The following is a 49,831-nucleotide window of genomic DNA, read 5'->3' as shown; positions in this document are numbered from 1 at the left end:
GACCAACATCCCGCCCGGGGTCACGCATCGGGAGAAGCGGCGTCTGGCCTTGGACATGCTCGACACCCTCGCCGACTGGGGGATGACGCCGCCGGCGGTGGTGGCCGATGCCGCTTACGGCACCAACGGACACCTGCGGGCGGCACTCAACGACCGCCAACTCGCCTACGTGCTCGCCATCCGGGCCGATGTGACGGCCCACCCGTTCGACGCGAAGCCTGAGGCCCCGGCCCGCAACGGGCCCATCGGTTGCCGGCCCCAGCCCCGCTACCGCCACCGGGCCCCCTCAGTGGCGGCCCTTGCCGCGGGACTCGAGCGAGAGGCCTACACCACCCTCACCTGGCGGCAAGGCTCGCGAGGAGAGTTACGCTCCCGCTTCGCTGCCGCACGTGTGCGTCCGGCAGGCAAAGCCGTCCAGCGCCCGATCAAAGCCGCAGCCTCGGCCGAACAAGGCTGGTGGGACGGGGTCCTGCCCGACTGCTGGCTGCTGGTCGAATGGCCCGAAGACGCCGAGGCTCCCACCGACTACTGGCTGTCCAACCTGCCGGCCAACACCCCGATGGCCGACCTGGTCCGGCTGGCCAAGGTCCGCTGGCGCATCGAGCACGACTACCGCGAACTCAAACACGGCCTGGGCCTGGACCACTTCGAAGGCCGTTCCTGGCCCGGCTGGCACCACCACGTCACCCTCGTCACCGCCGCCCACGCCTTCCTCACCGAACAACGCCTGTCCCCAAAAGCCCCCGGGCCAGCCTCACCCTCTATCAGGTCCTCGACACCCTCCAGAACACCCTGAGGTGCTGGACCGGCATCTGCACCACCTGCCAACAACCCCTGCCCAGCAGGACCCCAAGATCGAGACAGACCTAACGGAGTCCTACTAGGGACCGACCGGCTCCACTGCGGCCGCCTGACGACGGCTGGCCATTCAGGCAGACCTGCCCCAATCACACCCCAACCACCCACCCAGCACCACAAGTTGACAACACCCTTGGAAGCGCTGCACAACAACGCCCGGCGGACGGCACCGCCCTGGCGGAACTGCTGACCGCCCACCACGGGCCCGATCCGCTCCCGGACACCAACGCCGTCCGGGACCGGATCACCCAGGGCTGGCGCACCCTGACACTCTGACCACTGGATCACCGCCTGACCGGACGCCACCATGCCTGCGCCCCCATCGCCGCCAACACCATGCGAGGCGCCACCCGCTCAAGGACTGCCGACGCCCCCTCACTCAGAAAGAGCCGTACCCGTCCAAGGCCGGCCCTCCGGCGCCGTGCAGCCGTGCTACTCAAAACCAGGCCGAGAAACCGCCACGGACGCAGCGCGAGAGCATGGGGTGTCCGCGGCATCGCGGGATACCGCACGGGACGTCGACCGCACCAAGCGCCGACCGCGCCGCGGAGCACCATCGACCGGCGCTCGTTCTCCGGTTCCAGCACGACCCTCCCGGCTTCGGCACCAGGCGCTCCCACGGCGTGGCACTCGTCCACGATGACCAGCCCGTACCCGTCGAGGAGGGCGTCGGGGGCATCCCGGTGGGAAAGGGTCTGACGCATGATCAGATCGATGGTGTGGGTGCGGCGGTCCTTACCGCCGCCGAGCGAGCCGACCTGCCGGTCGCGAAGGTCAAGGAAGGCGGCCAGATCGCGCGGGACACCGTGCAGGGGCGGCGCAATCAGGCTGCCGAACCGGAAGCTGCCCTTGGCCTTGGTGGGCAGGAAGTCCTGGGCGGGGAAGAGCCGGTCGTAACTGGACAGTGCCGTCTGCCCGCAGGCATCGATCGCACGCCGCACCAGGGCCATGCCCAGCGCACGGGCGGTGGACGCGGCGACGGGCGCGGTGAAGAACGTCCACACGTGCCACCGGCCCCGGAGCGGCAGATCTCCAGCAGGGCGGGCACGCCCGCCTCATGGCAGACGGCGACGTAAGCGGCGGCATCGCCACGCCAGTCGCCGCTGTCCTTGCCGTCGAAGTCGCAGGCGATGAGGCGGCAGGTGTCGTCGGCCGGCAGCGGGTATAAACCGATGTGCACTGCGGCCCTGCCGGGACGGATCGAGATGGCCATAGACGGTCTCGTCGGTCAGCGGCCAGAACACCCGGTCCGCCTCGTCCTTGTTCCCGTCGAGCGGATTCTCCTCAGCCGGACTCCACCCCGGTCCGGCCGGCCTTGGAACTGACCCACCGGCGGGGGCTCAGTACCGGCCGGCGAGCTCCTTGACCCGGTCGAGCGGCGTGCCGACGAGCTCGGCCTCAAAGCTCTTCCACTCGGTCGGGATCCCCAGCGAACTCAGCCCCGCCAACGCGACACGCAGCTCCGGCAGCGTATTCATGGGCGGCTGCAACGGCTCGCCGGAATGCACAGGTTGCGCTGTCAGGCGTTCCGCTCCTCGGTCACTCCGCCTTACGCCAGCCACGGTACCGCTGCCGCCCGTGCCACAACTGGTCATCCCCCGCACACACCCGCCCCCACTCTTCGTCAAACAGACCTGCGCGCCGGTCGGCCCACCACTCAACGCGCCCCTCCGCACTGGGGGCACCTGGGGGCGCTCCGGCTACTGGGGAGTCACATCTTTCGATTCCGCATCTGCCATCCAAGACCGCGAAACTCCCATGTAGATGCTGGATCAAAAGGCTGTTAGAGTCCGCATGCGCTGCTCGGGACAGGGTGGCGAGAAGGTCGATCCCAGGCCTTGGTCTGCCCCTGAGCGGCGTACATCCGCGAGGCAGGCAGCCGTTGTGATGCCGTGTCAATTCCGCACCCACGCGCCCCCTTCCGGATACCACTCCGTGCCGCGCCATGCCGCCTTCAACACCTGTCGCTTATCACCCGTCAGATGGGGAGATCCACATGAACAGAGGACTTGTGCGCCGCTTCGCCGCAGGCAGGACGCTGCTCCTGGGTGCCGTACTGGCCCTGGCAGTGCCGGGAACCGCCTACGCCAACACCGTGAGCGTCACGGTGAAGACCCCCGGGGCCACCAGCGGACCCAGCACCATCGACTCCGAGATATCGACCCACGCGGACTGCGCCAGTGGCCTCATCTCCGGCGGCGGGATCAACCAGGCCATCGGTACCGGCACGGGGGTGAACGGCAACCACGTGATGGGCACCGCGCCCAGCCCCGACGGCACCACCGAGTACACCGGTACCACCGGGGTCGTCGGCACCGACGTGACGCACTGGCTGGGCATCGGCGGAAGCGCGGGCCAGACCAACGCCTCCTTCTCCACCACCCCGTACGCGATGTGCTTCGCCAGCAACCTGATCAACCACACCCAGGTCGTCATGAACAAGATCAACGCGCCCACCACCGCGGCGACGGTGGGCGTCGTCACGGCGACCTGTCCGGCCAACACGCGCCTGATCGGCGGCGGCGCCCGGACCACCCCGGCCAGTGTGGGCAACTTCAAGGTGATCGGCAGCTTCCCCACCTTCAACGACTCCGCACACGACTTCGGCAAGAAGGCCGCGGCCGACGGGGACTCCAACCCCGACTCCTGGACCGCCGTCGGGTGGGACAACGGCACGGGCAACATGAGCAACGAGACCTACGCCTACGCGATGTGCAGCGGAACCGGCATCAATGTCAGCGGCGCCACGGTGAAGGTCCGCTACAGCGAGGTGAGCGGCCCGACCACCGGGAGCACCGGCCAGACGGCGACCGTCGGCTGCGGCACGGGTGACGGGAATCTGGTCTCCGGCGGCGCCGCGATCAGCGGCGGCAGCGTGACGACCACCGACTTCACCGGCCCGGGTTCGGGCGGCGACCACCTCAACGGCAGCTTCCCCAGCACCTCCGGCGGCACCCCGGTCGGCGACGGGACCACCTCGGCGGCGTACTGGACGGCCGCCACCCACACCGGCGGCCAGGCCTCGGCCGGTACCTCCTCCGACGTCTGGGCGCTGTGCGCCAACGACGGCGTCTGAGACAGCGGTTCGGGACAACCAGCCGTGCGCACGCACACAGGAGAGAGAATCTGATGAGAGCGAAACTCAGGCAGGGCTCCGTCACGGGCAAGGCGTTGATCATGGCCGCCCTGCTGGCCGTGGCGGTGCCGGGAACCGCGTACGCCAAGACCGTTGGCGTCACCGTCACCACCCCTGGGGCCACCATCGGCCCCGCGACCCCCTTCACCGGGGTCTCCTCGCATGCGGACTGCGCCGGCGGCCTCATCTCCGGCGGCGGGGCCGACCAGGCCATCGGGAACGACCAGAGCTCCAACGGCAACCATGTGATGGGCATGGCGCCCAGTGCCGACGGCACCACCGAGTACACCGACACCCCCGGGATCGTCGGCACCGACGCCACGCACTGGCTGGCGTTCGGCGGAAGCGGGAGCCACAGCAGCCCCTCCTTCTCCACCACCCCTTACGCGATGTGCCTCCACAGCAACCTGATCAGGCACACCCAGGTGGTCATGAACAAGATCACCGGACCCACCAGCGGGCTGTCGGACCGCCTCGTGACGGCGACCTGCCCGGATGACACGGTGCTGATCGGTGGCGGCGCCCGGACCACCCCGGCCAGCGTCGGCAGCCTCAAGCCGATCGCCAGCTTCCCCACCTTCAACGACGCCGAGCACCACTTCGGCAAGATAGCCGCGGACGACGGCGAGACCGACCCCGACTCCTGGACGGCGGTCGGAGGGATCGGCGGCGGACGCGACCAGAACAACATGACCTACGCCTACGCAATCTGCAGTGGGGCCGACATCAACGTCAAGCACGTCTCCACGACGGTCCACTTCAGCGAGGTGAGCGGCCCGAACACGGCCGCCACGGGACAGAAGGTGACGGCGGGCTGCTCCCGTGAGGACGGGGACGGCGAACTGGTCAGCGGGGGCGCCGCCATCAGCGGAGGCAACGTGAACACGACCGACTTCACCAAGGCGGGTTCGGGCGGCCCCCACCTCAACGGCAGCTACCCCAGCAACGCCACCGGCACCCCGGCCAGCGACAGCAGCTCCAGCCCGGCGTACTGGACCGCCGCCGCCCACAGCGGAGGATCACCCGCCCCCAACAGCTACACCGACGTCTGGGCACTGTGCCTGGACGTCCAGCACGGGCACGACCGGTAGTTCCCCAGAGTGGACCCGCCTGACGGGGGAAGGCCCGAACGTCACCTCCGGGGCCGACCTCCGTCCGCGGTGTCTCGAATGGGTCGCGGCCGTGCAGCTCGGGCGAGTCGGTGGGGAATCCCAACCCCAACTGGCCACTCCTCCGCCCGCCCAGCCCCACCACCAGGGCCGAAGCCGCCCACACCCGCTACCAACGACTGCCGCCACCCACCGCAGAACACACCAGTCATCACCCCGACGACATAGGACTTCGGTTTACGTCCGGCAAGTAGCCCGCCGGCACGTCCTAGAAGTCAGGGGTTAACCCCACCCCGAGGACGCCGGGTCGCTCCAGTGCACAGGGGCGTGTGCACAGGCGAGTGTGTATGCATGGCAGACACACCCGGTGGGACCGAGATCGCGGAGTTGGCCGCGCTCAAGGCGTTGGCGCAGCCGCGGCGGCAGCAGATTCTTCAGCAGCTGACCCTGCACGGCCCGGCGACCTCGGCGATCCTCGCCCGTGCCCTCGGTCTGAACACCGGGGCCACCAGCTATCACCTGCGCGAACTGGCTCGATACGGGTTCGTGGAGGACACCGAGGGGGAGAGTCCGCGCCGGGAACGCTGGTGGCGGGCCGTGCCCGGGGACCGGAGGTTCCCGCCGCGCAGTCGCCAGACCCCCGAGATGCGGCTCGTCATGGACGAACTGAACCACTACGCCTACGCCGCCGACGTCGAGCTCTTCGAGCAGGCCCAACGGGCGGGCACCACGGACGACTTCGCCTATTCGCGCAGCGACATCCGGCTCACCGAGGCCGAACTCGCCGAGTTCTTCGAGGAGTACATCGCCCTCCTCAACCCATACAAGCGCCCCGAGGGCCGGACCCCGGCCGGTGCCCGCACCGTGCACACCCGGCTGATGGCCTTCCCCACCCCTGCCCCCGCTGCTGCGGCTCCTGAGGGCGCGTCATGATGTTGCGCTACGCACTGCAGACCATCCGAGACCGCAAGGGCGGGTTCCTCGGTACCTTCGTCGCGCTGATGTGTGCCGCAGCCCTGATCACAGCCTGCGGAACACTCCTGGAGACCGGGCTGCGCGGGAGGATCGCCACCGAGCGCTACGCCGCCGCGCCCCTGATCGTCTCCGCGGACCAGAACGTCCACGAGACCACGGTCACGGAGAAGAAGGGCAAGACCAAGATCAAGCACAAGGCCAAGCCGGTCGCCGAGCGCGCCTGGCTGCCGGAGCAGACTCTGCGGACGGTCCGCGAGGTGCCCGGGGTCAAGGCCGAGATACCCGAACTCACCTTTGAGACACAGGCGTTGATCCCCGCAGGCGCGGGCGGCGGTGCGCCTCGGGCGTCCTACGGCCACAGTTGGGAGTCCGCCCCGCTCACCCCGTTCTCCCTCACCCAGGGACAGGCGCCCAAGAACTCCGGCGACCTCGTCATCGATCAGGCCCTCGCCGCCCGCGCGCACCTCGCCCCCGGAGACCGGCTCACCGTCCAGTCCACCCAGGCCCCGCGCACGTACACCATCACCGGCATCGCCACCCCGACCGGCGGCCGGCTCCCCCGGCAGACGGCGCTCTTCTTCTCCCCAGCCGAGGCCACCCGTCTCGCAGACCGGCCGGGACAGCTCTCCGCCATCGGTATCGTCCCCGAAAAGGGGCGTAGAGGAAGGGAAGTTGGCCGATTCCCTCCGCAAGGCGCTCGCCGGGACCGCGGCCGGGACCGCGCAAGTCTCCGGTGGGGAGGAGCGAGGGCCGGTCGAGTTCCTGGACGCCGCCGGGGCCCGTGCCAAGCTGGTCTCCATGGGCGGCGCCATCGACGGCACCTCGCTGCTCGTCGCGATCCTGGTAGTGGTCGGCACCTTCGCCCTCTCCATCCAGCAGCGCCACCGCGAACTCGCCCTGCTCCGCGCCATCGCCGCCACCCCCAGACAGGTCCGCAAACTGATCGGCCGCGAGGCACTCCTGGTCGGTGTGGTCGCGGGCGCGCTCGGCTCGCTCGCCGGGCTGCCGCTCGGCGCCTGGCTGCACGGACGCTTCGTCGAGATGGGTGCCATCCCGGCCACCCTGGAGCGCTCGGTCAGCGTCTTCCCGATGTTCGCCGCCCTCGCCGCGACCGTCTTCGGAGCCTGGGGCGCCGCCCGTATCTCCGCCCGCCGCATCTCGCGGATCCGGCCCGCCGATGCGATGGCCGAATCATCCGTCGAGCGGAGCCGTCCCTGGGGCCGCGTCCTCGCCGGTCTCGCCCTGCTCGCCGCCGGCGCGGTCCTCATCGCCGTCCTCAGCGGGCTGCACACCGAACCCGCCTCAACCCCCCTCACGCTCCTGGCCGTTGTGGTCCTCGCCACCTCCGTTTCCCTGCTCGGCCCCGTCATTGTCAAGGCGGCCGCAGTGCTGCTCGCCGGACCGCTCCGGCTCGGCGGCTCCGGTGGCAAGCTCGCCACCGCAAACCTCCGCGGCAACGCGGCGCGGATGGCCGCGGCCGTCACCCCGCTCACCCTGCTCATCGGCATGACCTGCACGATCCTGTTCGTCCAGCCCACCCTCGGCGACGCGGCCCGGGCCCAGGCCCGCGACGGCATCCACGCCGACTGGGTCCTTGTCGCGCATGGCCCCGGCGTCCCCGGGGAGGCCGCGCGCCGGATGCGTACGGCCGAAGGGGTCCTGGCCGCCACCGAGGTCGTCCGCACCACGGTCCGCGTCGGCCTCGACAAGTACACCGCGCAAGGGGTCACGCCCGCCGGGCTCGACCGCACCTGGGACCCGGACGTCACCAGAGGGAGCATCCAGCGCTTCACCGCGGACAACACCGCCGCACGCAACGCCGTCGCCGTGAGCGAACTGGCCGCCGACCAGCTGGGCCTCCATCCCGGCAGCACGCTCCAACTCACCCTCGGTGACGGGACGCCCGCCACGTTCACCGTCGCGGCCGTGTACGCACGCGGGCTCGGGTTCGGCGATCTGACCCTCCCGCACGACCTCCTCGCACACCACATGGACAACCCCCTCGCCTCCACCGTCCTCGTCGCGACCGACAAGGAAGCCAAATCGGCCAGCCCGCCCGGCAAGTCCATTACGCACAGTGAACTCGTCGGGCTCGTCAAGGAGTTCCCCGGGGTTTCCGTCGTCACCTCTTCGAGTGCCGACAAGGTCCGGGCTCACACACAGCGGTCCAGCTCCGAAGCCGACTACCTGGCCATGGGCCTTGTCCTGGCCTTCACCGCCATCGCGGTCGTCAACACGCTCGCCATGTCGGTCTCCGAGCGGTTCCGTGAGTTCGCGATGCTGCGGCTCGCTGGCGCCACCCGCCGTCAGGTCCTGCGCATGCTGCGGATCGAGGCCCTGTCCGTGCTGCTGATCGCGGCGGTGCTCGGCTCCGGCATCTCCCTCGCCGTCCTCACCGCCTTCAGCGTCGGCATGACCGGCAGCGCCACCCCGACCGTGCTCCCCCTGGCGTACACGGCAGTCGTGGGCGCCGCCGGGCTGCTCGCCCTGGTCGCCACCGCGCTGCCCGGCCGGATGGCGCTGAAGGTCAACGCGGTGGAGGTCGCCACCGCCAAGCAATAGCGCTGGCAGCCCGCAGGGGCTGCCAGTCACTCGGCCCAGGCCTTGACCGGCAGCCCTTCGCCACGCCGGGCCCGGAAACCACCGATCAGGTCGCACAACGGGCCGCGGCGCACCGGGGGCAGGTCGTTTGGGTGACGGCGTTGTGGATGACGTCGCGCTTCACGTCGCACCCGGCCCGCTTCGGCGTCCGGGGCCGACCGGTCCGCACGCAGTTCGGCGTGAACGCGGGCAACCGGACCCACCAGTTGCACCAGTTGCAGCCCACGGGCCGCCCCCATCGAGCAGTGCGAGGCCCGCAGTGCGAGGGGCGTCCAGGCCGTGTGTAAGCGCACTCCACGCACAGTCCGCGCCACCCTGAACATCCCCGTCGTCCATGGTGCGGCCACCTCTCCCGGCGGCCCGCGCGGTTGGTGTCCGCCGTGCGGCGGGCAGCGGGGTGGGGGCGAGCGTGGCGGTTCGGGGCGCTGATCCGGACGGCGGTGAGCGGGTGGGGCCTTCGCCACACCAGCGGCCGACGCAGGCATAAGCAGGGCGGCGGTGCAGCCGGGCCACCCGTCCCCGCGCCAAGTCGCACCCTTGCTTCTGGAGTACGTCGCAGACCGCGACAACATAAGCACCGCCACCAACCGGGCATCCTGCTGGCTCCGAACAGGCCACCGGGCATGCCAGCCAGCTCGCCCCGACCGCCTGTCGGCGCTCATGGGCGAGATCGGCGCCCCGGTCACCGCCCTCCGACAGCAACCCCTTGACCGCCCGATCGCCTCGTCAGCGCCGGAGGCCGCGGCCCCGGGGCCCTCAACGACGCCTTGGACCTCGCCGCCCAGAAGGCCACCCACCTGCTCGGCCAGTAGTGCACCAACCAACATGGTCCGGGTGCCAGCGCGACGTTGCGGCATTTTCACCCTGATCTACACCCTCGCCCCGGCCACAGGAGCATGTCTGAAAGATCGCGTAAGTCCGTGAGGCGACAGGCTGGCCGGGGTCCCCATATGGCCTTGACCAGCCGGGGCGGACGGAACATGAACGACAACGAGATCCCGGCCGTCGAGGCGGTCGAGTCGGTCGAGGACAAGGGGGTGGACGAGGGGGCGGTCGAGGACAAGCTGGTGGACGCGGTCGTCGAGCGGCTGATGGACCGCGCCGACGCCTCAGGTGCGGCCCTACTGGGCGAGGGCGGCCTGCTCACAGAGCTTCACCCGGGTCGTGCTGGAACGGGCCCTGGACGCGGAGATGACCGAGCACCTCGGTTGCGAGAAGCACGGTCCGGCGAGCTGCGGCTCGGGCAACAGTCGCACACAGCACGTCGCCGAAGACGGTACTGACCGACGCCGGGGCCATCACGCCGGCGGTGCCGAGGGACCGCCGCAGGAGCTTCGAGCCGCAGGTGGCGCCCAAGCACGCAGTCGGCTCGCCGGGTCCAACGACTGGCTATGTCGGTGCGGTACATCCGCTCGCACCTGGCCGGCACGTACGGCGTCGAGGTCCCAGCGGACCCGATCTCCAGGGTCACCGACGAGCTCGACGCATGGCAGAACGGACAGCTGGACGCGGGGCGGTTTCCACGGTGGCTGCGACTCCTGGAAGGAGTCCGATCCATGCCAAAGCGGGACCCCCCGCCGCAGCCGCGGCGCTCCTTCTGGTCCTGCGCCGTGGCCAGGAGTGTGTCGTTGGCCGCCGTCATCATGGCGAGGTTGGAGGTGACACCCCCGGTGTAGTGGTCGCTTCCCAGTTGGGCGGCAATGCCGTGGGCGGCTCCGGACATGGCGCCGAGCCATTCCGCGAGCAGGGCGGCAAATCGAGCCCTCCGGTCGGCCTGTCATCGGGGGGGACGGCCGTGATCCCGCCGTCCAGGAAACGAGCCCCGCGCTCCTCGGCCCAGCGGGCGCGCTGCCGGGCCTGGGCGGGGGTGTTTGTGGTCAGGTTGGCCACGTCCTTGCCGTTCAGGTCGGCGGGGGCGCACTCCCCCGTCGGCGGCCAGGACGTTCACTTTTATGCGCCTCGGCGTACTCCCACAGGTTCTCAGCTGGATTCGGCGCGATCTGCCCCGGCAAGAAGCTTCACGCCCGCCGCCCGCCACCGCCGTCGGTACGGAGGGTGACCGGCTCGGCTCACCCGGCATCCGGCCACCCTCACGGAGGAGAAGCTGCTCCGCGAGGCCGTACACAGGTCGTGTAGCCGTTCTCCCGCACGGCACGCAGTGTCCTGTGACCGGCACGGGTGGATTCAGTCGGCGGCACCGTGAGATGACCGGAATGGCTCAACTGCGGATGTCACCGCGCGTCGATCGGCACAGTCTGGACGGATGCCTCCTCACCTGCGTATCCACCACGGCTGCCCCGACGCAGTCGACATCGCCGTCCTCACCGCGGTCCTGGCCGTACTCGCCAACGCAGTGGCCCAGCAGAGCGCCCCGAAGACCACGGTGCGCAGGGCGCACTGGGACCGCGCCTGGAACCGCTACGTACCCGCCACCTCATGGCGGACAGCACCCTGATCTCATCCCTGGAGAGGGGCAGTCCCGGGCCAGCCACGCGGTACTGCCACGGATGGCCCTCGTGGCAGGCATGTGCCACAGACCGCGGTCACGTCGGCCGATTAAGGTCCCGCGCGGTGCCGGGCGGGTCCCGGGGTGGAGGGCGTCGCCCTGGGTGCTGCCAGGCCGGAGGTGCGGTTGTCACCGTTGACGAGCCATGGTCTCAGGTGCGCGGTGTGGTGTGGGTTACGGTCACCGCGCGGCGCAGGGCCCGAGCCAGGGTGACGGCATCACCGACGAGGCGATCAGAGCCTGGGCGTCGCTGTCCGCGGCGGCCCTGAGAGCCTGGTGGTGGAGATGGTCGAGGGTGCTGGACGCGCGACGTTGCGCCGGGCGGTCCTCGTAGAGGTCGTGAGCGAGTTGGTCGAGGTCGTCGTGCGGCTGGCTGTGCGGGCGGCCCGCCGGCAGCTGAGCGCGACCATCATTGCCGCGTATCGCTTGGGTGAGCCGGTCACCTCTACCGCCGCCCGGACAGGTGAACAGCCGTACCAGGTAGGGCGCGGCGGGCGAAGGTCCGCAGGGTGCCAGGTCGACGTTCTCGTGTGCCGCTGGGGCGCACACCTATTCCGGAGCTGTGGGCGGGATCAACGTGCCGCCGAGGCTCGGGCGGGTGAACCAACTCCGCAGAAAACTAGATGAGTTGACCGGGCACCTGCCCGCGGCGAAGGAGCGCGTGGTCCGTACGCGGATCACGCGGGAGTCTGTGGGGCCGCATCTCTATGGCCTTCACGACGTGCATGGCACCGCCGCGGTAGGGCGGCTTCGGCCTGGCGCCGATCGTCCGTGGTCACGGTCCGGAGGCGAGGGCGAGGACGGTGTTGTGGCCGCCGAAGCCGAGGGAATGACTCAGGGCCAGTCTGAGGTTCTGTGGGCGGACCTGGCCTGTGACGAGGTCGAGGCCGTCGGTTGTCTCGTCGGGTTCGGTGAAGTTGGCGGTAGGTGGCGCTGTTTGGTGTTCGAGGGATGCGATGGTGAGCCCTGCCTCGATGGCGCCGGCGGCTCCCATGCTGTGGCCTAGCACACCTTTGGCCGAGGTGACGGAAGGCGTGCGGGACGTGAACAGCGCGCGGATGACGGCGGCTTCGGTCTGGTCGTTGAGGAGCGTACTGGTGCCATGGGCGTTGATGTGGTCGACGTCGGCGGTGGTCGCGTCGGCGGCGCGGAGTGTCTGGAGGATGGCGCGGCGCAGCCCGAGGCCTTCAGGGTGGGGGGTAGTGGCGTGGTGGGCATCGCTGGTGGTGGCGTGGCCGACGAGGTGGGCGCGGGGTGGTGCCTGGCGAGCCGCGGCGTGGCCGGTGCGTTCGAGGATGAGCACGGCTGCGCCTTCGCCGAGGACGAAGCCGTCGCGGTGTCGGTCGAAGGGACGTGAGGCATGTGCGGGGTCGTCGGTACGCCGGGACAGGGCACCCATCTTCGCGAAGGCGGCGGCACAGAGCGGGGTGGTCATGGCATCGCATCCGGCGGCCAGCGCGATGTCACACAGGCCGGCGTCGATGAGGAGGCTGGCGGTGATGATGGCGCTGGCTCCGGAGGAGCAGGCGGTGGATGTCTGGAGGGCCGGCCCGGTGATGCCGAGCGCCAGAGTGAGGTGGCCGGCCGCCATGTTCGGAAGGTAGCCGGTGAGGGTGAGCGGAGACAGGCTCTGGGCGCCGTGGTCGAGGAGTCTGCGGTGCTGGGTTTCGAGAGTTGAGATCCCTCCGGCGGCCGAGCCGACGACCAGGGCGATACGGGCGGGGTCCCAGTCGGTGGGATCGAGGCGGGCCGAGCGTACGGCTTCGGTGGCTGCGGCGAGCAGGAGTTGGGTGGAGCGGTCGTAGCGCCACAGCTGGTGTGTGCCGGGCAGGGCTTCGGCGCCGAAGCCGGGGACGCGGCAGGAGAAGTCGACGGGCAGGCCCTGGAGTTCGGGGTCGGTGTGTGCGGTGGAGCGTCCGTTGCACACTGCCTTCCAGGTGGCTTCGGCCCCGATGCCACCAGGTGTCACCAGGCCGATGCCGGTGACGGCGATGGCGCTGGTCATTGGATGGCCTCGGGCCCTGCGGTGGACTGCTGTCGGCCGAGGAGGGTGGTAACGCTTCGGGCGACTTCTTCGACCGTGCGGTCGGGGGTGGCTTCGCTGTCGTCCATGGGTACGCCCCAGTGGTCTTGGAGTGTGACGTAGAGCTCGACGGCCGCCAGGGAGTCCAGTTCGAGGTCGGCGAGGGTGGCGGTGGGGACGGCCCGCTCGGCGGGCACGTCGAATTTGGTGGTGAGGAGGGTGGTGAGGTGGGTCAGGACGGTGTCCATCACTGGCTCCTTGCGAGGTGAGGGGTGGTGGGGATAGTCATGAGGAGGGGATCGGCCGGAGCGGTGCAGGGGGTGGCGGCCGGCCAGGTGAGGGCGATGGAGGCCCAGGTGAGGCCGCCGCCGAACGCGGTGAGGACGGTGCGGTCGCCGGGGCGGAGGGCGTGGTGGGTGGCCGGGTCGGCCAGGACCAGGGGGATGGAGGCCGCGGCGGTGTTGCCGAGGCGGCGGATGTTTCCGAAGCGGTGTTCCGGCGGCAGGCCGAGGCGGTCGGCGACGGAGTCGAGGATGCGTTGGTTGGCCTGGTGGCCGATGAAGGCGCGTGTCGTGTCGGGGGCCCAGCCCGCGGTGGTCAGGACCTGCTGGGCGGAGCACGTCATGTGGCGTACGGCGTGGGCGTAGACCTCGCGGCCGCGCATGTGGAAGTAGTGGCTGTCGGGTCCGGGCGGGGGTTGGTGGTGAGGGTGGCGGGAGCCGCCTGCGGGGATGGTGATCAGGTCGTGGTTGCCGCCGTCGGATCCGAGGTCGGCGGCGAGGATCGCGCCTGGTGTGTCCGGGGTGCCCCGGCTCAGGACGGCGGCGCCGGCACCGTCGCCGAAGAGGGCAGCGGTTTCGCGGTCGCGGGGGTTGATGATCGCGGAGTAGGTGTCGGCGCCGATGACCAGGCAGGTCCGGCACAGGCCGCCGCGGATCGTGGCGGTGGCGGTGGCCAGGGCGTACAGGAAGCCGGAGCAGACGGCGGCGAGGTCGAAGGCGGGTACCGAGCCCAGGCCCAGGCGGTGGGCGACCCAGGGCGCGGTGGCCGGGCAGGGGTGGTCGGGGGTGGAGGTGGCCAGAACGACGAGGTCCACCGCAGAGATTCCGGCCGACGCAAGGGCGGCGGCTCCGGCGGCGGTGGCCAGGTCGCTGGTGGCCTGACCGGGCGCGATGCGCCGGCGATGGACGATGCCGGTGCGGGTACGGATCCAGTCGTCGCTGGTGGACAGGGCGCCGGCGGTGATGATGTCGTCGTTGCTGAGGGTGTGGTCGGGCAGGCAGGAGCCAATGCCGGTGACCACCGCGGTGGAGTCGTCGAAGCGCATGGGTGTCTCCGGGGCGGAAGGATCAGGCGACGAGCGGGGACGGCGACTTGGGGATACGGCCAGGCCCCCGTCGGGGACGGAGAGACCTCCGTCCAGGACGAGAGCATGGCCGGTGAGGGACGCGGCGGCGGGACCGGCGAGGAAGAGCGCTGCGTGGGCGACCTCTTCGGGCTTCGCCCAGCGGCCGAGCGGAACGTGGGCCATCAGCCAGCCGGAGAGCGGCCCCGTCGCCGCCGCGAACTCGGTCATGCCGGTGCGCGTCCAGCCGGGGCACAGAGCGTTCACGCTGATCCCTTAGCGAGCCCAGCCGACGGCGAGGGTGCGGGCCAGTGAGATCTGGGCGGCCTTCGAGGCGGCGTACGCCTCCGTCATGGGGGTGCGTACGTGCGGAGAGGGCGAGGCCGCAGCCCGCCTCGGCGAGGGCCAGGGCAGTGGCCTTGCCGATCCCGCGGGAGGCCCCGGTGACCAGGGCACGTGCCCCGTCGATGCGGAAGGGGTCCAGGGCGCCGGGCGAGGTGGTCATGCTGAGTGCCTTTCTCGTTCGGGCAGGGCGCTTCGGGTGGGGGCGATCCGGACGGCGGGGGCACCGCTCCAGGTGAGCAGGGCACTGCCCCAGGTCATGCCGGCGCCGAAGACCGTGATCAGGACGCGGTCGCCGGGGCCGAGGGTGTGGCGTGCCGTGGCCGCGGCCAGGGCGTAAGGAGCGCTGGCCGCGCCGATGTTGCCGACCTCGTCCCCGACAATGACGAGGATGCGCTCGTCACAGCCGAGTTCCCGGCCCAGGCGGTGCAACAGGACCGGGTTGGGCTGGTGGGCGATGAGGCAGTCGATGTCGCTCAGGGACAGGCTGTTGCGGGTGAGGGATTCGTGGACCAGCCGAGGGAAGGTGGCGCTGATGAAGCGGCTGACGGCCCGTCCGTCCATCTGGATGAAGTGGCCCTTGGCGGCCAGGGTGACGGTGTCGGCGGGGCGCCGACTGCCGCCGGCGGGGATGAGGACCGTGTCGGCGAGGGTGCCGTCGGATCCGAAGTCGAAGTCCTGGAAGCCTTCTTCGTCACCGACCGGGCCGAGGACCGCGGCTGCCGCTCCGTCGGCGAAGAGCACGGAGGTGGCCCGGTCGGTGGGGTCGAGGAACTTCGAGTACGCCTCGGCGCCGACCACGGCCGCGTAGCGTGGTGTGCGGTCCGCGCGCAGCCAGTCGTGGGCGACTTTGATGGCGAACAGCCAGCCGGAGCAGGCCGCGCCGACGTCGAGGGCCACCGCATGCTCGGCTTTCAGGAGGGCCTGCACCCGGCAGGCGGTGGAGGGGCCCAGTTCGTCGGGGGTGGAGGTGGCGCAGATCAGCAGGCTGATGTCGGCCGCGTCGATACCGGCCGCGGTGGCGGCGGCCCGTACGGCACAGGCGGCGAGATCGGAGGCGGCCTCGTCGGGCGCGGCGACGTGCCGTGTGCGTACCCCGGTGCGTTCGCGGATCCATTCGGCGGTCACCCCGGTCTGGCGGGCGACCTCCTCGTTGGAGCGGATGCGCCGGGGCAGGTAGCTGCCCATGCCGCGAATGCCGATGGGCCGGCCGGACGAGAAGCGGTTCATGAGGTGGCACCGTGCTTCCAGTTCAGGGTCCGGTCGAGGGCCTCGCCGTAGTTCTCGGCGCCCAGGGGGGCGCGGACGACGTCGGGCGGAAGGGCGAAGGCGTCCTCCAGCCAGGGGAGATGGGGCAGGACCGCGTCGCACAGCCGGTCGGTGATCTCGGACAGCGCATCCAGATCGGTGGGAGCCAGGGTGCCTGCGGCGATCAGGGATCCGGCGTGGCGGCGGGCAGCCAGGACGCCGTGCAGCGCGGCGAGCGGCTCCAGGGCGGTGCGGGTACCGGCGTCGGTGACCGCGGTGAGGGCGCGGACGACGTCATCGGCTGCCAGGCGGGCGGCATAGGCGGCTCCGAGTTCGGCGGCTTCGTCCAGCAGCGGATTCCACACCGCGAAGCTGCCTTTGGAGTGGTGGCCTGCCCCGGCCAGCGTGTCGCAGCGCCCCTTCAGCCGGTGGGCGAGCCGATCGGTGTGCTGGAGCATCAAGTCCGGCCACCACTGCGGATGTTGGGCCGACGGCAGGGGCGGTGTGGCTGCTGGAACCGGGCCGGATACTTCGTCGGCGAGGGCACGGCCGAGGTCGTAGTAGATCAACTGGCTGTCTCCGCCGGCCGGTTCGAAGGCCTGCAGGAATCCGTGATAGGCGGCGAGACGGTTGGTGTCCAGCAAGCCCGCGAAACCGCAGTGTCGTTGGCAGAGGGTGATGATCCGGGCCGCTTCGCGGATGCTGTGGGCCTTGTAGGCGGACAGTGGCCTGTTCACCGCCGTCCAGGGGGCGAAGGCCATGGTGTCGCCGCCCTCGGTCGGGCCGCCTTCGGTCGGGCCGGACAGGGAGGTGGCCCAGAGGTCCAGGGCGCGGGCAGCGGCACAGGTCAGGGCAAAGGCGTCGGCCATCGCGCCCAGCACCGCGTGCTGTTGGCTGCGGTACTCCAGGAGGGGCGTACCGGGTGCGAGCCGGCCCTGGGTGCGGCGCCCGCGTGCGTAGCGGGCGGCGAGCACCCCGGCCTGCCGGGCGAGGGCGGCGGCTGCCCCCGGCAGAGTGCCCCACAAACCCTGCCCCACGCACAGGGTGCGCTGCAGGCGCCGGTCCGGGGAGCCGAGCGGATCGTGGAAGACACCGTCCGGGGCGAGGGTGGCGTCGTCGCGCAGCCAGTGCTCCCACGGCAGCCGTACGTCGTTGAATCGGACCAGGGCGTAGTCGAGGGGCAGCGCGCTCAGCTCCACCGGGCCGGTCATCTCCACGCCGGGCAGCAGGCCGGACTCGTCGCTGAGGTCCGCCACGAACGGGAAGACGCCGCAGTCGTTCCCCGCCACGATCAAGCGGGCCAGTACGACGCCGGTGCGCGGGACGCCGTGTGCGGCCACGCTGGAGAACTTGGCCGCCTCCGGGTCGGGCGTGGTCAGGATGAACTCACGGGTTTGCGGGTCGAACACGGCGCGGGTGCGGGTGGCCAGATGGCTGTTGGACTGTCCGATCTCAGTGATCAGGTAGGAGCACTTGGCGCGTGCTGACTCCAGTTGGTCGAGCTTCTTCTCCAGCGGGGCGTGGTCGGGGGCCAGGTGGGTCATGGATCCGAGGCCCAAGAGAGTGTGGTTGATGAGCGTCATGCACAGGGCGGGCTCGGCCGCGGCCGTCCAGGCGATGAGCGCGGCGAGCTGCTCGGGGGCCTGGAGCATGTGGCGGGCGCTGGGGAGGTTCTCGGACAGTCGGCGCAGACGGAGCGTCAGATGGGCATCCCTGCCTGCCGGGTCGGCGCCGACCGGTGCCGGGTCGTGACTCAGCGCCTGGCGGAGGGCTTCGACGAACGGGGGCGGACACGCCCCGTGCACCAGCGCGTGCAGCGGGGTGGGGACGGATGCGGGGCCGGCGGGCACGTGGGCCTCCAGGGCATGGATGGGGAGGGTGTTCACCATGAGAAGTCGGGGTCGGCCAGGGGGGCATGGACCGTGGCGGGATGGCCGGCCAGGATCCGGCGGGCGTTGCGGCTCAGGGCGCTTCCGGTGCCGGCTTCGAAGAGCTGGACGGTCTGGCCGGGCAGGGTGTGGCCGACGGCCAGGGTGATGGCGTCCGGTACATGAGCGGGAAGGACCAGGCAGTCGGCCAGCCGCGCGGGTACGTCCTCGCCCGGCGCGTAGCAACGGCGGGCGACCGCGGACAGCACCACGCAGTTCGTGGGCCGCACCGGGTGACGGCGGACCACCCGGGCGAACTGCCCCGCCTGCTGGCGCAGGGCAGGGTGGTGGGAGGAGAAGGGCAGCCGGAGCCGCACCGCCGGGATCTCCCGTTCGGCCGCGGTCTTCTCCATGAGCCGCAGCTGGCCGACAGGCCCGCTGACGACGGTTTCCTGCTCGTCGTTGACACAGGCCACGGCGATGTCCCGGGCGGCGGCGTGCGACAGTAAGTCATGGGCGGCGCTCTCGCCGCATCCCAGGAGCGTCAGACCTCCCGGGCAGCTGCTGGTCAGGATCCGGCCCAGTTCCCAGGCGATCTCGGCACCCCCGGTCAGATCGAAGGTACCCGCGGCGGTCAGCGCGGCGATTTCCCCGAAGCTGACGCCGACCATCGCGTCGGGTGGGCCGAAACTCTCACGCAAGGCCCCGTGCACAGCCAAAGACGCCCCGAACAGGGCGAGTTGCGCCACACCGGCCGGGGCCCGCGCCAGCTCACGCCCGCTGGGGGGCGCGGATCCCAACAGCCAGGGGGCCAGTAACGGCAGCCCATGCCGAGCCGAGACCAGGTCCACTTCCTCGAACACCTCGCGGGTGATCCCGCGCAACCGACCGCGCGCACGCAGCAGCGGCGACAGGGGGAAGTCGCCCTGCCCCGGGAAGAGATGAATGTCGCGGGGCACCGAGGCCGAGGGAGGACCTCCTTGAGAAACGCGGCTCGGCTTCATCGCCTTGCTGGGCGCCGTGAACCTGGGTGCGCGTCCCAAGGGGTCGGGCAGGTCGGTGCCGCGTTCGGTCCGGCCTGGCAGGCCGTTGTCCCGGTATCGCGTGCTGTACGCCGTCCCGGTGTTGCCGACCCGGGCCAACGGGGCCGCGGCCGTGCAGGGAAAGTCGTCGGTTGCGCGGGCAGCCTGCACGCCACCCCGGCCCCGAGGCACACGAGCCTCGGCCTCTGCGATAGCGCGCATGACATCACCTCGTCGTTGTCGCCGTGGGGGCGAAGTGGAGAAGAACAAGCACCGCAGGCACAACGGGCGCGCAGCCTGTCGTGCGACAGGGTGAGCCGGACAGACCGCCCGTCTGCCATGGCGTCTCAAAGTGGCCCGCAGCCCGGTCAGCAGCTTGAGCACGTACGCTTGGTGGACAGAGTCGAGCAGCGGCACGTCAGCGGCCTCGACGTCGAAAACACGGCGGAGCGCCAAGACGACCTCGGCCGCCATGTCCAGGTTCCGCACCAGATGGCCGCCGGAGGCCGCCGCTACCTCCTCGTTGCGGAAGGCGCGAATCTCGGCGGCCGGCGCGGGCACTGGGCCAGGACTGATGCGGCGGACGCCAGCGGGGGCGCCACTCAGATGCGGCAGGGGCGTGGGTGTCTGGGGCGTGATGACAGATGGCATGCGGGGCCAGCCTTGCTCCGGGCAGGATCATCCTGCGGGCGAGCGGGGCCTGCCCCAGCAGACCTCACAGTACGCATGGTCCGATCATCATTCTGTCGATCTGAAACCAGTAGGCGCACCGGCCGGCACTTGACGTGGACGTACGACTACGAAGTGCGCTCCGGCGCAGATGCCTACGGCAGGCTCAGCCACACCCCACCGCGCAGAGGTTCCACACCGTGACGGCTCACGGCGCACAGTGAGCGCGTCGTGCACCACGGCGCCAACCAACGCCGAACGCGGGTGGCAAGTCCGGCAGCTGCCGCTAACGCCCTTCCACAATTGGGGAGTTGCCGAGCGAGCGGTGGGCGGCATTGGCTTGCACTGCCCGCGCAGACAGACTGAGCAGGCGGCAAGACGGCAGCTCTTCAACATGCCGTGAGCGAGGGGAATGCAGGTGCCGCAGGACGAGATCACCGATGGGGTCCGGCTCCGGTGGGAATCCGACGAAGCAGCCACCATGTGGAGCGAGACCAACGAGGAATTGGGCACCATCCGGCACACGCAGGACGCGCGGACGACGCTCGTCGAGAGGAGCTCAACCTGCTGACCGCATCCTGTGCCATGTTGTGCATGATCGGGTGGCTCCAGCCAGAGCTACGAATGCTGAGGTGACCTCAGAGAGACACTCTCTTGAGGAACCGCCGGAGTCGACCGGCCGGTCACCGTACGTCCCCTCCCCCGGCTGCCGGTCGGAAGCCCTGCGTCATGCTTGAAGGGCCTACGGACCGACGAGCAACCACGTGACGAGCACCGCATCCATGTCCTGGTGATACCGGTACAGCACCGAGACACCGCGCCACCGCGTCTCCGAGCGCCCGCACGCAGAAGGCTGACCGGAAATCACGGGCCCGGACGGCGCACCGGATGCCAGTGAGCGACTGCTGCCACAGCTCACCGGCAGGAGACGGCTGGCGACAGCGCCCCAGTTCCGTCGTGGAGGCAGGCAGGGCGTGAAAGGCCATCCGACCTCCAAGCTCACGCCGACGGCTGCCGCCGAAGCGCGGCTCGACGGCCGGCCGAGGCTTTATGACGGGGCCGAACTGGTGGGTCCTGGACCCACTGCGGCATGTCCGGGACCTGCGGCGCCGCCCCCGTGGTCCGCTGAACCGCCACGTCAGCGACGGCGGTCGACGCGGCGTGTGCCACGGATCAAGAAAGGCGGACACGATGGCACAGCTCCCAGACGCCCACCGCAGCGACAGCCCGGGCCCCGGCCATGGCCGGGGCGCGACGAAAATCTGGCGCCTGCTGGCGGCCCGCCTGGCCGCGTGGGCGGGCAGAGCACGGCACCTGTGCTCGATGGCCGCGGCCCATCCGCCGCCGGGGCCCTTCCGTTCCGGCTGGTGGCGCAGTCCGCTCCGGGGCCCCTGGCTGACCTCGGTGTTCGCGCTGCCCCTCCTCGCTGGGATCACGGTGCTCGCCGGTACCGGGCTCTTGTCCTACAGCGCCTACAACCCGCAGTTCACGCTGAACGACCAGACACCCGATCACGGGATCCTCGGGTTCTATCTGTTCACCTGGCCAACCGATCCGTACTGGCTGTACCGGCTGAACCAGGGGGTGCACGTGACGCTCGGCGTTGCGCTGATCCCTGTGCTGCTGGCCAAGTTGTGGTCGGTGCTGCCGAAGCTCTTCGGCTGGCCGCCCGTGCGCTCGCCCGCGCACGCGCTGGAGCGCCTGTCTCTGCTGCTGCTGGTCGGCGGCGGCATCTTCGAGTTCGTCACCGGGGTTCTGAACATCCAGCTGTACTACGTCTTCCCCGGCTCGTTCTACCGGCTGCACTTTTATGGCGCATGGGTGTTCCTTGCCGCGTTCGCCGTCCATGTCGCCCTGAAGTTCCCCATCATGATCGCCGCGCTGCGCTCACGCAGGATGCGCACGGTCCTGGCCACAGACACCGCCCACACCCTGCCCGACGATGAGAACGGAACAGCGCAGGGCGCGGGGCAGAGTCCCACCGTCCCCGTGGCGACCACGTCACGGCGCGGGGCCATGGCCCTGACCGGCGCGGCATCGCTGACTCTGCTCATCGTCACGGCCGGGCAGAGCATCGGCGGGCCGTGGCGGTCAACAGCGGTCCTGGCCCCGCGCGGCCAGGACCCCGGGACCGGCCCCAACGGCTTCCAGATCAACAAGACCGCCCGGGCCGTCGGGGTGACGCCGGATCAGATCGGCCCCGCCTGGCGGCTGCGGCTGTCCGGTGGACCGGCCCCGGTGATCCTGACCCGGGCACAGCTCCTGGCCCTGGAGCAGCGGACGGCCGCGCTCCCGATCGCCTGCGTGGAGGGCTGGTCCACCGACGATCAGCAGTGGAGCGGCGTGCCGCTGGCGGCGCTCGCGGCGCTGGCCGGAGTGCCGGACGCATCCAGCGCCCTGGTCGAGTCCGTGCAACGTGCGGGATCCTTCCGCGCCGCCGTACTGGCCCGCAATCAAGTCCACCACCGGTTGTCGCTGCTCGCCCTGCGGGTCAACGGCGCCGACCTCTCCCCCGACCACGGCTTCCCCGCCCGAATCATCCTTCCCGCCGCCCCCGGGGTCCACAACACCAAGTGGGTCTCCTCCCTGACCTTCCGGACGTGACCGGTGAAACGCTTCCGCCAGTGGTACGGCTCCAGCCCGCTGCACCTGGTGGCTATGGCCGGCAGCTTCGCTCTTGCCTGGTACGCGGGCAGCCGCCTGCTCAGCGAGACCAGCTCCGCTGTGCGGGTGCTGATCTGGATCGCCGGCGCCGCCGTTGTGCACGACCTGGTCCTGTTCCCGCTCTACTCGACTGCGGACCGCGCTCTGCAGACCATCCTGCCGAAAAGACCTGCTCGGCGGCCGGCGTATATCAACTACCTCCGCTTCCCAGCTGCCCTGTCCGCCGTGCTGTTCGTCGTCTGGCTGCCACTGATCCTGAACCTGGTCGCCGCCTACCCCATCACGACCGCCCTCGACGAATCAGTGTTCCTGCCCCGGTGGATCCTGGTGACCGCCGCACTCTTCACGGCGTCGGCGCTGGTCCTTGCGGTGCGCCTGCTCGGTGCACGCTGCCGTGCGTTGCTGATCGAGCGCCGGGCCAGACGGCGGGCAGCCGACGACAGCAAGACACGGTGAAGCCCCCCGGCCCCACCCGCCAGCAGACCGGCCCGGGCACGGCTCAGATCGCCGCCGGGCGACTCTGGATCCCGCCGCATCGTGGTGGGTGAGTCACGCGGGCGAGCCGCATCTCACCGAGGCGCTGCCGGACAGCATGTTCCGTCTGCGGCACCGCGTCTTCCACGGGCGGTTGCACTGGCAGGTACACCCTCGTTACGGGCGGGAACGCGATCTCTTCGATGACGCCGTTCGACAAATCGGCCGACCTCATCGCTCAACTTGAGGACACACTATGACCACCGCCATCCCCAACGCCGCCCAGCCCGGGCCGACTTGGACCAAGTCGACGTACAGCAGCGACGGCGGGAACTTCATCGAGGCACCCCACGGCATCACCGACGCCACGCCCGTCCACGACTCGAAGAACCCCACCGGACCCGCCATCTGGCCGGCGGGGCTTCACGGGGTGGGTCCGCCAGCCGGGTTCCGTGCCGGACACCGCATCTCCCTTCACCCGCCCGACCAGCGGGAACGCACACCACAGCCATGAGGACGCGACAGCCATGCCTGAATTCGACACCTCCGAACCCATCTCCGTCACCCTCGAATTCAGTACTGCGGCACGTCACTTCCCGGATCGCGGAAAACGAGCAGCAGCTCACGTAGCTCGCCGAGCTCGGAATGGACTGGGCGGAGGAAGCCGGGTGACCTGGGCTGCGGAGAGTCGTTGAACCGGGGGCCAGGATGGAGTGCACGAAGGGTCCCGAGGTCTGACCAGCCCCGGGACCCGTGCGTCCGAGGACCAGCCGGACGGTACTCGCCGCTCGGCCCGCCCTGTCGGCGTGCCGGGCAGGCCTGGGTGGGTGCACCCGCGGCCCGGAAGTGCCTGTCAGCGGACCCGTTTTACACCACTTCCTGGACGCGCCCCCCAGCGTGGGCCTCATTCACCGGACATGAAGGTGCCGAGGCTTCTCGCCTTGCCTCGCCGCGTTCACGGCCACGCTGTCAGCCCGGTGACGGACACACATCCCATGCTGCTGCGCACAACCCCCGGACGTGCGGCAACCCCCTGCGCGGCAGGGGGTTGCGGGACAAAGTCAGCGGCTGCAGGGTCAGAGCAGCTTCTGCGGGGCCTGGTACTGGTCGACGGGCGCGACGTTGCACGAGGCCTTGGGGCCGCCGAGGCCGTGTCCGCCGATGCCCTCGCCTTCGGGCAGCGGGACCAGGCAGCGTGCGTCGACGTTGATGAGCGGGGCGCCGTAGGTGTTGAGGATGCCGCCCGCGTCGCCGGTGATGGCGGTGTCGCCGTTGCGGGTCCCGAAGTCCGTGGCACCGGTGCCGCTCACGGTCGTGCCCTGAGCGACGCGGGCGGCCCGGATGCTCTCGTGCGCGTTGGTGGGGATGTTCCGCGCCTGGGGCCCTGTGGTTTGCGCCGACGCGGGCACAGCAACGGCCATCGTTGCGGCAGTGGCGAAAACCGCCCCGGCCAGAACCTGCTTGATCACGGTTGTGCTCCCATTTCAATGGATCGATGAGGGTGCCAGACCCGCCATGCGGGCCTGCCACGCCTGTAACGAGAACCATTCAGAACACGTCACAAATTGCACCCATTCAGGCCAAACGAGCCAGGGGTGAGGCCCCGCAACAACCCTCCCAGGCGGCCTGCTTGGCGACGTCTTCTTCGCGATGCACTTCTTCGGCAGGTCGTGAACGGCAGCGTCCTGGCCTGCCTCGCCCCAGCGCCCATCTCGCGCTACCACTCCCGCCCGGACGACCCCCGACCGTCGCACAGCGACCGCATCCACTGCGACACGGCGCCGACAACACAACCGCACGCTGCACTTCATGTCCGCCCACTCCCAGCGCATGTGGCGCCCCCGCGAACCTACCGACGTACCGACGTACCGACGTACCGACGTACCGACGATGATCTTGTCGGCGTGCCGGGCGAGCTCACCGATGCCCGGGACGTCGACTGGTCGCAGCCCGCAAGGACGGGGCCTGACGCCCATTCCACGCGGACGAATAGCAGACGAATAGCGGACGAGTATCCGAACCCACCGATTGCGGTTCGGCTCGGGTTGGCCGAATCTCGGGACGTCGTGATCCACGAGCACCACAATGGCGGTAACGGTCCGCTGTCGCCGTGGCGGCTGCTCGTCCAGGACGCCTCGTGGGTGAGCACGGAGAAGGTGAGCAAGGAGAAGGTGACGACGTGAGTGAGAGCCAGCACCCGTCAGATGTGTCGGGCAGGCTGAATACCGGGGTCGCGCACAACGCACGGGTATGGAACTACTGGATCGGCGGGAAGGACAACTACGAGGTCGACCAGCAGGTTGGTGACCAGGTCGCCACGATGTTCCCAGTGATCCGAGACGTGGCCCGCGCGGACCGCGCCTTCCTCGGCCGCACGGTCCGGTTCCTGACCGCCGAGTGCGCGGTGCGGCAGTTCCTGGACATCGGCACCGGACTGCCGACCCTGGACAACACCCACGAGATCGCCCAACGGATCGCACCCGAGTCCCGGGCCGTCTACGTCGACAACGACCCCATCGTGCTCGTCCACGCCCGCACGCTGCTGACCGGCACTCCCCAGGGAGTCACCGATTACATCGACGCCGACGTCCACTGCCCGGACAGCGTCATCGAGGGCGCCTCCGCGACCCTCGACCTTGACCGGCCCGTCGCGGTCATGATGCTGGGCATCCTCAACTTCGTCCTCGACACGGGCCAGGCGCAGGACATCGTGCGCCGCATCATGGCCTCGGTCCCCTCCGGCAGCTACCTCGTCCTGACCCACCCCACCACCGACACCGACCTCGGCGGCGAGGGCAACGTCGAGGCCATGAAGTTCTGGAATGCAAACGCCACACCACCGATCACCGCGCGCAGCCGCGCAGAGATCAGTGCCTTCTTCGACGGCCTGGACCTGCTCCCGCCCGGTCTCGTCTCGTGCTCGCTGTGGCGCGCCGAGTCCAACTCCGCCACCGCACTCCCGCAGTTCGGCGCAGTCGCCGTGAAACCCTGACAGACGTCGGCTCGTCTACGCTGAAGGCGGCGCAGGACCGACGACGGGACCCATCCCCCCGTGGGCCTGCGCACCTTTCTCACCGACGCCCGGTGATGGCTGAACGACAAGCCCGCGATGGCTACCACGCTCGACGGCCGCCCGCATCGGGCCTTCGCACCTGAGCTGTGTCCAGCGTGGCTCCGGGACGACTGAATCCGCCGTCTGGCCGCCGACATCCGGATCCGCCGCCGCCCCCGACCTGAACGTCGGCCGCCTGGTGATCGGCGACCTCAAGCCCCCGCGGCAACAACTCCACTGCGGGCGGCAAGGCATACGACGAGTACCCCTCCGCCTCCACTTTGCAGAAGGCATCCACCGAGGACACGCAACCAGTTGGCGGGCAACCGCCGAGCCCTGCTCTGCTGGGGCGCGCTCTCGCTGAGCGCCAGCCGGTGATGGCGGCAGGCCCGTACGGGATCAAGCTCGCGGCGCGGGTGTCGGGGTTGCACGAGCCCGGAGAAGCTGAGCACGACACCGGCCGACGCAAGAGGCCGGGCGCACATCGGACGCTCGGAGTGTGCACCGAGCCGTCGTCCGCCCGCCGCACGCACCGGCGGCAGCCGACTTCCGGCAGCCTTTCTGCGGGAGGGGCCCGCGCCGCGCCGCACCGAGCAGGTACGGCGGGCCCCACAGGCCTCCCACAAGCGGTTCAGGTATTCCGGTGATCACTTTCAAAGAGCTCTCAAGAGGCGTCCCCTAGGGTGAACTCGCTTGCTCCACAACCGACTTGACCATCATCCCGAGGAGTCTGCCATGTCCATTTCCGCCTTGGAGAGCACCATCGACGAGACCGGGCTCGAGGACCTCTTCGACCTGGACGTCCAGATCGAAATCACCGAGACCGGCCCCGAGGCCGGCTTCACCAGCTTCGGCTGCAGCCTCACCTGTTCCTGCTCGCCCACCCTCTGCTGCTGACGGACCGCCCCGGACCCCAGCAGACGGCTCAACCGCGCGGGGGCTGCGGTCCCGACCGCAGCCCCCGCGCCCTCTGCCCGCCGCCCCGAGGGACACCTCTGATGCCTGATCAGCCCGCCACCCCGCCGCTCTTCCGCGCCGCGCCGGTCGCCCTTCTGCGGGCCCCGCTGCGCGCCCGGTCGCACCGCCCGGACTGGGCCGCCGTCGATGGCCCGAAAGGCTCTGCGCCCGCCGACCGCGCGTCCTGCCTGGCGCTGCTGCGCGGGGCCGCCGCCGACGCGCTGTTCATGGACGCGCTACGGGTGGCCAGCCCCTCGCTGGCCCGTCTGGTGACGGCAACGACCGAGGCCGCCACCACCACCGCCGGGACGGCGACCGGCCGGACCGACGCCCAGCTGCGCCGGGCCGTCATCTCGGTGCTCCGCTATGAGCTTCGCCTGCGCACCCGCTGCACCCCCTTCGGCCTCTTCGCCGGCGTCGCCCCGCTGCGCTTCGAGGAGCCGGCCGGGACGACCGCGCCGGTCAAGACCGCCTGGACCGCGCCGCCCTCCAGCCGCACCCGGGTGGACCTCGACTGGCTCAACCGGCTGATACGTCAGCTGGAGCAGCAGCCCGAGCTGCTCCCCCACCTGACGCTGCACCGGCACGCCGGCACCGTCCGCCGCGGCGGTCGGCTGGTGATGTCCGCCCCCTCCAACCCGGGCAGCGGCGCCGGTGACACCGCGCGCAGCGAGGTGTCCGTGCGGCGCACCCCGGTGGTCGCCGCCGCGCTCGAATTCGCCGGTTCGGGCCCGACCGGCGCCGCGGCCGTGGCCGAGCTCCAGCGACGGTTCCCCCAGGCCGGTCGCGGGCAGATCGCGGGGCTCCTTGCCACCCTGGTGCGGCAGGAGTTCCTGATCACCGGGCTGCGTCCGGTGCTCGACGGCAGCGACCCCCTGGGCCGGTTGGTCGAGGTGCTGGCCGCGGCCGAGCGCTCGATCGGCCACCCGCTGCCCATACTCGCCGCCCTGCGCGCCGTCGCCGCCGACCGCGACCGGTACGACCGCACCCCCCTGGGCGGGCGCGCCGCCGCGCTGACCACTCTGGCGGACGGGATGCGGCAGCTGGCCGACAGCGAGCGGCTGCTCCACGTGGATCTGGCCCTCGGCGCGGAGATACGGTTGCCGGGGACCGTCGCCGAGGAAGCGGCCCGCGCGCTGGACGTGCTCTGGCGGCTCGCTCCGGTCGGCCATGGCCTGCCTCATCTGCGCACGTACCACCGGGAGTTCCTGGAACGCTACGGTGCCGACCGGGTCGTCCCGCTGGCCGAGCTCCTCGACGACACGGTCGGCCTGGGCGCGCCGGCCGGCTACGGCTGGCCGGCCTCGAGCCGACCCGAGGAGCCGTCCCGCCGGTCCGCCCCGGCCCGGGACGCACTGCTCGCCCGGCTGGCGGCCACCGCGGTGCAGGCCGGCGGGCGGGAGGTGGTACTGGACGACGCGCTGGTGGACCGGCTGGCCGCCGCCGACCCGGGAACCGGGCCGGCCCCGCGCTCCTGCCAGCTCTTCACCTCACTGGTCGCCGCCGATCAACAGGCCCTGGTGAACGGGGACTTCCTGCTCGTCGCCACCGGCGGGCCGAGCCACGCCGAGGCCGGTGCCACCTTCGGCCGGTTCGCCGGACTGCCCGGCGCGGCGGAGCCGGTGGACTCGGTCCTGGGCGAACTGACCGAACTGGCCTTCCCCGAGGTCGACGGCTCGATCCACCTCTCCGTCGCCTACCAGCCGCGTACCACCCGGGCGCTCAACCTGGCCAACAGCCGCCGGTCCGCCCGGCACCAGATCGCCATCGGCCTGCCGCCGGACCCCGGTGCGATCGCCGTGCAGTTGGAAGAGATCGGCGTGGCCGCCACCCCGGACCATCTGTACGCGATGCACCTGCCGACCGGCCACCGGCTGCTGCCGCACGCGCACAACGCGATCGACCTGCGCGGCCAGGCGCCGAACGCCGCCCGGCTCCTGCTTGAACTGGGCCGGGACGCCTACCGGATGTGCGCGCCCTGGGACTGGGGAGCGTCGGCCCACGCGCCGTTCCTGCCCCGGGTCCGGTACGGCAGGGTGGTGCTCTGCCCGGCCGTCTGGCGGCTGGACGAACTGCGTGAGCAGACCGCGCTCGGTCCGTCCGACTGGCGGGCGGCGGTGGACCGTTGGCGGCAGCAGTGGCGGGCGCCGGAGCAGATCGTGCTGACCAAGTTCGACCTCCGACTGCCACTGGACCTCTCAGCGGCCTGGCACCTCGAGCTGTTGCGCGACGCGATCACCAAGGATCCGGACCTGAGCGCGGTGGAGCAGGCCGGTGGCGAAGACCGGCCAGGCGACTGGCTGCGGGACCAGGACGGCCATGCGCACCCGGCCGAACTGTCCATGGCCTTCATCAATATGACGGGTCATCAGCACGAGTTGCCGAGTCCACCAGTCCCCGCCCCGACCGCCACCCAGGCCCGCGACCGCGCGGCCGACCCCGGCGGTGACTGGCTGTACGCCCGGCTCTATCTGGCCGGGCGGCACACCGACGGCTTTCTCGGCGAGCACCTGCCCGCGTTCCTGGCCGAACTACCGGCCTCCGTAGGCGAGTTGATCGACCGCTGGTTCTTCGTCCGGTACCGGGACGAGGCGGACCACCTGAGGCTGCGTTTCCACGGACCCGCCGACCGGCTCTGGCCGCACCTGCTTCCCCCGCTGCGGGACGCGGTGGCACGGTGGCGCGAGCAGGGGCTGGTCGGGCGGTTCGTACTGGACGGCTACGAGCCCGAGTGGGAGCGGTACGGCGGCCCGGAGGCCCAGCCCGCCGCCGAGCGGTTCTTCACCGCCGACAGCCGGGCCGCGCTCGCCCTGCTCGCCGCAGCTCGACGGCACCCCGCCCGGCCGCTGGACGTCGAGACCGAACTCCCGTGGGACAGTGAGGTCCTGGCCGCCCTCTCGATCGCCTCGATCGCCCACGCCTTCGGCTCTCCGGCCGCCTCGGTTCGGCCCAGCCGCCACCAGGAGGCCTGCGCTGCCTGGCTCTCCGGCGTCCCGGCCGATGCCGCCGAACTGCCCGCCGGCTTCCGGTCCCGCCGGGCGCACTGGCTCCGGTTGATCGACCCGGTCGACGGCCACCCTGGGCTCGTCGCGCATCCGGCCGGGCCCGCGGTACTCGCCGCCCTGGCCGATCGGGCGGATCAACTCAAGGCCTACCGCGCCGAGTTGGACAGGCTGACGTACTGCGGCGCGAACCCGTCGCCGCTGCCCCGGGTACTCTCCGCGCTGCTCCACATGAGCTGCAACCGGCTGCTCGGCCCCGACCGGGAGGCCGAACTGCGGGCGATGGCACTGGCCCGCGCCTGCGTGATCGGAAACGCCGACCGAAGGAGGCACCAGCGGTGACCACAGCCACCGGTCTGATCGAGGCCACCGTCGAGCGGGTGGCCACCTCCCTGGCCGCCCCCTGGCCGGAGCCGGCGCGGGCCGCACCCGTCTCGCTCGAAGGCCGCATCGGCGCCGCCCTCTTCCTCGCCGAACTGGCCCGCCACGACCCAGCCCGGCTGGCGGCCGCGCACGCCCAGATCGTCCCGGCCACCCGGGCGCTGGCCGGCACCGCCTCGGCCGGCCTCAGCCACGGCCCGGCACCGGTGCTGGCCGCCGTCCAGACCGTCGCCCGGACCGGCAACCACTATCAGCGGGTGCGGCACACACTGACCACCCATCTGGCGTCCGAACAGCTGGCCAGGCTCGCCGCCGGACCAGTCGGCCCGGGCGTGGGCTGGTCCGACTACGACGTCATCACCGGTCCGACCGGCACCGGCCGACTGCTGCTGGCCGCGGTGACCGAAGGCGACCCGGTCGAGCGCGCCGCCGCCGAGCCGGCCCTGCGCGCCACACTCGACCGGCTGGTCGCACTGGCCCGGCCGGTGACCGTGGACGGGCGGCCGGTGCCGGGCTGGTGGGTGCCGAGCGACCGGCAGGCGACCGCCGGAGACCGCCGGGTCTTTCCGCGCGGCGACGTCAACCTGGGCCTGGCGCACGGCATCGCGGGCCCACTGGCCCTGCTGGTCCGCAGCGCCGAGTACGGCTTCACGGTGGCCGGTCAGCTGGACGCCGTGCACCGGATCGCCGGCTGGCTGGCCGCCCGCGCCGACCGTGACGCGTACGGCCCCGTGTGGGAACCCCGGCTCGGCCTGGACGAGGAGCTCACCCGGGCGCTGCGTGAGCGTCCCGGCCCGGCCGAAGTCTCCCCTCACTCGGCCGCGTTCGGCGGTGCCTGGTGCTACGGCGCGGTGGGCATCGCCAACGCCCTCTTCCGGGCTGCCCGGCTGACCGGCGAGGGCGACTGGGGCCGGCTGGCCCTGCGGAGCGCCCATGCCCTACTGCGCCGGCCCGGCGCACTGGAACGCCTCCAGGGCCCGACCGTCTGCCACGGCCTGGCCGGCTTCCTGCAGAGTCTGTTCCGGCTCGGCCGGCTGGCCGAGGACACGGTGCTGCTCGGCCACTGCACCGCGATCGCCGAGCGGCTGGCCGAGAGCTGGGACCCGACGGCCGCGTTCGGCTACCGTCACGTCGCCCCGGCCGACCGGCAGCGCGGCTGGGAGCTCGGGCAGCCGCTGGGCCTCGAGGAGAACCCCGGAATCTTCGAAGGCGCGGCCGGGGTTGCCGCGGCCCTGCTCAGCGCCCTGCCCGGCGGTACGGGCGAGCCTGGCGCGGAGCGGACGGAGCCGGTCTGGGACCGCGTACTGCTGCTCTCCTGACACCTCGTCGCCTTCCCTCACGCCCTTCCCTGGAGGCCTCCGCATGACCGTCACCCCCGAGCGTCCGCCGCTGGACCTGCCGCGCGGTCAGCTGCTGCTGATCGGGACCGGCGCGATCGGCGTGGTCAACCTGCCGGGCTGGGCGATGTCGCTGCGGGCGCAGTGCGGCTGGTCGATCCGGGTCTGCCTGACCGCGGCGGCGGACGCCCTGGTCTCCCGGCAGGCACTGGCCGCGATCACCCAGGCTCCGGTGAGCGGGCCGGACTGGGACACCGCTCAGGGCCGGGTGCCGCACCAGGAGCTGGCCGACTGGGCCGACCTGGTGCTGGTGCTGCCCGCCACGGTGAACTTCGTCGGCAAGCTGGCCGCGGGCATCGCCGACAGCCTGGCACTCAGCACGGTGCTGAACACCGCGGCCCCGGTGGTGATCGGGCCGTCCATCCCCGGCACCGCACTGCGCCGCCCGGCGGTCCGCCGCAACCTGCGCACCCTGCACGAGGACGGCTACACCGTGGTCCCGCGCGGCCCCGCGCTCTCCGTCCACGCGGGCGAGACCTCGGACGGCTGGACCAGCGATCTGCCCACCGCGCTTCAGGCGGCGTGCCGGGCCCTGAGAGGGTGATTCGCGAGCGATTTCTCGGCGGCTTCGTGCCCGGCGGCCAGTATCCGCCGGGCGCCTTCGCGGGCGATCTCGTCGATCAGGGAGGAGGTGCCGGTTGTCTCCGTTGACGAGCCATGGTCTCAGGTGCACGGTGTCGCTGCAGCCCGCACCCACCCGTGAGCGGCTTTCACTGACTGCGGCACCCATGTCACGTGCTTCGGTCGGGCGTCGTCGTTGCGTACTGCGGGCGCCCGGTGGGCCGGTAGACCTGGATTGCCACCCCCTGCGGAGTGGACTGCGAGTCGACCAGTTCAAGTGCGGTGTCCGGGCCGGTGTCGGGGAATAGCCGCGTGCCCTGGCCGATGATCACGGGATAAGTGAGCAGGGTAATCTCGTCGACCAGGCGGTTGTCGAACAGCCAGCGGGCCAGGGCGCCGCTGCCATGCACCTGCAGCTCACCCGACGGCTTGGCTCTCAGTTCGCCGATGGCCGCCGCGACGTCTCCGGAGAGGACGGTCGTGTCCGCCCATTGCGGGTCGGTGAGCGTGGTCGATGCCACGTACTTGGGCCGCGTGTTCAACGCCGATGCGATGGGGTTGCCCGAATCTGCCATTACTCCCCAGTAGCCGGCGAAGATCTCGTAGGTCCTTCGGCCGAACAGGAAGGCGTCGGCGCGCTGGTAGACCTGGTTGACGAACGTCGCGGCCTCGTTGCCGAACAGCGGCAGGGCCCATCCGCCGCGCTCGAATCCACCCCTGCGGTCCTCATCCGCCCCGCCGAGTCCCTGCATCACTCCGTCGACGGAGATGTGCGTGATGGTCGTCAGTTTCATGGTCGCGGTTCCCTTCTCGCTGGGTTTGTCGTTGTTCGTTCCGACCGGACCGCGGCGCCGATCTCATCGGTCGCGGCAGAGTCCACCTGGCCGATTCGTTCCGCTGACCGACTGGGCGTCTCCGACGAGCGTGTGTGCGCACCCAGTGCCGGGCTCGTGCTGTCCGTGCTTACGAGCCCGCACCAGATGCCTCCCCCGGGGTCAGCCGGCGAGCTGGGCCTGGAAGGCGGCGTGGTTGAAGTACGCCTTGGCGTCCTGGATGAGGCCGTCCTCGTTGAGCTCGTAGATGTTGATGCCGGACCAGTTGACCGGTTTGCCGTCCAGGGCGACCGCGGCGCCGCGCCAGGAGACGGCGACCTGGTTGCCGATTGTGTACGCCTCCAGCGGAGTCAGCCCCAGGAAGGGCTGGAAGTTGGGCAGTACGGAGGCGATGAAGTCGCGGATGGCGGTACGTCCGGTGATGGGCGGCGTGCCGACCGGGTCGTGGAAGACACCGTCGTCGGCGAACGCGTTGGCCCAGGCGTCGGAATCGCCGTCCTGGGCGGCACGGAAGAACTGGAGTACCGCCAGCGGCATGGCCGGGAACGTCATGGAGGATCCTTCACGTCGGAGGTGGAGAGCAGGGCACATCGCGGCAACGGGCGGGGCCCTTGCCGCAGGACGGTTGTGTGTCATCGGGCGACCGGCCCGGGCTGAACTTCGCTGGAGACAGCAGGAGTTCGGGATCGCTGACCGCGCGGGGCGACCAGGTACGCGGTGAGCGCGAGGAGAGCGAGCGCTGCCATCAGCGCGCACACCCCCGGCCAGCCCACCTCGGCATAGGCGCGGATGCCGAGCCAGGAACCGGCACTACCGCCCAGGAACGAGCAGGTCATGTACGCGGTGTTGAGCCGACTGCGGATCTCGGACCGCAGCGCGAAGATGCGCGCCTGGTTCGCCACCTGACTGCACTGCACCGCGAGATCGAGCAGCAACAGCCCGACCACCAGAGCCACCAACCCGAGCCACGATCCTGCCGCGCCCACGGCCAGGACAGCGGCCGCCGCGACGGTGGCCAGGACGCACCACAGGTTCACCCGGTCGGCGCCATGCCGGTCGACCCACCGGCCGGCGAGCGGGGCGCAGAACATGCTGGCCGCGCCGATCAGGGCCAGGACACCCACCGCCTGTGCGCCCAGGCCGTAGCGGGGACCGGTGACCAGCAGGACAAGCGCGGTCCAGGCGGCGCTGAAGCCACCGAAGAGAGCGGCCTGCAGGAGCGCGGAGCGCCGTAGGTCCGGTTCGGTGCGCAGCATGCGCACGCTGGCCGCGAGCAGGGCGGCAAAGCGGTCGCTCGCCGCTGGGCCGACGGAGGGCAAGGCGGTGCGCAGAACGATCGCCAGCAGCATGGTGAGCACGGCCGCGACCAGATACGGAGCGCGCCACCCCAACTGCTCGCCGAGGGTGCCGCCGAAGGTACGGGCCAGCAGGATGCCGCCGATCAGCCCGCCCTGCAGGGTGCCGATGACGGCGCCGCGCCGGTCGGCCCCCACTAGGCCGACGGCCATGGGCAGCAGTAGCTGGGGAACCACGGTCGCCACCCCGACCACAGCACCCGCCGCGACCAGAGCACTGGCCGCCGGGGCAAGACCGGCGGCCAGCAGGGCGAGAGCGGTCACAGCGAGCAGCACGGTAATGAGGGGTCGCCGCGGAAGCCGGTCGCCGAGCGGGACCAGGAAGAAGATCCCGGCGGCGTAGCCGAGCTGCGTCACCGTCGCCACCGTCGCGGCCGAATCCGCCGCGACGTTGAAGCTGTCGGCGATCAGGGGGGTCAGGGCCTGCGGGAAGTAGACATTCGCCACGCTGACGCCGCAGGCCAGCGCCATGATCAGCGGCAGGCGACGGGGCAGCGGCGGGACGGAAGAGGTCGGCGGATCAGGGCGGGGCATGGCAACTCCAACCGAACGAACTAGATGGTTCGAAATCTGGGAAGAGAGTTGCAGACGTCTCGGCGATCGTCAAACGAACCAGTTCGTTAGGATCGGCTCATGGCGTACGACTCGAAGGCGACCAAGGAGCGGATCCTCGCGGCAGCGACTGCGGAGTTCGCCCAGCACGGCGTGGCCGGCGCTCGCGTCGACCGCATCGCCAAGCAGGCCCAGGCCAACAAGCGGGCCATCTACGACTACTTCGGCGACAAGAACCAGCTCTTCGCCGCGGCCCTGGAACACCTCATGGCCGATCTCGCCCAGGCCATCCCGCCCGGCGACGAGGACCTGCCCGCCTACGCGGAGCGGCTCTTCGACTACCACCGCACCCACCCCGAAGCCCTGCGGCTGCTCATGTGGGAAGCGCTGGAACTCGGCGACCAGCCGGTACCCGGGGAAGCGACCCGCACCCGCCACTACGAGGACAAGATCCGCGCCACTCGGACCAGCGCCTCGGACAGCGACGCCCGCAGCCGGCTGTTCTTCACCCTCGGCCTGGTCGGCTGGAGCCTTGCCATGCCCCAGCTCCGCCGCATGCTCCTCGGCCCCGACCACACTCTCGAACAGCTCCGACCCGCCATCGCCGACGCGGTACGAGCCCTGCCCGGAGACGGCGAAGCCTCCCCGCAGAGCTGACGCACCCGGTACCGACTGCCGCCGCGAACGATCAGGCCGCCCGCGGGGGCATCCTCCCGAGATGCATCTGCACCGCGCAAGCGCCCGGGCGGCTCAGTCCTCGTGGAGCTCGGCGAGGAACGTGTCGAGCTCCACATGGCGGATGCGCCCGACTCCGGGGGACTCTGCCCGGTAGTCGATGCGCGCGGTCCGTTGGCTGTCGTGGAAATAGACAGCTTCCAGCGTTCCGTCGGTGCCTTCAGTGAGCATGGGGTTGTCTACGAGGAAATCGCGCACCTCGGCGCTGTCGCGGCGGACCTGGAGCCACAGCCGCTTTCCGCCGAAGTGATTCGGGGGGAGGACGACTTGTGTTCCGAAGCGGCGCTTCATCTGGTAGGTACCCTTGCTGAGGAAGGCTTCGGTGCCCTGGAAATCGAGCCGCCGGACCTCGTTTCTGGCCGCCCATTCGATCAGGTGGAAATACATCACCTTCAGCGCTCCGGCCGCGTAGTACTCCTCCGCCCCGTCGAGGACGCCCAGCAGACGAGAGGTGAGCACCCCGGAGCGGGGATCCCAGTGACAGAGATGCCCGGCTACGCGCTGACCGTCCATGGACAGGTGGAAGAGCACCCCCGACCGGAAAAGGCACTCGTACGCCGACTCTCTGCTCTCGGTGCGAGCCCGCCCTTCGTAGCGCTTGGACATCGTGGCCCGGTACATGCGGTCGTAGAAGTGCTCGAACCAGGCGGGGTCGCGCTCGATGCCGAAGGACCAGTCGTGCTGCCGCGACTTCTGTCGGAAGTCACGCCGGGCGCCTTTCGACGCCCTTGAGTGGATTCGGTCGAAATCCCGGTCGAAATCCAGAACGAAGTGGACCCGGATGGGCATGATCAGTGAGGCGTTCACGGGCAGGCGCTCAGCCTTCGCCGCACTGGTTCCCACGATGACGATATCGGCTCCGGGCAGCTGCGCCGGACGCGCCAGCTGCCACCCTTTGCGGGTGGATATTTCACGGGCGGCGGTCTCTTTCGCGCTGGTTTCCCGGCGCTGCTCCGTGAATTCGAGCGCGTAGGCGAGCCCCTCGGGCACTCCCGAATACGAAATGGATACCCCGCCGACTTCCGACCGGACAGCCGGGAATCCTGCCCAGCTTCTGGTGTCCCACGCCACGCGCAGTTGGGCCAGCAGTGGATGTCCGCTGTTGCGCCAGGCATAGCCGGCGTGCAAGCGGATACGCTTCGCCGGCGGAACCCGTGACGGCAGGAGGGCCGGACTCGTCATGGCGATATCACCTTCTGCTCCCCCGCCATGTCACGGCGCTGTGGCCTCGAACACATCAGATTCCGCGATGCGTCGAGGATTAGGGTGGGAATCGCGGGAAGCGACGTGGCTGAGTTCCCTGCGGGACTCAAGGTCGACGGCCGAGACTGCGTTCGAAGTCGGTGTCAGTGTTGGCGCCAGTGTCGGTGGAGCAGATTTCAAAGCCTCTTCGGAACGCTACACGGCTGGTTAAGAGCAGTCCACCGTTCGTGAGTACTTGTCCGAAAGGGTGGTGGCCACGCAGGTGTATCACCGCCAACAACGGCAGCTCACAGGGCCGTTGAGCCAGCGGTCGTCTCGACCGCCACCGACGCCATCAGTCATCATTCAGCAGTCATGAGAGTGGCTGGCGATATCAATGATGCGGATGAGGCTGATAGGCCCCGTCCTGTGTCGATCCGCAGCAGGTCTTCTTTGTGGATTTCAGCGGCGTCAACGCTCATGCCGGCGCCCATCAGTCCACCTCAAGCCCGAAACCAGGACCGCGAGTTCCGGCCGCGTTGGCAACCGGATCATTTAACACCGATGCTTTCTCCGCGAGCCGCAAGGGCAGGTGAGCGCCGCAGGTGGAGCGGCCGCCGGCCACATACGGTGGCGAATGGGGGTGACTCGAAACCTTCCCGACCGCCTGCTCGTTCATCTGTTCCGTTGACAGGCCAGTCGCACTGACGGCAAGGTCAAAATGAAGTTTTCTCAGCTCATTCCCTCCGCGACAAGGCCGGTACGCGGTGCTCGACCTGCTGAAGACGGAGTGTCATACCCTGCCCCCGCCTCTACCGCGTATTCGACTTTCCTCAACGCTTGGAGGGCTGTGTGACCGAGTCCCCGCTCTCACCGTGGCTGCCCTTTCCGGCCATGGTTGTTCGCAGCGCCGGCTTTCCAGCCTCCTGGCTCACCGAACTGCACACGGGCGCGACGGTGGCCGCACAGCACCGAAATGACGACGCCGCCGTCCGAGCCGCGTACGACGCCGAGGTCGCGCAGACGTCCGCCGCCGTTGTGCGACGCTTCCGCGAGGAACCAAAGCTGCGTGACGCGGTGCAGTTCGCCAATCCGGCGCTGTGGCAGAGGCTGGCGCCGTGGGTGGACCGGCGGGTTCCGGCGCCGGGCAACTGGCGCAGCGCCGACCGCCAGCGCACCGACCTGCTGGCGCGGATGCTCCAGCGCTACTGCGCCAAGAACGAGACGACGAGTCACGCCGGACCGATCACCACTGCCTTCCTCCGCGCGGACCAGGTGGGTGTGACCTGTGCTCCCGGCTTGCCACAGCGGCAGGTTCGCCTCTCGCACTGGGCAGCGGAGCGCTTACAGGCTTCGTTCCTCACCGGTGCCGTCGCCGCGCACCGCTGGTGGCGCCCTCGGGCAACCGCCGGCTGCCATGTGTCCGACGGCGAACTGAGCGTCGTCCGATACGACTTCGCCCAGCGGCACCACCGCTTCTCCGACGCGGTCATCGATGTCGCCGCGCGCCGCTTGTCGCAGGACGAGGCGCGGGTGTTGCGGTGGTGCGACGGCAGCCGGTCCGTGGCTGAGATCTGTCTCCTGTACGAGACGGAGTACGACACCCCGCTGACGGAATCCGCGGCCGTGGGGGTCCTGCGTTCCCTTGAGGATTACGGGGCCGTCGTGACCGGGCCAGAGCTCCCGTACGGAGTGCACGACGCGATTCCGCTACTGCGCCGACTCACCGCCGAGGTGGGCGACGAGAAGGCGGAGTTGCATGTGGATGCGGTGGAATCCGCCCTCGCCGCCTTGGCGTCCGCAGCCGACGAGGCGGGCCGGGCCCAGGCGGCCACCGCCGTACAGGCGGCCTACACCGCCGCGACAGGACAATCGCCGTACCGGGCGGCAGGAGTCACCAATGGCGATCGCACGGTGTTCAACGAGGACTGCGACAGCGAGCACGGCGTCATGGCCCTGGGACGGCCGATCCCCGACCTGGTGGCCCGTGAACTCGCCTTCGTGTACGACATCTTCCTGGTGCTGCCCCGTGCCCGGCTGAACGCATCGCGTCGCATGATGCGGGCGTGGTTCAGCGGGACCTTCGGCGCCGGTTCGAGCGTGCCGGTGGCCGACTTTGTCACCGCGTGCCTGCGTGACGATGCGCGGCTGTCCGCTGGATTCGACGCGGTCGAATCGGAAGTATCCGCAAAGGCGGCGAAGCTCAAGGGCCTCTTGACACCCGCCGAGTTGACACCCGCCGAGCGCGCCGCCTCCGACCATCACATCACCGAAGAAGCGATCGCGGACGCTCGCGCGCTGGCGGGCTCCCCACTGCCCGCTGTCTGCAACCCCGATCTGATGCTCGCGGCCGACGGCCCGGACGCGGTGGCGCGCGGGGACTTCCTCGCGGTGGTGGGCGACCTGCACGCCGCCGAGGAGGGCCTGTCGCACAGTTTGTTCGCACCGTGGGTGGACGCGGCCGTGGGAGAGGGAACGCTGGGAGAGCGGGTGGCGGCGGCGTACCGGCCCCTTCTGGAGCCCGACGAGGACCTGGCCGACGTGACCCACCGGCACCGCAGCAAGACCTACGCCCGGGCTGACCTGCCGTGCCTGGACATCGAGGCGGCCGACCGCTCGCCGCTGCCCGCCCAGGGACGGGTACGGCTGCACGAACTGATCGTCAGCGACACCGCGCGGGGACTCCGGCTGCACCTCCCGGGCAGTGACCGCGCGCTGAGGCTGACCTCGCCACCTCTGTACTGGCAGGGGGTGCGTGCCCGCAATCCGTTTGCCGTGTTCTCGTTCCCGCAGCGCGTCGACGGTCTGCCGGTGCCCCTGGGGGACGAGGGGTACCTTCCCCGCCTCGTACACGGGAGGGTGGTGCTCCAGCGGGCGATGTGGGGACTGCCGGCGGCTGCCTGCCACGGCAAGGACTGGTACGCGGGGTTCCGCGCGGTGCAACGTCTTCGGGCGGAACACGGCCTGCCCCGGCATGTGTTCGTGAAGTTCCCCCAGGAAGTGAAGCCGCTCTACTGCGATCTGGACAGCCCGCTGCTGGTCCGCCAGGTCTCGCGCATGGCCAAGGCGGCGGGCGACGGCAGACTGGTGGTCTCGGAGATGCTGCCCGGACCCGGCAGCCTGTGGCTCACCAGCAGTCTCGGGAAGGTCACTTCGGAGCTCCGTTACGCCGTCTTCAGCTCCGGTGGGACACCCGGGCCGCAGGGGCCGCGTCCGGAAGGGGCGGGACGGGAGTCATGGTGATGGCCTCGATGCGAAGGCTCGTCGTCGATGTCGAGCCGCTCAAGGCTGACGCGTCGTTCCGGAGGCTCTGGATCGGAGGGGCGCTGTCGTCGGTGGGCAGCAGGATGACCACGTTCGCGGTCGTCCTGCAGGTCTACCAGCTGACCGGATCCTCGGCGGCAGTGGGTGCGGTGGGCCTTGCCACCCTGGTGCCGACCCTCGTCGTGGGTCTGATCGGCGGCTCGCTGGCGGATGCGCTGGACCGCCGCAAGCTGGTTCTGGTGACTGGCAGCTGCATGGCCGGAGTGTCCCTGCTCTTCGCGGTGCAGGCCTTCGCGGGCAACGAGCAGGTGTGGCTCCTGTACATGCTCGTCACCCTGCAATCGCTGCTGTTCGCCGTCGACTTGCCGGCTCGTCGTACGTTCGTCCCCAGGCTGCTGTCGAAGGAACTGCTGCCCGCGGGCCTGACTCTGCAGATGCTGGTGTTCCACCTGAGCATGATGGTGGGCCCCAGCCTGGGCGGTGTGTTTGCCGCGTCGGGCGGGGTCAAGGTCTGCTATCTCATCGACGGGCTGACGTTCTTCGTCGCGCTGTACGGTGTCGTCCGGCTGCCTGCCATGCGACCGGCACAAGCGCAGGCCAGGCCCGGAGTGAGGTCGATCTACGAGGGATTGCGCTACGTCGGCCGCAATCGGATCGTGGCGGGTGCCATGCTCTCCGACCTGAGCGCCACGGTACTGGCCATGCCCTTCGCGATTCTCCCTGCCCTCAACACCCTCGCCTTCGGCGGTTCGCCCAGCACTCTGGGTCTGCTCACCGCCGCTCCGGCGGTCGGGGGCGTTCTGGCGATGTCACTGTCGGGGCCGGTGGGCCGCGCCACGCGCAAGGGCGCCTGGCTCCTGGGCGCGGGCGGGGTATGGGGTGTGGCACTGGCGTGTCTCGGGCTGACCGGTCAACTGTGGCTCGCGCTGGGGCTGTTGGCCGTGGCGGGAGCAGCCGATGCGACGGCCGTGGTGCTGCGCGGGTCCATCGTGCAGTCCAGCATTCCCGAGGAGTTCCGTGGTCGTACCACCTCCGTCGACTTCGTCGTCGGGGCGGGCGGCCCGCATCTGGGGAACTTCCGCGGCGGTGTCGTCGCCTCGGCCGCGACGCCGTCGGTCAGTGCGCTCACCGGCGGACTCTCGTGTGTCGTGGCCGTCGGGCTCGTCGCACTGTGTTTCCCCGCGCTGCGGCGCTTCGACTCGGCAGCCGACGGCCCGCCCGCGCCGGGGCCCGGCTCCCCCGAGCAGCACAGCAGCGGGGAGAGCCTGTCCGCCGGAGACCCGAAAATGACCAGCGGCCGCTCGGTGGACAGAACCGGTGAGCGACCAGGACCACTTGGTGGGGGTGCTCATCCATGATCATTTCGAGTACGTGTCTTCCGCGTCCCGTCCTTGCCGGGTGGCTGTCATGGTGAAGATCCTGATCGGCAACGACTTCGACGAAGTGCTGCGCACTCGCCCGGCATCGGGCTGGTGGAACCAGCGTGTGGTGTGGTTCGCGGAGGACGGCGACATCGTCATCCTGCCGACGCAGCCAGAGGAGTCCTTCCTGCGCTACGTGACCACGATGACGGGCACCCGGCGAGCTTCGCTGCGCGTCCTGGTCCCGCCCGCGGACGATGGCTGCTCCGAAGCCTTGTCAGGGCGGTGTCTGACGGACGAGCGCCTACTCGGTGAGATCCGTACGGCGCTGGCAGGCCGGACCATCACCAGCGTTCTCCCGCTGTGGCCCGGCGCCTCGATCGCCCGGTTGGCGCGCGCCCTGGGGGCGCCCGAAGCCCTGGCCGGTCACGGCTTCGCCGAGCAGGGCGGGGGCACCTTGCTCAACAGCAAGACGGCGTTCCGGGCGGTCGCCGCGGGCGCGGGCATCGGCCTGCCGCCCGGGCGGGTGTGTGCCGACCAGGAGGACGCCGCCGAGGCGATCTGGGAGCTGGTGGGGGCGGGCCGGATCGCCATGCTGAAGAAGGACTACATGTCGGGCGGCGCGGGCAACGAAATCGTGAGCCCGGTACCCGGTCTGTCTCCGGTGGGCGCGAAGAACGTCGTCGTGGCCCACGACGAGAACTCCGTACGACGGTATCTGGAAGGCCGCTGGGACTGGCTCAGTGACCAGGGCAGACACCACTTCGTGGTGGAGCAGTACTTCCCTGACAGTGTCGCCTGCTTCGCCGAGTTCCTGATCACCGATGACGACATCGCGTTCGGGGCCCACGGTGAGCTGCTCTCGGAACCGGTGACGACGAAGCAGATCATCCCCTCGACGAGATTCTCGCATCAGGTGCTCGACGATCTGACCCGCCAGGGGCGGCGTCTGTGCGAACCGCTGCAGGCGATGGGGTACCGCGGGAGACTCAGCGCGGACGCGATCGTCACTCCCCGCGGCGAGCTGCTCTTCACCGAGTACAACGGGCGCGTGACCGGTTCGACGCACGTGTACAGCGTCTTCGGAGAGAAGGTCGTCGGCCGGGACTTCATGACGGACCGGGTGCTGTTCGAGGGTTTCTGGCCCAAGGGCTGGTCGGTTCCCTCGTTCGACACGGCGGTGCGGCGCCTCACCGACGCCAACCTCGCCTACGCCCCGGACACCCGCACCGGTGTGATCATCAGCAGCGCCTTCGACCGGCGCGACGATACGCTGCTGCACTGTGTCGTCGCGGAGAGCTTGCCGGCGGCGTACGAGGTCGAGGAGAGGCTCGCGCGGCTCTTCGCCGGCCAGCCGAATGAGCCCGATGGCCGGGCGGGCTCATGACCAGCGCACAGGGAGTTGGTGCACACCGTAGAAGCCTCTGTCCTGGCCCAGGAGCACCTGCTGCGGAGAGACGGCCAGCCGCAGGCCGGGGAAGCGGCGCAACAGTGCTGGAAAGGCGATCCGCATCTCGGTCCGGGCGAGATTCTGCCCGATGCACTGGTGGATGCCGTGCCCGAACGCGAGATGGCCCCCTGGGGAGCGGCCGATGTCGAGGCGGTCCGGGTCCGTGAACCGCTCGGGGTCCCGGTTGGCCGCGGGCAGCGAGATCGTCACGGACTCGCCTGCCCGCACGATCTCACCGGCCAGCGGCACGTCTTCCAACGGGGCGCGCGGAACCCCGAATTGAAAGATCGTCAGGTACCGGAGCAGTTCCTCGACCGCTGCGTCTGCCAAGCCCGGGTCCGCCATGAACCGAGCGAGCTGGTCCGGATGGCTCAGCAGGGCGAACACCCCGAGCCCCAGCGAGCCGGCCGTCGTCTCGTGGCCCGCCGACAGCAGCAGCGCGGCGACCCCCGCCACCTCGGCGATGGACAGCTCACCGTCGGCTGTGAGTACGCTGAGCAGGTCGTCTTCGGGCTGCCGTCGCTTGTGCACCGCCAGTTCGGTCAGGAAGGCGTCGAGGTCGGCCATGGCGCGCACGGCCTGTTCCGCGGTCGCCTTCAGACTGAACAATGTGGCGCTGTCGCGCTGGAAGCCTGCTCGCTCGGCGTAGGGAACGCCAAGCAGTTCGCAGATGACCAGGGACGGGACGGGCAGCGCGAAGGACGCCACCAGGTCGGCAGGGTCCCCGGCCCGCGCCATGGCCGCCAGCTGGTCGGCCACGATCCGCTCGATCCGCGGCCGCAGCGTCTTCATCCGTTGCACGGTGAACGCCTTCGCCAACCGGCGTCGGATGGAGGTGTGTTGCGGTGGGTCCATGTCGACGAGCCAGCCGGGCAACGCGGGCGCACCGTAGAACGGGTCCAGGCTTGTGCGTACCGAGGGGACCCGCTTGATCTCGGAGCGCGCGCTGAAGCGCGGGTCAGACAGCACCTTCCTGGCCAGGTCATAGCTGGTGATCAGCCAGCCGAGGTGCCCGTCGGGATAGCGCAGGCGACACAGCGGGGAGCGGGCGCGCAGCCCGGCCAACTCTGGTGGTGGGTCGAATGGGTTGGTCCGGGCCGTGGGCAGCGAGATGACACCATGAGCACTCATCCTCGTATCTCTCCGCGCAGGAAGGCACCGAGTCGTTCCACGCCCGTGATGATCTGCCGCGCATCCAGGTAACTGCAGGAGAGCCGTAGGACGTCGGCGCCGCCCGGGCCGAGGTGGAACGGGGCCATCGGAGTCCACAGCACTCCGTAGCGGGCCGCGGAGCGCGCGAGCAGGTCCTCGTCGGCGGGTATCGGCAGTCGCATACGCACGAAGAAGCCGCCCGCCGGCCGGTTCCACGTCACGCCCGGCGGCAGTCCCTCGTCCCGCAGCCGGTCCAGGCGCTTCAGCAGGAGGGCGAGGTTGCGTCGGTAGAGCGTGGAGCGCGCGCGGCAGCGCGCGGCGAGCGACCCGCCGTTTTCGAGGAGCATCCCGCCGACCACCGCCTGCGACAGCGGGGATGTGTTGACGGTGACCATGGTCTTGAGCCGGGCGAGCTCGTCGGCCAGCAGTGTGGTGCCGCCGTCGGCGGTACGTACGGTCTGGTCGGCCACCACGTAGCCGACCCGGGCGCCGGGGAAGCACACCTTGGCGAAGGTGCCGAGGTGCACGACCCGACGACCGCGGTCCAGGGCCTTGAGCGAGGGCAGCTCGTCGCCCGGTGCCGCGGTGAAGCCGTAGACATTGTCCTCCAGGATGAGGAGGTCCTCCGCCGCGGCCAGCTCCAGCAACTGCGTACGGCGCTCCATGCTCATGCGGTTGCCGCCCGGGTTGGAGAAGTCCGGGGCCACGGAGCACACCCGCACCCGCCGGCCCGCGTGTCGGGCCGCTCGGCAGGCCGCACGCAGAGCTTCCAGGTGCAGGCCGTCCGCTGTCTCGGGAATCGGCACCATCTCCACGCCGAGCAGCCGGGCCGCGCCCGTGATGCCCACGTAGCAGGGGTCGGCCACCGCGAGCAGATCGTCGTCGGACCGCATCAGGGCGCGCAAGGCAAGGAGCATCGCCTCCTGTGCTCCCACGGTGACCACCACCGCCTGCCGTGGGGCGTCCACCCCGTGGTCGCGTCGGAGGAGTTCGGCGATCAGGCCGTCTATCAGCCCGCGGCTCGGCCCGTACTCGTACAGCATCCGGCGCGCCATGGCCGGGGGGTGTCCCAGCTCGGTGACCAAGTGGTCGAGGAACCGGCCCAAGTAGCGTTCGACGTCGAGGTCCGCGTAGGAGTCCGGGTGCGGGGCGCCGGGCGCGAAGGAGATCGCGTCCGGGTAGCGGCGCATCACCTCGTTGAGGAACTCGACGGAACTCAGCACCGGGTCGGAGAGCGAGGCGTGCAGGCGCGACCGGTCCAGCGCGGTCACCATGTGCTGCGCGGGCCCCTTCACGGTCGGGCCCAACGCTGCTCGATCCGGGCCAGAACGTCCGCACTGTAGATGCGCTCCGCCTGCACCACCGCGAAATCGGCCAGGTAGCGGCGGAGCAGGTCCCACGGCTCGTCGGCCAGGGCCAGCATGGCGCGGTTGGCCGCCGCCGCGGGTCCGGCCAGCTCGGTCACCGCTCGCTCCACGGCGTCCGTCAGCCGGTCAGCGGGAACCACCTCGTCGCACAGCAGTTCCGTGCCCGCCTCCCCCGCCCGCAGCCGGCGCCCGCAGAGCAGCACCTGCCGCGCCATGCGGGCGCCGGTGAACCGAGGGAGGCGGAGGTTGCTCAGGCCGGGCACGATGCCCTCCTCCGCCGCGGGCAGGCTGAAGTACGCCCCTTCCTCGGCCAGCACCCGGTCCACGACGAGCAGGAGTTGCATGCCGCCGCCGATCGCGAAGGCGTCCACGGCAGCCACCCAGGGCTTGTGCACGGCGGCCGGTTGCCGCCAGCCCGGGTCCGAGGTCAGCAGGCCGTGCGCCAGTTTGTTGACGTATCCGAGTTCCCGGCCGAGAAGGAAGTCCAGATAGGAGATCGAGCCGTTGCGCAGGTCTTTGAGGTTGATTCCGGCGCTGAACACGCGGCGCCCCGCGTAGCGCGGGTGGTCGACCTGTCCACCACGCAGCACCCCTACCCGTACGCGGTCGTCCAGCAGCGTCAGGTCCACCGCGGTTTCCAGGTCGGCGATCAGCTGGTTGTCCTCGGCGTTGAGGCAGTGATGGTTGTGAAAGGTGACATGTGCGGCGGGTCCGCGGCGCTCCACCACCACGGTCTCCAGCTCCAGGAGGTCCTGGCGACGGAAGGTGTCGAGCAGGGCGAGTGAGCCCGGTGCCGGGTGGAGCATGGTCGCGATCAGGTGGGCTCCGGCTGTTGGCGAACGCAGCAAGGCCCCGAAGAAGATACCCAGGTCGATCTCATACCCTTCCTTGTCCGCCTGGATGTGTCCGCGCTCGTCGGCGAGCTGGGCCGCGGTCGGCACCAGTCCCGGGAAGTGTGTCTGTGCTTGCCGTACCAGGTCCGGCAGCCGCAGTTGGAGCGTGCCGCCGTCGGTCAGCACGTCGTACACCTGTGGTGCGTGCCGGGCCAGGAAGGAGTGCCGGGCGGTGCGGCGCGCCTCATGGAGGGCCGCGGCCCGGTCCGTCTGCTCGGTGTCGCGGGCCGGACGGGACGGCAGCTGGCTCAGGAACCGGTCCAATTGGTCGGCGTAGTGCTGTAAACCCTTGTGATCCGTGGGGAGTTGACCCGTGAACGCGGGGGGCGGCGGCAGCGGAATGGCCGGGGACACCGGTGCGTCGGACGTCACGCCTCCCCCATGTCGTGGCGGCGGACCGCGGCCAGCCGACGTAATTCCCGGTCACAGGCCGCGAGATGGGCACCCAACGCGTCGTGGAACTCGGCGGCGGGCGCCTCAAGGAGCAGTTGCCGCCGCACGGCCAGCTCGCGGTCGGAGATCCGGCCCATCAGGACGACGGCGGTGTGGGCGGCCGCCGCCAGGTTGTCGCTGAGCTGGTCGATGAGACCGAGCTCATGCGCCCGGTCGGCGTCCAGGTCGTCGCCCCACAGCACGATCTGCCGAGCTCGCGCGGCGCCGAACTGCTGGGCCAGCCGGTACACCGCCATGCCGGGCCAGAAGTGTCCGTCGTTCACGGGCAGCATCAACAGCAGGCCCGGGTCGCCGATCCGGAAGTCACTGGCGAGGAGCAGGTCCAGCGCCGGGCCCCCGCAGACACCGGCGGCGGTGCTGACGATCATCGCCGGCAGCCGTTCGAGACGGCGTACCGCACGCTCCCAGCGGTTGACGTCCTGCACATCGGCCGATGCGGGCGGCCAGGCCCGGCTGTCGGCCGGTATCGGTAGCAGCCGCAGCAGCAGCACGCTCTGGTCCGCCCGCTGCTCCACCTGATCGCACGCCGCGTTGAGCTGGACGGTCAACTCTGCTAGCGGACGTCTGCCGTCCACATCCACCCGCAGCCCGAGCTCGTCCGACACATGCTCCTGCTCACCGCTCGGCCGCATCTCCGCCCCTCCCCTACTGCTGCCGCCCGTCACCACCGTGCGAGGGCCATTTCGATGGTCGATCCCGGGCCCATCGTCATCAGGACTCCGATGTCTCCCCGCGTCACCGTCTCCTCGTCGACCAGCCGTTGGTAGGAGAACAGGAAGGAACCGCTGGACAGATTGCCGTGGTCGCGCAGCACCCCGGTGGTGTGCCGGACGTCATGCCGGCTCAGGCCGAGGTTGACGCGCACCGAGTCCACCACCTTCTTCCCGCCGGCGTGCACGACCCAGTGACTCACCCCGGAGCGGGCCACCCCGGTCCCCGCCAGGAGCCGTTCCAGAGCCTCTTCCGCGTGGGCGCCGACCACGTAAGGCACCCGGGCATCGAGGACGAAGCTGAACTTGTGCTGCTGCTCGTCCCAGACATAGCGCATGGCCTCCACCGCCTCGGGGATGGTCCGGCTGCCGAAACGCATCAGTTCAGGTCCGGGGGACGACGGGTCCGGACCGCCGGTGGTCACCGCGACGGCCGCGGCCCCGTCGCCGAAGAGGCTGTTGACCACGGCGGTACGCCGGGTGCCGTCGAAAACGTAGGCCGCCGAGCACACCTCGATGCACACCATCAGGGCCAACTCGCCCGGGTGGTACCGGGACCAACCAGCCACCGAGGCCAGCGCGTTGAGCCCGGCATGGCACCCCATCCCCACGACGTCCAGACGAGAGCACGTGGTGCTCAGTCCCATGTCCTTGAGCAGGAGTGCGGAGAACCCCGGGGTGAGGAAGCCGGTCGAGGTGACGCAGCACAGGTGGCGCACGTCCCTCACGTCCTGCCCGCTGTCTCTCAGGCAGGCGAGCACCGCCTCCCGGCCGAGACGCACGCCCTCCCTCGTGTGCTTGGCCAGCAGCTCACCTTGGGTTTCGGCTGCGGCGGAGCGGTCGGGGAGCAGCGGCGGCAGGGTCAGGCCGCGCCGCTCAATGGTGCTGTTCAGGAAAATGGAACGGATCGACGGATCGGTGACGCCGAACATCTCCAGGAGTTCCGGCTGATCGTAGGAGACCGGCGGCACCGCGGTTCCGACGCCGGTGATCCGAGTGTGGGCAGGCATGCGGTCTCCTATGAAGAGTGCTCCCTTCAGGACAGGTAGTCCTCGGCTCCACCTTGGCGCACCGTGTCCAACGTGAAGCAGTGGAATCCGCCGCCGAACAGCCGACGGTGCCGGTGGCGCACGGGGACCACGGTGAACCCGTGTTTCTCCAGCGTCCGCATCAGCTCCGGGCAGGCTTCATTGACGAGTACGGTCTCCGGCGACACCGACAGCACGTTCAAGTCGATGAAGGGGCTGGCAAGGACCAGGTCGTCATTGTCGTACGACGGGAAGTGGTTGCGTTCCGGAGCCGGCGGAATGATCAGATCCCACGAACGCAGTGGTTCGGGCAGCTTGTCGCGTACGGAGGGCGACCGGACGAGCAATGTGCCCGGCCGCAGCGCCAGGACCATGCTGTCGATGTGGCTGTCGCTGAGCCGGTGCACCCGGTGGATGCGGAAGCGGCCCGACAAGTGGCGCTCCAGCCAGTCGCAGCCCATCGCGTGATGGGCGGTGGAAATGTTGACGACCAGATCGTGGCCGAGCCGGAGCACCTGGGCGCCGTCGAACATCATCTCGGTGCCGACGTCGTAGCAGGAGGTCTGCGGATCGCCGATGGGCTCGGTCGGTCCGCCCACGGTGCTGACGCGCGCGTAGGACAGATCGAATGACGCGTCGGTCATCAGCGGCCGCGGCATCACCGTCCAGCGGGCTCCTTGCGCGAAGTACCGCTGGAATACGGGCTTGAGGAACTGAGTCTCGAAGTAGCGGGAGCGGATCATGGGCGGGGTCTCGATGATCTCGTCTCCGAGAATGAGCGTGTTGTCCCGTACGTTGAGCGGGGGCACCACCGACGCGCTCCAGCCGGGAGTGCGCACCTCCACGGTCCCGGCGTCCACGTCCATGGGACGGTGCACGGTGACGCCAAGGGCGGTGAGCGCGTCGACGATGCCGGCCAGGTCCTCGTTCAGTTCCGCCACGTAGCGTTGCTTGATCGGCGCTGTGCCGCTGGGTGCCGGCTCCCCGGGGCCGCCGGCGGTCAGGCGAGGGTAGTACCACTCGGAGCGTGCGGAGTTGTCGCCGGCGATGTTGTCGTGGAAGAAGAGGTCGAAGGACAACTCGCGGTGATGTGACGTGTAGTTCATCGCGGAGCCGACCACCACCTCCTTGAGCGGCGACCATTCGTCGAAGCTGTTGAGCATCATCGGGAGCTCCATCGGTCGTCGTCATGAGACATCGGGCAGCCTGGCTGAAGGGACGGCCGATGCCGTCGAGTACTGGGAGTTCACCGCTCGTGCACCGCTCGTACCCTGGCTCGTCCGTCAGGGGCCGTCGTGCCGGAAAG

At 70.3% G+C, this 49,831-nt stretch carries 40 protein-coding genes and 4 pseudogenes; 22 read left to right on the top strand and 22 right to left on the bottom strand.

The annotated features are described in order from the left end of the window. A partial coding sequence (locus ACIBK6_RS11770; RefSeq protein ID WP_399050966.1) for an IS701 family transposase occupies positions 1-796 on the top strand: 796 nt, incomplete at its 5' end. 346 nt (positions 797-1,142) lie between these two features. Here ACIBK6_RS11770 and ACIBK6_RS11765 read toward each other — a convergent pair. Continuing rightward, a pseudogene (locus ACIBK6_RS11765) lies at positions 1,143-2,071 on the bottom strand (TOTE conflict system archaeo-eukaryotic primase domain-containing protein). Between the two features lie 127 nt (positions 2,072-2,198). After that, positions 2,199-2,336 (bottom strand): hypothetical protein, encoded by a 138-nt coding sequence (locus ACIBK6_RS11760; protein WP_399050965.1) that lies wholly within the window; start codon positions 2,334-2,336, stop codon positions 2,199-2,201. 518 nt (positions 2,337-2,854) lie between these two features. Between ACIBK6_RS11760 and ACIBK6_RS11755 the strand changes: the two genes are divergently transcribed. The 5 genes and pseudogenes from ACIBK6_RS11755 (at position 2,855) to ACIBK6_RS11735 (ending at position 9,962) form a co-directional block, all read left to right on the top strand. Next, complete coding sequence (locus ACIBK6_RS11755) at positions 2,855-3,934, top strand: hypothetical protein (RefSeq protein WP_399050963.1); 1,080 nt, start codon at positions 2,855-2,857, stop codon at positions 3,932-3,934. A 53-nt stretch (positions 3,935-3,987) separates the two neighbouring features. Continuing rightward, on the top strand, positions 3,988-5,085 hold the full coding sequence (locus ACIBK6_RS11750; RefSeq protein WP_399050962.1) for a hypothetical protein: 1,098 nt from the start codon (positions 3,988-3,990) through the stop codon (positions 5,083-5,085). Positions 5,086-5,454: 369 nt separating this feature from the next. Continuing rightward, positions 5,455-6,036, top strand: a complete 582-nt coding sequence (locus ACIBK6_RS11745) for an ArsR/SmtB family transcription factor (RefSeq protein WP_399050960.1) — start codon at positions 5,455-5,457, stop codon at positions 6,034-6,036. Next, positions 6,033-8,640 (top strand): annotated as a pseudogene (locus ACIBK6_RS11740) (FtsX-like permease family protein). Before ACIBK6_RS11745 ends, ACIBK6_RS11740 begins: the two are co-directional and overlap by 4 nt. A 1,019-nt stretch (positions 8,641-9,659) precedes the next feature. Continuing rightward, the gene (locus ACIBK6_RS11735; protein WP_399050958.1) at positions 9,660-9,962 is read left to right on the top strand and encodes a hypothetical protein; all 303 of its coding nucleotides are present in this window, start codon (positions 9,660-9,662) and stop codon (positions 9,960-9,962) included. Positions 9,963-10,461: 499 nt separating this feature from the next. On the opposite strand, the pseudogene ACIBK6_RS11730 reads toward ACIBK6_RS11735, so the two are convergent. Further along, a pseudogene (locus ACIBK6_RS11730) lies at positions 10,462-10,596 on the bottom strand (NAD(P)-dependent oxidoreductase); the annotation flags it as partial. Positions 10,597-10,942: 346 nt separating this feature from the next. On the opposite strand from ACIBK6_RS11730, the gene ACIBK6_RS11725 reads away from it, so the two are divergent. Beyond that, a complete protein-coding gene (locus ACIBK6_RS11725) occupies positions 10,943-11,134 on the top strand; it encodes an acyl-CoA carboxylase subunit epsilon (protein WP_399050956.1) in 192 nt (63 codons plus the stop codon). A 231-nt stretch (positions 11,135-11,365) separates the two neighbouring features. On the opposite strand, the gene ACIBK6_RS11720 is transcribed toward ACIBK6_RS11725, so the two are convergent. The 8 genes and pseudogenes from ACIBK6_RS11720 to ACIBK6_RS11685 form a co-directional block, all read right to left on the bottom strand. Then, a complete protein-coding gene (locus tag ACIBK6_RS11720) occupies positions 11,366-11,734 on the bottom strand; it encodes a hypothetical protein (protein WP_399050954.1) in 369 nt (122 codons plus the stop codon). 226 nt (positions 11,735-11,960) lie between these two features. After that, complete coding sequence (locus ACIBK6_RS11715; RefSeq protein ID WP_399050952.1) at positions 11,961-13,190, bottom strand: beta-ketoacyl-[acyl-carrier-protein] synthase family protein; 1,230 nt, start codon at positions 13,188-13,190, stop codon at positions 11,961-11,963. Beyond that, positions 13,187-13,456, bottom strand: coding sequence for an acyl carrier protein (locus ACIBK6_RS11710; RefSeq protein WP_399050951.1), 270 nt, complete (start codon positions 13,454-13,456; stop codon positions 13,187-13,189). The genes ACIBK6_RS11715 and ACIBK6_RS11710 overlap by 4 nt, the downstream gene beginning before the upstream one ends. Beyond that, complete coding sequence (locus ACIBK6_RS11705; RefSeq protein ID WP_399050950.1) at positions 13,456-14,820, bottom strand: beta-ketoacyl-ACP synthase 3; 1,365 nt, start codon at positions 14,818-14,820, stop codon at positions 13,456-13,458. Before ACIBK6_RS11705 ends, ACIBK6_RS11710 begins: the two co-directional genes overlap by 1 nt. Before the next feature lie 234 nt (positions 14,821-15,054). After that, the gene (locus tag ACIBK6_RS11700) at positions 15,055-16,125 is read right to left on the bottom strand and encodes a 3-oxoacyl-ACP synthase III family protein (protein ID WP_399050948.1); all 1,071 of its coding nucleotides are present in this window, start codon (positions 16,123-16,125) and stop codon (positions 15,055-15,057) included. Further along, complete coding sequence (locus ACIBK6_RS11695) at positions 16,122-18,032, bottom strand: acyl-CoA dehydrogenase (RefSeq protein ID WP_399050946.1); 1,911 nt, start codon at positions 18,030-18,032, stop codon at positions 16,122-16,124. Before ACIBK6_RS11695 ends, ACIBK6_RS11700 begins: the two co-directional genes overlap by 4 nt. Continuing rightward, positions 18,026-19,255, bottom strand: coding sequence for an ACP S-malonyltransferase (locus tag ACIBK6_RS11690; protein ID WP_399051016.1), 1,230 nt, complete (start codon positions 19,253-19,255; stop codon positions 18,026-18,028). Before ACIBK6_RS11690 ends, ACIBK6_RS11695 begins: the two co-directional genes overlap by 7 nt. Positions 19,256-19,390: 135 nt before the next feature. Then, positions 19,391-19,684 (bottom strand): annotated as a pseudogene (locus ACIBK6_RS11685) (1-deoxy-D-xylulose-5-phosphate synthase N-terminal domain-containing protein); the annotation flags it as partial. A 436-nt stretch (positions 19,685-20,120) separates the two neighbouring features. Here ACIBK6_RS11685 and ACIBK6_RS11680 point away from each other — a divergent pair. From ACIBK6_RS11680 to ACIBK6_RS11660, 5 genes are all read left to right on the top strand, one after another. After that, positions 20,121-20,273, top strand: coding sequence for a hypothetical protein (locus ACIBK6_RS11680; protein ID WP_399050945.1), 153 nt, complete (start codon positions 20,121-20,123; stop codon positions 20,271-20,273). A gap of 752 nt (positions 20,274-21,025) precedes the next feature. Then, a complete protein-coding gene (locus tag ACIBK6_RS11675) occupies positions 21,026-22,306 on the top strand; it encodes a molybdopterin-dependent oxidoreductase (protein WP_399051014.1) in 1,281 nt (426 codons plus the stop codon). A 3-nt stretch (positions 22,307-22,309) separates the two neighbouring features. After that, positions 22,310-22,822 (top strand): hypothetical protein, encoded by a 513-nt coding sequence (locus ACIBK6_RS11670; protein ID WP_399050943.1) that lies wholly within the window; start codon positions 22,310-22,312, stop codon positions 22,820-22,822. Positions 22,823-22,958: 136 nt separating this feature from the next. Then, positions 22,959-23,087: an acyl-homoserine-lactone synthase gene (locus tag ACIBK6_RS11665; protein WP_399051012.1), complete on the top strand. Its 129-nt coding sequence runs from the start codon at positions 22,959-22,961 to the stop codon at positions 23,085-23,087. 9 nt (positions 23,088-23,096) lie between these two features. Further along, complete coding sequence (locus ACIBK6_RS11660) at positions 23,097-23,354, top strand: DUF397 domain-containing protein (protein WP_399050942.1); 258 nt, start codon at positions 23,097-23,099, stop codon at positions 23,352-23,354. 562 nt (positions 23,355-23,916) lie between these two features. Here the strand turns inward: ACIBK6_RS11660 and ACIBK6_RS11655 are convergent. Continuing rightward, a complete protein-coding gene (locus tag ACIBK6_RS11655; protein ID WP_399050941.1) occupies positions 23,917-24,309 on the bottom strand; it encodes a hypothetical protein in 393 nt (130 codons plus the stop codon). A 576-nt stretch (positions 24,310-24,885) separates the two neighbouring features. Here ACIBK6_RS11655 and ACIBK6_RS11650 point away from each other — a divergent pair. From ACIBK6_RS11650 to ACIBK6_RS11625, 6 genes are all read left to right on the top strand, one after another. Further along, the gene (locus tag ACIBK6_RS11650; protein WP_399050940.1) at positions 24,886-25,023 is read left to right on the top strand and encodes a hypothetical protein; all 138 of its coding nucleotides are present in this window, start codon (positions 24,886-24,888) and stop codon (positions 25,021-25,023) included. Further along, entirely contained in the window at positions 25,020-25,832 is an 813-nt protein-coding gene (locus tag ACIBK6_RS11645) for an SAM-dependent methyltransferase (RefSeq protein ID WP_399050938.1), read from the top strand. Before ACIBK6_RS11650 ends, ACIBK6_RS11645 begins: the two co-directional genes overlap by 4 nt. 795 nt (positions 25,833-26,627) lie before the next feature. Beyond that, on the top strand, positions 26,628-26,789 hold the full coding sequence (locus tag ACIBK6_RS11640) for a hypothetical protein (protein WP_399050937.1): 162 nt from the start codon (positions 26,628-26,630) through the stop codon (positions 26,787-26,789). Positions 26,790-26,890: 101 nt separating this feature from the next. Continuing rightward, complete coding sequence (locus ACIBK6_RS11635; RefSeq protein WP_399050936.1) at positions 26,891-30,193, top strand: lantibiotic dehydratase; 3,303 nt, start codon at positions 26,891-26,893, stop codon at positions 30,191-30,193. Beyond that, positions 30,190-31,551 carry a lanthionine synthetase C family protein gene (locus tag ACIBK6_RS11630; protein ID WP_399050935.1) on the top strand — a complete coding sequence of 454 codons (1,362 nt, stop codon included), beginning with the start codon at positions 30,190-30,192 and terminating at the stop codon, positions 31,549-31,551. Before ACIBK6_RS11635 ends, ACIBK6_RS11630 begins: the two co-directional genes overlap by 4 nt. Positions 31,552-31,594: 43 nt before the next feature. Next, positions 31,595-32,173, top strand: a complete 579-nt coding sequence (locus tag ACIBK6_RS11625) for a flavoprotein (protein WP_399050934.1) — start codon at positions 31,595-31,597, stop codon at positions 32,171-32,173. 187 nt (positions 32,174-32,360) lie between these two features. Here the strand turns inward: ACIBK6_RS11625 and ACIBK6_RS11620 are convergent, their stop codons facing one another. The 3 genes from ACIBK6_RS11620 to ACIBK6_RS11610 all read right to left on the bottom strand — a co-directional run bounded on the left by ACIBK6_RS11620 (position 32,361) and on the right by ACIBK6_RS11610 (position 34,912). After that, positions 32,361-32,984, bottom strand: a complete 624-nt coding sequence (locus ACIBK6_RS11620; RefSeq protein WP_399050933.1) for a dihydrofolate reductase family protein — start codon at positions 32,982-32,984, stop codon at positions 32,361-32,363. A 201-nt stretch (positions 32,985-33,185) separates the two neighbouring features. Next, entirely contained in the window at positions 33,186-33,575 is a 390-nt protein-coding gene (locus ACIBK6_RS11615) for a nuclear transport factor 2 family protein (RefSeq protein WP_399050931.1), read from the bottom strand. 80 nt (positions 33,576-33,655) lie between these two features. Continuing rightward, positions 33,656-34,912, bottom strand: coding sequence for an MFS transporter (locus ACIBK6_RS11610; RefSeq protein ID WP_399050930.1), 1,257 nt, complete (start codon positions 34,910-34,912; stop codon positions 33,656-33,658). A gap of 99 nt (positions 34,913-35,011) precedes the next feature. Here ACIBK6_RS11610 and ACIBK6_RS11605 point away from each other — a divergent pair, with 99 nt between their 5' ends. After that, positions 35,012-35,587: a TetR family transcriptional regulator gene (locus tag ACIBK6_RS11605; RefSeq protein WP_399050928.1), complete on the top strand. Its 576-nt coding sequence runs from the start codon at positions 35,012-35,014 to the stop codon at positions 35,585-35,587. Between the two features lie 93 nt (positions 35,588-35,680). Here ACIBK6_RS11605 and ACIBK6_RS11600 read toward each other — a convergent pair whose 3' ends face one another. Next, positions 35,681-36,847, bottom strand: a complete 1,167-nt coding sequence (locus ACIBK6_RS11600) for a GNAT family N-acetyltransferase (RefSeq protein WP_399050926.1) — start codon at positions 36,845-36,847, stop codon at positions 35,681-35,683. Between the two features lie 894 nt (positions 36,848-37,741). On the opposite strand from ACIBK6_RS11600, the gene ACIBK6_RS11595 reads away from it, so the two are divergent. Genes ACIBK6_RS11595 through ACIBK6_RS11585 form a run of 3 tightly spaced genes read left to right on the top strand, consistent with a single transcriptional unit; the run spans position 37,742 to position 42,859 of the window. Continuing rightward, positions 37,742-40,090, top strand: coding sequence for a lantibiotic dehydratase (locus ACIBK6_RS11595; protein WP_399050925.1), 2,349 nt, complete (start codon positions 37,742-37,744; stop codon positions 40,088-40,090). Then, positions 40,090-41,469 carry an MFS transporter gene (locus tag ACIBK6_RS11590; protein WP_399050924.1) on the top strand — a complete coding sequence of 460 codons (1,380 nt, stop codon included), beginning with the start codon at positions 40,090-40,092 and terminating at the stop codon, positions 41,467-41,469. The genes ACIBK6_RS11595 and ACIBK6_RS11590 overlap by 1 nt, the downstream gene beginning before the upstream one ends. 49 nt (positions 41,470-41,518) lie before the next feature. Then, positions 41,519-42,859 carry a peptide ligase PGM1-related protein gene (locus ACIBK6_RS11585; protein WP_399050923.1) on the top strand — a complete coding sequence of 447 codons (1,341 nt, stop codon included), beginning with the start codon at positions 41,519-41,521 and terminating at the stop codon, positions 42,857-42,859. On the opposite strand, the gene ACIBK6_RS11580 is transcribed toward ACIBK6_RS11585, so the two are convergent. From ACIBK6_RS11580 to ACIBK6_RS11555, 6 genes are read right to left on the bottom strand one after another with little or no spacing between them, the layout of a single operon-like run. Next, a complete protein-coding gene (locus tag ACIBK6_RS11580) occupies positions 42,854-44,053 on the bottom strand; it encodes a cytochrome P450 (protein ID WP_399050921.1) in 1,200 nt (399 codons plus the stop codon). The genes ACIBK6_RS11585 and ACIBK6_RS11580 overlap by 6 nt on opposite strands. Then, the gene (locus tag ACIBK6_RS11575; RefSeq protein WP_399051010.1) at positions 44,050-45,345 is read right to left on the bottom strand and encodes a PLP-dependent aminotransferase family protein; all 1,296 of its coding nucleotides are present in this window, start codon (positions 45,343-45,345) and stop codon (positions 44,050-44,052) included. The genes ACIBK6_RS11580 and ACIBK6_RS11575 overlap by 4 nt, the downstream gene beginning before the upstream one ends. 20 nt (positions 45,346-45,365) lie before the next feature. Further along, complete coding sequence (gene dpgC, locus ACIBK6_RS11570; RefSeq protein ID WP_399050920.1) at positions 45,366-46,706, bottom strand: (3,5-dihydroxyphenyl)acetyl-CoA 1,2-dioxygenase DpgC; 1,341 nt, start codon at positions 46,704-46,706, stop codon at positions 45,366-45,368. Next, a complete protein-coding gene (gene dpgB, locus ACIBK6_RS11565; protein ID WP_399050919.1) occupies positions 46,703-47,419 on the bottom strand; it encodes an enoyl-CoA-hydratase DpgB in 717 nt (238 codons plus the stop codon). Before dpgB ends, dpgC begins: the two co-directional genes overlap by 4 nt. 29 nt (positions 47,420-47,448) lie before the next feature. Further along, complete coding sequence (gene dpgA, locus ACIBK6_RS11560) at positions 47,449-48,507, bottom strand: 3,5-dihydroxyphenylacetyl-CoA synthase DpgA (RefSeq protein WP_399050917.1); 1,059 nt, start codon at positions 48,505-48,507, stop codon at positions 47,449-47,451. 26 nt (positions 48,508-48,533) lie between these two features. Continuing rightward, positions 48,534-49,691 carry a glycine amidinotransferase gene (locus ACIBK6_RS11555; RefSeq protein ID WP_399050916.1) on the bottom strand — a complete coding sequence of 386 codons (1,158 nt, stop codon included), beginning with the start codon at positions 49,689-49,691 and terminating at the stop codon, positions 48,534-48,536. Between the last annotated feature and the right edge of the window lie 140 nt (positions 49,692-49,831).

Origin of the sequence: Streptomyces sp. NPDC050485, from assembly GCF_044458185.1 — a bacterium.
Classification (GTDB): Bacteria; Actinomycetota; Actinomycetes; order Streptomycetales; family Streptomycetaceae; genus Streptomyces.
Note: the sequence above shows the minus strand (reverse complement) of the source record. Positions and strands in the feature narration are given on the sequence as shown.

What these genes read in the sequence shown, in the direction of transcription:
- ACIBK6_RS11710 (WP_399050951.1), bottom strand. Translation starts at nt 13,456, where the DNA reads ATGGACACCGTCCTGACCCACCTCACCACCCTCCTCACCACCAAATTC.
- ACIBK6_RS11625 (WP_399050934.1), top strand. Translation starts at nt 31,595, where the DNA reads ATGACCGTCACCCCCGAGCGTCCGCCGCTGGACCTGCCGCGCGGTCAG.
- dpgB (WP_399050919.1), bottom strand. Translation starts at nt 47,419, where the DNA reads ATGCGGCCGAGCGGTGAGCAGGAGCATGTGTCGGACGAGCTCGGGCTG.
- ACIBK6_RS11615 (WP_399050931.1), bottom strand. Translation starts at nt 33,575, where the DNA reads ATGACGTTCCCGGCCATGCCGCTGGCGGTACTCCAGTTCTTCCGTGCC.
- ACIBK6_RS11620 (WP_399050933.1), bottom strand. Translation starts at nt 32,984, where the DNA reads ATGAAACTGACGACCATCACGCACATCTCCGTCGACGGAGTGATGCAG.
- ACIBK6_RS11715 (WP_399050952.1), bottom strand. Translation starts at nt 13,190, where the DNA reads ATGACCAGCGCCATCGCCGTCACCGGCATCGGCCTGGTGACACCTGGT.
- ACIBK6_RS11640 (WP_399050937.1), top strand. Translation starts at nt 26,628, where the DNA reads ATGTCCATTTCCGCCTTGGAGAGCACCATCGACGAGACCGGGCTCGAG.
- ACIBK6_RS11760 (WP_399050965.1), bottom strand. Translation starts at nt 2,336, where the DNA reads ATGAATACGCTGCCGGAGCTGCGTGTCGCGTTGGCGGGGCTGAGTTCG.
- ACIBK6_RS11610 (WP_399050930.1), bottom strand. Translation starts at nt 34,912, where the DNA reads ATGCCCCGCCCTGATCCGCCGACCTCTTCCGTCCCGCCGCTGCCCCGT.
- ACIBK6_RS11635 (WP_399050936.1), top strand. Translation starts at nt 26,891, where the DNA reads ATGCCTGATCAGCCCGCCACCCCGCCGCTCTTCCGCGCCGCGCCGGTC.
- ACIBK6_RS11675 (WP_399051014.1), top strand. Translation starts at nt 21,026, where the DNA reads ATGGCCGCGGCCCATCCGCCGCCGGGGCCCTTCCGTTCCGGCTGGTGG.
- ACIBK6_RS11690 (WP_399051016.1), bottom strand. Translation starts at nt 19,255, where the DNA reads ATGCGCGCTATCGCAGAGGCCGAGGCTCGTGTGCCTCGGGGCCGGGGT.
- ACIBK6_RS11725 (WP_399050956.1), top strand. Translation starts at nt 10,943, where the DNA reads ATGCCTCCTCACCTGCGTATCCACCACGGCTGCCCCGACGCAGTCGAC.
- ACIBK6_RS11755 (WP_399050963.1), top strand. Translation starts at nt 2,855, where the DNA reads ATGAACAGAGGACTTGTGCGCCGCTTCGCCGCAGGCAGGACGCTGCTC.
- ACIBK6_RS11745 (WP_399050960.1), top strand. Translation starts at nt 5,455, where the DNA reads ATGGCAGACACACCCGGTGGGACCGAGATCGCGGAGTTGGCCGCGCTC.
- ACIBK6_RS11605 (WP_399050928.1), top strand. Translation starts at nt 35,012, where the DNA reads ATGGCGTACGACTCGAAGGCGACCAAGGAGCGGATCCTCGCGGCAGCG.
- ACIBK6_RS11590 (WP_399050924.1), top strand. Translation starts at nt 40,090, where the DNA reads ATGGCCTCGATGCGAAGGCTCGTCGTCGATGTCGAGCCGCTCAAGGCT.
- ACIBK6_RS11700 (WP_399050948.1), bottom strand. Translation starts at nt 16,125, where the DNA reads ATGAACCGCTTCTCGTCCGGCCGGCCCATCGGCATTCGCGGCATGGGC.
- ACIBK6_RS11595 (WP_399050925.1), top strand. Translation starts at nt 37,742, where the DNA reads ATGGTTGTTCGCAGCGCCGGCTTTCCAGCCTCCTGGCTCACCGAACTG.
- ACIBK6_RS11555 (WP_399050916.1), bottom strand. Translation starts at nt 49,691, where the DNA reads ATGATGCTCAACAGCTTCGACGAATGGTCGCCGCTCAAGGAGGTGGTG.
- ACIBK6_RS11580 (WP_399050921.1), bottom strand. Translation starts at nt 44,053, where the DNA reads ATGAGTGCTCATGGTGTCATCTCGCTGCCCACGGCCCGGACCAACCCA.
- ACIBK6_RS11695 (WP_399050946.1), bottom strand. Translation starts at nt 18,032, where the DNA reads ATGGTGAACACCCTCCCCATCCATGCCCTGGAGGCCCACGTGCCCGCC.
- dpgA (WP_399050917.1), bottom strand. Translation starts at nt 48,507, where the DNA reads ATGCCTGCCCACACTCGGATCACCGGCGTCGGAACCGCGGTGCCGCCG.
- ACIBK6_RS11665 (WP_399051012.1), top strand. Translation starts at nt 22,959, where the DNA reads ATGTTCCGTCTGCGGCACCGCGTCTTCCACGGGCGGTTGCACTGGCAG.
- ACIBK6_RS11660 (WP_399050942.1), top strand. Translation starts at nt 23,097, where the DNA reads ATGACCACCGCCATCCCCAACGCCGCCCAGCCCGGGCCGACTTGGACC.
- ACIBK6_RS11750 (WP_399050962.1), top strand. Translation starts at nt 3,988, where the DNA reads ATGAGAGCGAAACTCAGGCAGGGCTCCGTCACGGGCAAGGCGTTGATC.
- ACIBK6_RS11735 (WP_399050958.1), top strand. Translation starts at nt 9,660, where the DNA reads ATGAACGACAACGAGATCCCGGCCGTCGAGGCGGTCGAGTCGGTCGAG.
- ACIBK6_RS11600 (WP_399050926.1), bottom strand. Translation starts at nt 36,847, where the DNA reads ATGACGAGTCCGGCCCTCCTGCCGTCACGGGTTCCGCCGGCGAAGCGT.
- ACIBK6_RS11585 (WP_399050923.1), top strand. Translation starts at nt 41,519, where the DNA reads ATGGTGAAGATCCTGATCGGCAACGACTTCGACGAAGTGCTGCGCACT.